The organism is Enterobacter sp. MGH 4 (assembly GCF_000534735.1).
GTDB lineage: Bacteria > Pseudomonadota > Gammaproteobacteria > Enterobacterales > Enterobacteriaceae > Enterobacter > Enterobacter intestinihominis.
The window spans coordinates 56775-114445 of record NZ_KI973289.1 but is presented as its reverse complement, the minus strand read 5'-3'; the positions used below and the strand labels follow the sequence as shown (position 1 = coordinate 114445).

Below are 57671 nucleotides of genomic sequence, written 5' to 3'. Positions count from 1 at the left end.
AGCCCGGTGGCGCTGCGCTTACCGGGCCTACGGGTGCCATATGTAGGCCGGGTAAGGCGCAGCCGCCACCCGGCATAACTACAGCTTAAGAATATCTTTCACAAACGGAATGGTCAGCTTGCGCTGGGCGGTGATGGAGGCGCGATCGAGCTGATCGAGCGTATCAAAGAGCGTGCGCATCTCCCGATCCAGACGCTTGAGCAGGAAGCGCCCTACGTCTTCCGGCAGTTCAAATCCGCGCAGTCTGGCGCGCAACTGAAGTGCCTGGAGTTTGTCTTCATCCGACAGCGGTTGCAGCTTGTAGATTTGCCCCCAGTCCAGACGAGACGCCAGATCCGGCAGCCCCAGATTGAGCTGACGCGGCGGACGATCACCGGTGATCAGCAGCCGGGTTTTGCCCGACTCCAGAATGCGGTTGTAGAGGTTAAAGATCGCCATTTCCCACGGCTCGTCTCCCGCCACGCATTCAATATTATCGATGCAGACCAGGGAGAGATGTTCCATGCCCTCCAGCACTTCAGGCACAAACCAGGTGCGTTTATCCAGCGGCACATAGCCTACCGCGTCACCGCGCGCCGAAAGTTCCGCACAGGCGGCATGCAGCAGGTGGCTGCGTCCCGCGCCTTCGCGTGACCAGATATAGATGTATCCGCTGTGTTCCTGGCGCAGCACGTTTTGCAGTGCAGCCAGTAAAGAGGGGTTATCACCCGGCCAGAAACTCGCGAAAGTTTCGTCGTCAGGGAGATAAAGTGGCAAAGAGAGCTGTGCCGGTCCGTTCAGAAATACCTCAACCAGAGATCTTACATAAAATCGGAATGGAGTTTAACACGGAACCAGCAAGGAGAGAACCGGGCGGATCGTCCGCCCGGTTAAAGGATCAATGTGGTGCTTTTTCGCTATCGTCAGCGTCCAGGATTTCTTCTTCCGGACGAATGACCGAGATCAGCTTGAAAATCAGGCTCAGGCCCACGCCGACGATGGTCGCCAGCGCCATCCCCTTCAGCTCTGCCGCGCCGATGTGCACCTTCGCGCCGCTCACGCCGATGATCAGGATAACGGAGGTCAGGATCAGGTTCTGCGCCTTGCTGTAATCCACTTTGGATTCAATCAGCACGCGAATACCGGACGCACCGATCACCCCGTAAAGCAGCAGGGAAACGCCGCCCATCACCGGAACCGGGATAATCTGGATCGCCGCCGCCAGTTTGCCGACGCAGGAGAGCAGAATAGCGATGATCGCCGCGCCGCCGATAACCCAGGTGCTGTAGACGCGGGTGATCGCCATTACGCCGATGTTCTCCCCGTAAGTCGTGTTTGGCGTGGAGCCGAAGAAACCGGAGATGATGGTGGAGAAACCGTTGGCAAACATGGAGCGATGCAGGCCCGGGTCGCGGATCAGGTCACGCTTCACGATGTTCGCCGTCACCACCAGGTGGCCAACGTGCTCAGCAATCACCACCAGTGCAGCAGGCAGAATGGTGAAGATAGCAAACCATTCGAAGCGTGGGGTGTAGAAGGTCGGCAGCGCGAACCAGTGTGCCTCGGCAATCGGTGTGGTATCCACAACGCCCATCACGAAGGAGAGCGCGTAACCCGCCAGCACGCCGATCAGGATCGGGATAATCGCCATAAAGCCGCGGAACAGGACGGAACCGAAAACCGTCACGCCCAGCGTCACCAGCGAAATAATAATGGTTTTAGAATCCGGTGACTGACCGTCCGCAGGCAGCAGCCCAGCCATGTTCGCCGCGACACCCGCCAGTTCCAGGCCGATGACGGCAACGATTGCCCCCATTGCCGCAGGCGGGAACATCACGTCCAGCCAGCCGGTACCCGCTTTCTTCACGATGAAGGAGACCAGGCAGAACAGCACGCCGCACATGATAAAGCCGCCCAGCGCGACCTCGTAACCCAGCGGCAGCAACAGCAGTACCGGGGAGATAAACGCGAAGCTCGACCCGAGATAGGCCGGGATTTTGCCTTTACAGATGAAGAGGTAAAGCAGCGTACCGATGCCGTTAAACAGCAGCACGGTAGCCGGGTTAATGTGAAACAGGATTGGCACCAGCACGGTTGCGCCAAACATGGCGAACAGGTGCTGCAAACTAAGCGGGATTGTCTGTAAAAGCGGCGGTCTTTCACTCACCCCGATAGCACGGCGCGTCATAGTGTTTTCCTCTGAGTGTCATTGTTGGTTTTTATTCAAAAAAAAGCCGACTATCAAAGTCGGCTTCTTTATCGTTATTCGATTATTTAGTCCCAAAAATCTTATCGCCGGCATCGCCGAGCCCCGGGATAATGTACCCGTGCTCGTTCAGTCCCTGGTCGACAGACGCGGTATAGAGTTCAACGTCCGGGTGCGCTTTTTCCAGCGCCGCGATACCTTCCGGCGCCGCGACCAGCACCAGCACTTTGATGCTGCTGCAGCCTGCTTGTTTCAGCAGGTCAATGGTGGCGATCATCGAACCACCGGTCGCCAGCATCGGGTCAACAACCAGCGCCATACGCTCATCAATGTTAGAGACCAGCTTCTGGAAGTATGGGACCGGCTCAAGCGTCTCTTCGTTACGGTAGATACCCACCACGCTGATACGCGCGCTTGGGACGTGCTCCAGCACGCCTTCCATCATACCCAGACCCGCACGCAGGATTGGCACCACGGTAATTTTTTTACCTTTGATCTGCTCAACCTGTACCGGGCCGTTCCAGCCTTCGATGGTCACTTTTTCCGTTTCCAGATCAGAGGTCGCTTCGTAGGTCAGCAGGCTACCCACTTCAGAAGCCAGTTCGCGAAAACGCTTCGTGCTGATGTCATGCTCACGCATCAGGCCCAACTTGTGTTTAACGAGTGGGTGTTTCACTTCCACAATCTTCATTCTCTTTCTCCTCTGAGGTGGCATCCGCAAAAAAATCGCGGGATTATACCGCTTTTTTCGGATTGCGCCATACCCATGTTGCTTGATGTACATCAATCAAAAACAAAAAAGCCGGAGGCTGGGCTCCGGTTTGGGTGCGGGGTCTTGCCCGGCGGCGCTGCGCTTACGCGGGCCTACGTGTAGTGTAGGTCGGGTAAGCGTTAGCGCCACCCGACAATTACAGGTTATCGCCGTTGCTCGCAATCACCTGCTTATACCAGTCGAACGATTTCTTCTTGCTGCGGTTCAGCGTGCCGTTACCTTCGTTATCTTTATCGACAAAGATAAAACCGTAGCGTTTCTTCATCTCGCCAGTGCCGGCAGAGACCAGGTCGATACAGCCCCACGGGGTATAGCCCATCAGATCTACGCCGTCTTCCACCACCGCTTTTTTCATCTCGCGGATGTGGGCGGAAAGGTAGTCGATGCGGTACTGGTCGTTCACCGTGCCGTCGCTCTCCTGCACGTCGATCGCGCCAAAGCCGTTTTCCACAATAAACAGCGGCAGCTGATAGTGATCCCAGAACCAGTTCAGAGAGTAGCGCAGCCCGACAGGATCGATCTGCCAGCCCCAGTCCGATTTCTGCACGTACGGGTTAGAAACCAGGCTCTTGCTCTCGTCGTAATCCAGCGTCGGATTATCCGCCGTCGCTTTGGTGGCGAACGACATGTAGTAGCTGAACCCGATGTAATCCACGCAGCCCTGCGTCAGCGCCACTTTATCTTCTTCGGTGATATCCAGCGCGAAGCCGCAACGTTCAAAGTAGTTGAGCAGATGCTGCGGATACTTGCCGCGCACGTGAACGTCGGTGAACCAGTAGCGGCGATGCATGGCGTTCATCGCCATCATCATGTCGTCCGGGGCACAGGTCAGCGGATAGATGGGGCACATGGCAATCATGCAGCCGATATGCAGTGACGGGTTGATCTCACGCCCCGCTTTCACCGCCAGGGCGCTGGCCACCAGCTCATAGTGCGCCGCCTGGAACATCACCGGCTCGCGATCTTCTCCCGGCGCATATTTCAGCCCGGAGTTGGTAAACGGCGCAAAGTCTTCATGAAAGTTGGCCTGGTTATTGATTTCGTTAAAGGTCATCCAGTACTTCACTTTATGCTGATAGCGCTCAAAAACGACCTTCGCGAAGCGGACAAAGAAGTCGATCAGCTTACGGTTACGCCAGCCGCCGTATTCCGTTACCAGGTGGAAAGGCATCTCGAAGTGGGAAAGCGTGATCACCGGCTCGATGCCGTGCTTCAGGCACTCGTCGAAAAGATCGTCATAGAATTTGAGTCCCGCTTCGTTCGGCTCCAGCTCGTCGCCTTTCGGGAAGATACGCGTCCAGGCAATGGAGGTGCGGAAGCATTTGAACCCCATCTCGGCAAAGAGTTTGATGTCTTCTTTATAGCGGTGGTAAAAGTCGATGGCTTCGTGGTTTGGGTAATTTTTCCCCTCCAGCACGCCGTTGGTGATTTCACGCGGTACCCCGTGGGCGCCTGCCGTCATGACATCGGCAACGCTCACGCCCTTGCCGCCCTCTTTCCAGCCGCCTTCAAGCTGGTGCGCCGCAACGGCCCCACCCCACAGAAAACCTGCTTTAAATCCTGACATTCGCTTTCCCTCATTCTGCGTTATTTTCTGCAAAAACAGTTACAGAAACCGGTTTCATTTTGATGATGTGCAAAGGGGATAGCCGTTGCAAGCAGATCGCCGAAACCGGTTTCATTTTCGTGAACGGAGTCAAGTTTGTTGCCCTGGACAGTCCGCACAGAAAAAAAGATCCTCGCGCCGAGAATAGGCTCGCAAACGTTTGCCTGGACTGTTAGAATTGCGCCGATTTTTCTTACTAGCTATGCAATCGCGTGGGGATTTAAGCCGTGACCAACAAAACTTCTCTCAGCTACAAAGATGCCGGTGTTGATATTGACGCAGGTAATGCGCTGGTTGACCGAATCAAAGGTGTGGTGAAAAAAACCCGCCGCCCGGAAGTGATGGGTGGCCTGGGTGGATTCGGCGCACTGTGCGCGCTGCCGCAAAAATATCGTGAACCTGTGCTGGTCTCGGGTACGGATGGTGTCGGTACAAAACTGCGTCTGGCGATGGATCTTAAGCGTCACGATACGATTGGTATTGATCTGGTGGCGATGTGCGTCAACGACCTGGTGGTACAGGGCGCTGAGCCGCTGTTCTTCCTGGATTACTACGCGACCGGCAAGCTGGATGTGGATACCGCAGCCAGCGTCATTAACGGTATCGCCGAAGGCTGTCTGCAATCCGGCTGTGCGCTGGTCGGCGGTGAAACCGCTGAAATGCCAGGCATGTATCACGGTGAAGATTATGACGTCGCAGGCTTCTGCGTCGGCGTGGTAGAAAAATCAGAAATTATCGACGGCAGCAAAGTGGCTGACGGCGATGTGCTGGTTGCGCTGGCCTCCAGCGGTCCGCACTCCAACGGCTACTCTCTGGTGCGTAAGATCCTCGAAGTGAGCGGTTGCGACCCGCTGACCACCGAGCTGGACGGCAAACCGCTGGCCGATCACCTGCTGGCCCCGACCCGTATCTACGTCAAAAACGTGCTGGAGCTGATTGAGAACGTTGACGTGCACGCCATCGCTCACCTTACCGGCGGCGGCTTCTGGGAAAACATTCCGCGCGTGCTGCCGGACAATACCCAGGCGGTGATCGACGCCTCCTCATGGCAGTGGCCGCCCGTCTTCAACTGGCTGCAATCCGCAGGCAACGTGAGCGAGCATGAAATGTACCGCACCTTTAACTGCGGCGTGGGCATGGTTATCGCCCTGCCCGCTAGCGAAGCGGATAAAGCGGTTAAGCTGCTAACAGAAAAAGGTGAAAACGCGTGGAAAATCGGTACGATTAAAGCTTCCGATTCCGAACAGCGTGTGGTCATTGAATGAAAAACATCGTGGTGCTCATTTCCGGCAACGGAAGCAATTTGCAGGCAATCATAGACGCCTGCAAACAGAAGAAAATCAATGGCACCATTCGGGCAGTATTCAGCAACAAGGCCGATGCGTTCGGCCTTGAGCGCGCGCGGGAAGCGAACATTCCTGCGCACGCGCTGGAAGCCAGCCAGTTCGCCGGGCGTGAAGCCTTTGACCGTGAGCTGGTGCAGGAGATTGACGCCTACGCGCCTGACGTGGTGGTGCTGGCGGGCTACATGCGTATCCTGAGCCCGGCCTTCGTCGCGCATTACAACGGACGTTTGCTGAATATTCACCCCTCTCTTCTGCCGAAATATCCTGGCCTGCATACCCATCGTCAGGTGCTGGAGAACGGCGATGAGGAGCATGGTACCTCCGTGCATTTCGTTACCGACGAGCTGGACGGCGGTCCGGTCATTTTGCAGGCAAAAGTACCGGTCTTTGACGGTGACAACGAAGACGACGTGACGGAACGTGTACAGGCTCAGGAACACGCCATTTATCCGCTGGTGGTAAGCTGGTTTGTTGACGGCCGTCTTGAGATGCGCGACGGTGCCGCCTGGCTGGACGGCGTGAAGTTGCCCCCGCAGGGTCATGCGGCTGAAGAGTAGTTTGTTCTGTCGGGTGGCGCTGCGCTTACCCGACCTACATATTGCATTACCCGATATCCCCTTCTCCAACCCCCTAAAATCCCCAACAAAAAAAATAACTGTCATACTTTTCTGGCACTGTTGGACATATCGTGGAAATGCTCGCCATAATAAGGACGAGACGGATTTACCACGTCCTGTGATTGAACTGGAGTGTGAGCTGTAATGGGTCAGGAAAAGTTATATATCGAGAAAGAGCTAAGCTGGTTAGCATTCAACGAACGTGTACTTCAGGAAGCGGCCGATAAAAGCAACCCGCTGATTGAGCGTATGCGTTTTTTAGGCATCTATTCCAACAATCTGGATGAGTTCTACAAGGTTCGCTTCGCCGAACTGAAACGCCGAATCATCATCAGCGAAGAACAGGGCTTAAACTCCCACTCGCGGCATCTGCTTGGAAAAATCCAGTCTCGCGTCATGAAAGCCGATCAGGAATTTGATGGCCTCTATAACGAGCTGCTGCTGGAAATGGCACGCAAACAAATCTTCCTGATCAACGAACGCCAGCTCTCCGCGAATCAGCAAAACTGGCTGCGCCACTATTTCAAACACTATCTGCGCCAGCATATCACCCCGATTCTGATCAACCGTGAAACCGATCTGGTGCAGTTCCTGAAAGATGATTACACCTATCTGGCGGTAGAAATCATTCGTGGTGAGACCATTAACTACGCGCTGCTGGAAATACCGTCTGATAAAGTCCCGCGCTTTGTAAATCTGCCGCCGGAAACCCCGCGCCGACGTAAGCCGATGATCCTGCTGGATAACATTCTGCGCTACTGTCTGGACGATATCTTCAAAGGTTTCTTCGATTACGACGCGCTCAACGCCTACTCGATGAAGATGACCCGTGATGCCGAGTACGATCTGGTGCATGAGATGGAGGCCAGCCTGATGGAGCTGATGTCTTCCAGCCTCAAGCAGCGCCTGACGGCAGAGCCGGTGCGTTTTGTCTATCAGCGCGATATGCCGGACGCGATGGTGGAGATGCTGCGCGATAAGCTGACCATCTCCCGCTACGACTCCATAATCCCCGGTGGGCGTTACCACAACTTTAAAGATTTCATTGGCTTCCCGAACGTCGGCAAAGCCAATCTGGTAAACAAACCGCTGCCGCGCCTGCGCCATATCTGGTTCGATAAATTCCGCAACGGGTTCGATGCCATCCGCGAGCGGGATGTGCTGCTCTACTATCCGTATCACACCTTTGAACACGTGCTGGAATTGCTGCGTCAGGCCTCGTTCGATCCGAACGTGCTGGCGATTAAGATCAACATTTATCGCGTGGCGAAAGATTCCCGCATCATCGATGCGATGATCCACGCGGCGCACAACGGCAAGAAAGTGACCGTGGTGGTTGAGCTCCAGGCTCGCTTCGACGAAGAGGCCAACATCCACTGGGCACGCCGACTGACGGAAGCGGGCGTGCACGTCATCTTCTCCGCGCCGGGGCTGAAAATTCACGCCAAGTTGTTCCTGATCTCCCGTAAAGAGGGCGACGACGTGGTGCGCTACGCCCATATCGGTACCGGGAACTTTAACGAGAAAACCGCGCGTATTTACACCGACTATTCGCTGCTGACTGCCGATGCCCGCATCACCAACGAAGTGCGTCGGGTGTTCAACTTCATTGAGAACCCGTACCGCCCGGTGAGCTTCGATTATCTGCTGGTGTCACCGCAGAACTCACGGCGCCTGCTGTACGATATGATCGACAAAGAGATTGCCAATGCGCAGAACGGGTTGTCGTCCGGCATCACGCTGAAGCTCAACAATCTGGTGGACAAAGGCCTGGTGGATCGCCTGTATGCGGCCTCCAGCTCCGGCGTTCCGGTAAATCTGCTCATTCGCGGCATGTGCTCGCTCATTCCGGAACTGGAAGGCATCAGCGACAACATCCGCGTGATCAGCATTGTGGATCGCTATCTTGAACACGATCGCGTCTATATTTTCGATAACGCCGGTGATAAGCGCGTATACCTCTCGTCCGCCGACTGGATGACGCGTAACATTGATTACCGTATTGAAGTGGCGGCACCGCTGCTGGATCCTCGCCTGAAGCAGCGTATCCTGGACATTATCGAGATCCTGTTCAGCGATACGGTGAAAGCACGTTATATCGACAAAGAACTCAGTAATCGCTATGTACCGCGCGGCAATCGCCGTAAAGTGCGGTCGCAGCTGGCGATTTACGATTACATCAAATCACTTGAGCAACCCGATTAACCTATGCCAATAAACGATAATACCCCACGCCCGCAGGAGTTCGCTGCGGTCGATCTTGGCTCAAACAGTTTCCATATGGTCATCGCCCGCGAGGTGGATGGCGCGATGCAGATCATCGGTCGTCTGAAGCAGCGCGTGCATCTGGCCGATGGGCTCGACGCGCGTAACATGCTGAGCGAAGAGGCAATGGAGCGCGGGCTTAACTGCCTGTCGCTGTTCGCAGAACGTCTGCAAGGCTTTTCGCCGTCCAGCGTCTGCATCGTCGGGACGCATACGCTACGCCAGGCGCTGAACGCGCCGGAATTTCTTAAGCGCGCGGAAAAGGTTATCCCCTACCCGATTGAGATCATCTCTGGTAACGAAGAAGCGCGCCTGATTTTTATGGGCGTGGAGCATACGCAGCCGGAAAAAGGCCGCAAGCTGGTGATTGATATCGGCGGAGGCTCAACCGAACTGGTGATTGGCGAAGATTTCGAGCCGCGTCTGGTTGAAAGCCGCCGTATGGGCTGCGTTAGCTTCGCGCAAATGTATTTTCCGGGCGGCGTCATCACCCGCGAAAACTTCCAGCGCGCGCGCATGGCCGCCGTGCAAAAACTGGAAAATCTGGCCTGGCAGTATCGTATTCAGGGCTGGAACGTGGCGCTGGGCGCATCGGGGTCGATTAAAGCGGCCCATGAAGTGCTGCTAGCGATGGGTGAAAAGGACGGGTTTATTACGCCTGAGCGCCTGGTGAAACTCACCGAAGAGGTGCTTAAGCACAAGAGCTTCGACGCCCTGAGTCTGCCGGGCTTGTCCGACGAGCGTAAAGCGGTGTTCGTACCGGGGCTGGCGATCCTCTGCGGCGTGTTTGACGCGCTGGCGATCAAAGAGCTGCGCCTCTCTGACGGCGCCCTGCGCGAAGGTGTGCTGTATGAGATGGAAGGCCGTTTCCGTCACCAGGATATTCGCAGCCGCACCGCGCAGAGCCTTGCCAACCAGTACAATATCGACCGCGAACAGGCGAAACGGGTGCTGGAAACCACGGTTCAGATGTACGAGCAGTGGGAGGAGCAGAATCCAAAGCTGGCGCATCCGCAGCTGGCCGCGCTGTTAAAATGGGCCGCGATGCTGCATGAGGTGGGGCTGAACATTAACCACAGCGGAATGCATCGTCATTCAGCCTATATTCTGCAAAATAGCGATCTGCCTGGCTTCAACCAGGAGCAGCAAACCATGATGGCGACGCTGGTGCGCTATCACCGCAAAGCCATCAAGCTCGACGATCTGCCGCGCTTTACGCTATTTAAGAAAAAGCAGTTCCTGCCACTCATTCAGCTTCTGCGCCTGGGCGTGCTGCTCAATAATCAGCGGCAGGCGACCACCACACCGCCTACACTGAAGCTTAAAACGGATGACTATCACTGGACGCTGAGCTTCCCGCACGACTGGTTTAGCCAGAACGCGCTGGTGCTGCTGGATCTGGAAAAAGAGCAGCAGTACTGGGAAGCGGTCACCGGCTGGCTGTTGAAGATTGAAGAAGAGAGTTCTGAGGCGGCAGCGTAACGGCTAAGGCGCTCTCCTGAGAAGGCTGTGTTTCGAGCAACGTATCAAGCTCAACTGGCAACCCAATCAAGTAGCCCTGCACATAATCGATACCTAGCGCGTGCACCGCGCTACGTATCTCTTCTGTTTCCACACATTCCGCCACCACCAGCATTTTCTTCATCCGGGCCAGATGGCAAATGGATGCCACGATCTGGTAATCCAGGCTGTTGCTGACAATATTGCGAATAAAGCCGCCGTCGATTTTGAGAATGTCGGCGTCCACGCTTTTTAACCGCGCATAGCTGGCGTAGCCGGTGCCAAAATCATCAATGGCGATCCGTATTCCCATTTTTTGCAATTGCCTGAGGGTGGATGCCGCCAGATCCGCATGACCAAAGGCGCTACTTTCGGTCACTTCAAAGATCAGCTGCCATGCTTCAACGGCATATCTGGCTAACAGGCGGCTCACTTCAAGCGGGAACTGCGCCCGGTAGACGGTTGAAGGTGCGAGGTTGATGGCAAAGCGCTGGCCCGGCAAACGCTGGCGGTGCTGTGCCAGGAAACTCAACGTACGCTCCAGTACCCATAAATCGACACGCGACGATAAACCAAACTCCTGTGCTATGGGCAGGAACTGCTCGGGAAAGATCAGCGCCCCGTTATCATCACGCATTCGCAGCAGCACTTCGTGGTAATGATCGCCGCGCAGGCCGCGAACAGGCTGAACTAACAGGCTAAAAGCATTCTGCTCCAGCGCTGTCTGCAAACGGCTCATCATCGCCACCTTATCTTTCAGGCTACGCTGCAAGTGAACAGCCCCGCGCTGCTGAAGATTTTCCGGGTGATTCGTTGAGAGGGAGAGGTCAGCCACGATGCCCAGTTCCCCCAGCACCAGATAGAGGTGATTGACGGGTGAGCGTACATAGCAGTAGCTCACGCCAACCTGAGGCTGCACCGGCATACCATCCCAGATAAAAACAAACTGCTTAATATGCTCGTCCAGCGTCTCAATGCGCTGTTGATGCGACTCCGCCTCCAGTCGCACCGCCATGTCATATCCGGTGAGGTGATAGACTTGCTCTTTTGGCTGAAGGGTGCCATTTATCCATTGCGCCAGCTGCTGCTTATACTGGATCCGTAGCAGTACGCCGTAATTACGCCCCAGCACTTCCAGCTCGGGCACGCGCAGTAAACAGAGCGCCGACCAGGGGTTACTGGCCAGCTCTCGCGACAGCGCCCGCAGGTTGGGCATATGCACCACCGGATCGAGAAAAGCCTGACTGCGGGAGCGAATATTGATGGTCCGCTGACGTGTCGCCAGCATCGACATATACGTCACAACGAAGGAAAAGACCAGATAGCTGGATGAGGTGATCGCCAGCTGAATGCCATAACCCTCCTGCACCGGAATGTAGTGATAAAAAAAGTGAATCGACACCAGCAGGACCGGCGTCCAGATGATTGACATTAGCTTGTAGCCAAAGCGCATCGCCCCCCAGAGCATCACGGGCATCAGCAGTGACAAAGTGTAGTTGGTGCTGAAAATGGAACTGTTTTCATTCATGGGCAGCAGCAGCATAGCCAGCAACCCACCCAGAGCTAAAAACCACACCACAAACTCAACGGCCGTCACCTTTTTGTCTATTTGCGTGCGGAGCTGGGACATCAGTCCCTTGATATAGCGCGGATGACGTATCAGGCGGATCAGCAGGTAGCTTAGCGGCACACCCGTCAGCCCGCTCACCAGCAGCCCCTGATAGTTAATAAGGGTCCGAATATTGAGGGGATTCAATCCTGCAAGGCTCTGGCGGCTCTCATAGACCCCGAGATAAACCGCAAACTGAAATAGCACCAGAAAAAGCGTTGCCGGGCAAAACACCTGCCAGAAGATACGTTGCCCCATCAGGCGTATGTCACCGTAAGCGGTCATATTGCGTCGGGGCGCAAACACGCGGTAACCGCCCCAGCTGAGCACCAGGGGAACGATAAAATGCAGAATGCCGGTCACGGTTTCAAACAGCCCAACGGACGGGTAATAACGTAAAAACAGCGACACCACCACTCCGGGAAGGGCTTCCAGGCCAAAGAACAACATCAGCGTCAGCAGAAAGGAGAGCGGGAGATAATAGAGCGCAACGATACCGTCGCCCAGCTGCGTTAAGGTATTAGCCACACTAAGCACCGGGAGTAACACGACGGGTAATATAAGAGGAAGTGCCCACCAGCGGTCTTTATTTTGCTTCAGGATGTGGTGAATATTCATAGATGCTCGTTTACAACCCTTGCGCTCCAGAGGGTAAATGAAGACAGGCATCCAACCTGACGTACACGATGCCCGGAAAATTCCTGGCAAGCACAGTGGAGGTGGGATTTTAAATATCAACGACGAGATGCCGTTGACCTAAATCAAATTAATTTATCTGAATAAACATTTCTTACGTTTTATTTGAATATTTTTCCTGTAATTATCAATGCGATAAATAAAAGCGTTGTTTTTAATAACATAAATTAATGTAAGCATTGACGGTATTTTACATTTCGCTGAATTGACCCCGACTTGCGGCTGTGCCTTAATAGCCGTATCGCCCAAAAGGGTATACTCAGGAAAAGAAAGTGAGTCAGGCTACGCGTATGCGAAAACGACATCGATTTAACACCCGGATGACCCGCATCATACTGCTCATCAGTTTCCTGTTTTTCTTTGGCCGCTTTGTTTATTCCTCCATTGGCGCCTGGTATCACCATCAGGACAAAATTCAGTCGCAGCAATCAGGTCTTGTAGTGGATTCGCCCGAGCGCTAAAGCGTGTTCGCTCCAGGCAGACAAACTGTATCGCACTGTATCCCGAGCGCTACGCTGACAAACCGGTACAAAACGCCCGCAAAAGCAAACATCCCCGATACATAAAAATGGTCTTCTGTGTCCCTCGCCATAATAAACTGATGAGGAGAGCCACAGATGATTCGTCGATATTTCCTGCTTCCTGTATTTGCGCTGACGTCCTTTGCTGGCGCACTGGCCGCACCGTTGGATGGCCTGAGCGCCGCTGATGTTAATGGCCCGGCCGCCCTAGCGCCGCAGGAAAAACCCCAGCCGCCAGCAAAACTGATCGTCGACCCACCGCTGGCGGGACCGCTGAGTAAAGGTGCGGTCTTTATTCAGTACCGCGTCGAAAACCTGCGCATTGAACCTGTATTTGGACCCGACGCGCTGAAAGTCACTCCGCGTATCGGCCATATTCACGTAGTGGTGGATGACGCGCCCTGGCACTGGGCTGATACCAGCGGCGAGCCGGTGATCCTGGTCGGGCTGCCCGCCGGGAAACACAAGGTAACCATCATCGTTGCCGACCCGACGCATAAGCCCATCGACCATAAAACCGTTGAATTCACCGTACCGCCCCACGCGGCGGTTCATCACTTTTAAGGAGCCTGTTATGAAAGCATTGTCTGTATTAACAGCGGCGCTGCTGGCGGTTTCCACCAGCGCGCTGGCAGAGACGAAAGCCAGCGTGGTGCTGGTGCACGGGGCGTTTGCCGACGGGAGCAGCTGGAATAAGGTGATCACCCGGCTGCAAAAACACCATACCGAGGTCACTGCGGTACAATTTCCGCTCACGTCTCTGAAAGATGATGTCGCCGCCACGCAGCGTGCTATTGCCCGGGCTCATGGGGATGTGGTGCTGGTCGGTCACTCCTGGGGCGGGACGGTAATCAGCGAGGCGGGAAACAATGCCCGCTGAAGTCACTGGTTTACGTTGCCGCTTTTGCGCCGGATTCCGGCCAGTCGACGGCAGAACTGGCAAATAGCTTCCCTGCTCCGCCAGGGAGCGCCAGCCTCGCTAAAACGGCAGAGGGGTATTTATATCTGCCGACAAAAGCGGTCAGCGAGAATTTTGCCCCTGACGTGAAGGACGTTGAGCGCAGCGTGATTGCCGCGACGCAGAGCCCCATTAAGGCCAATGCGTTTGGGGAGAAAGTCGCGCATGCCGCCTGGCATGACAAACCGAGCTGGTATGTGGTCAGCAAAAATGACCGGATGATCAATCCTGAGCTTGAGCGCGCAATGGCGAAGAAAATCAACGCCAACACCACGGAGGTTGCGGCAAGCCATGTATCGATGGTCAGCCAGCCGGACGTTGTTACCCGTACGATTGAACAGGCGTTATCGGGTCAACAGTGATAAAAAAAGCCCGCATGATGAACGGTCCGACTTCGGGCCACGCCATCCTACGGGCTTTATGTACTTCCGGCTCCTGTAACGGGGTTATGTGCGGTTTTGTCACAAACGCGCCTTCGCCCTCACTGAACCATCAGAAGCTATACGTCACCTTCAAACTTCCCACAGGAGACGTTTTTCGCTGAACAATGGGGCTATCGCCAGCCTCCCCCGTCAGCTGCGTAACGCCAGCTGCGGCAAGCAGGCTCCAGCGGGAGGTAAGCTTATGGGTCCAGTCCAGATTCAGCGAATACGCATATATTCCCGATCCGGCATCGTGTCGGGCAAAACCCGATGCGGCCGACTGGGCGGCATTCACCCCGTAGTAGGTTTGCACATACTTACTGGATCCCCAGCTACCGGTCAGCGCCAGCGTTAACGCATTTTTCGGAGATGTATAGAGCGGGCTGGCAATACCGAAATGCACAGCTTCACCATTGTCTCTCTCAGAAACCGGGACCTCTGCCTGCAACTGCACGGTCAGCCAGTCAGTCACCCTGTACCCCAGCCCTGGCACAACGATAGCTGAGCCTTTAATGTCACCCATTCCTCGCAGGTCGTCGCTGCCGGAGGCGATCGAATCGCTGCTTACGTCGCGATCCTTACGTCCTGCGCGATAGCTCAGCGCTGCGTTGTAGTCCAGCTTACCAAAGCTGTTGCCGTAGCCGAGCCCGCGGGTAGTGCTAATAAAGAACCCATTTGCCATCGCGTAATCAACCACCTGAGCCGCAGTAACGCGGCTCTTATCCGAACCGGAATAGCGTGGCGCAACATCCACGCCGCCCCCCAGGGTTAACACGTTGCCCTGGCGCTGCCCGGCCGCCAGCGCCGGGGTAGCCAGTAACGCCAGGACGGCCCCCGACAGGATGCTTTTCACGCTGCGACCGATGAGTGAACGGGGGAACCTGTGACGCAGTTTGCAGTTTCTCATTAAAGAAGCCCTTTTGGATTCAGATGGTTACGATTCAGGCGGTGTTAAACGCCAGCGCGCTCATTCTGAATACCCTCCCTAAGGTTCTTATGAGCCGAAAATGAAGAAACGCTGAAGCACGTGCTGGTTCTGTAAAGCTGAATGATTTCCTGATACCGTTTTTTTCTTAAGCTGTTCTTCATCCACTGCTGATACCGTTACCTTTGTGAAAATTCTACTAATTGAAGACGACCTGGATCTCGGCAACGGCGTACGTTTCGCCCTTGCAGATCAAGGATTTGATGTCATATGGGTACGCCGGAAAGAGGATGCGCTGCATCAGCTTGAGCTCTGCGTGCCGGAGCTTATCCTGCTCGACCTGGGGCTGCCCGATGGCGATGGCATGAGCCTGATGACGCGTCTGCGTCAGCAGCTCCGGGGGATCCCCGTCATTATCCTGACGGCGCGAGGCACGCTGCAGGACCGCCTGTGCGGGCTGGACGCGGGCGCGGACGACTATCTGGTCAAACCTTTTGTTCTCGCCGAGCTGCTGGCACGCGTGAGAGCCCTTGCGCGACGCAGTTACGGTTTTGAAAATGAGGCAATAGAAATTCGCGGTTTGTCGCTTCATATTCCGACGCGTCGCGTAATGGTGAGCGCACGCCACGTTGAGCTGACGGCAAGCGAATATGCGCTGCTTGAAACGTTAATGCTGCGCGCCGATCGCGTGCTTACGCGGCGGTATCTGGAAGAGAGGATATTCGGCACGAAAGAAAATCTCAGCAACGCGCTCGACGTGCATATGGGTAACCTGCGGCGAAAAATTGGCGATGGCTTTGTGCGAACGGTGCGGGGCGTAGGGTACGTCATTGATACCGTACCGGTTCAGAAGGCGGCAGGTTGATGCGTAATTTTTGGTACCGCCTCAGGCTCCCTACGCTGGTCAGGCGAATGCTGGTCGCCCAGATGCTGCTGCTTACGTTGCTCTGGTGTTTCTTTTTAACCTTCATTTTGCTGGAGGACCTGCGCAGCCCTCCAATACTCACGGGCAGTGAGACTTACGAAACCCTCTTTTCCCTGGTTGAGAGCATGGAGGATAGGCCGCAGGCGCGTAATGAGGTGCTGGCCGCGTTCAGCAAGGCGCTGCGGGAGGGGTATGGCGGCGGTGAAGATCCGGAACTCGCTATCAACCTGATCGTTCGCAAGCATAATGAGATTATTTTTTCTTCGCGTGGCGCGCCAACGGAGGTGAAAAATAGCCGCCTGGGGGAAATGCAGCGCGTCCGGACCGGAGACCACACCTGGACGAGCCGCACGCTCAAATCCGCGCGCTCCGACGTTGAAGTCACCCTTTTCACCCCGGCTGGCAGCTGGAATTTCTTTATCTACCTGAACTCGCGCGGCTATTACGTCATGCCGCTGCTGGTATGCATCCCTTTTCTTCTGTTTCCCGCGTGGCTGTCAATCCGCATCGCGATGCGCCCCTGGAACAGGGTAGTGAATGAAATTTCATTGCGCACGCCAGACGATCTCTCTCCCTTAAAAGCCGTTCCCAGGCACAGGGAGCTGCGCCAGACGGTGGACGCGATTAATGACTTTCTCGCCAGGGTGCGGGAAAGCGCCGAAAGGGAAAGGGTGTTTATTGCCGATGCCGCGCACGAGCTGCGTACGCCGCTGGCCGCGATGCGAATCAACGTCGAGGCGCTGCAGTCCTCGGTCATCAGCGAAAGCCAGCAGGAGCTGCTTGCAGGCATTGTTCGCAGCAATAGCCGTGCTGCTCGTCTCGTCAATCAGCTTCTGCTGATGAAGCACAGCGAAGCGCACATCGACACGGTAATGGAGCCTGTGCCGCTGACAACGCTTATTCAGGAGCGAATGGCCGCACTGGAGCCGCTGGCATCGGCACGCGGGATTGAGTTTGAATTCTTCGCCGACGATGAAATCCATGTCGCAGGCATTCGGGAACGTCTGGTGTCGCTGATCGACAATTTAATTGAGAATGCCGTGAAGTATAGCCCTGAGGGTGGACGCATTGAGGTACAACTGCAATCGCGTGATAAGTCCGCTCAGCTGCGCGTCTCAGACGCGGGCCCCGGTATCCCGGTTGAACTGCGGGAGCGCGTGTTCGACAGATTTTTCCGCGATCCTAATCAGACCCAAAGCGGGAGTGGACTGGGGCTTGCCATCGTCAAAGCCGTTACGCAGCAACACAACGGCAGGGTCAATCTGAGTACGTCAGCCGAAGGTGGTCTTATGGTGACCGTTGATTTCCCGAATCCGGCGTTCGCATGAACGTAAACCCGGCGCTACACGTCCTGACATGTGTCAGCGCAGCGTTACTTCACGTATGCCGCAGATTGCTTCAATAAAATTACCGTATTTGTTATATTGTTACTTACTGATTATTCACCTCTGCGGTGCCAAAAAGAACAAGATTCACCGCAACCCAGGACAGAAAAATGTTAGATTACCGCTTCCCGACAGCTTTGCAGATGGTTCTCAGCGTAGCGATGGCGGAGCAATCGGGTGAACGTTCGACGAGTGCAATCCTGGCTTACGGCCTGGAAGCGAATCCGAGCTTTATCCGCAAATTAATGGTTCCTCTCGCCCGGGACGGCATTATCGTCTCCACGCTTGGCCGCAACGGCTCTATTCACCTTGGCCGCCCGGCTGAAGAGATCACCCTGCGTGATATCTACCTTTCCGTCACTGAAGATAAAAAGCTGTGGGCGTCCCGTCCTGACGTCCCGGCCCGCTGTGTGGTCAGCGCCAACGCCTGCTGGTACTTCAAATCAATCGCTGATGAAGCGGAGCAGGCTTCGTTAGCGGTTTTAGCGCGCCATACCGTCGCCAGCGCGCTGGAAGAGGTGAAAAAAGCCGATACCAGCGGGTGCGATCCGGTGCCGGAACTCTGTACGCAGCATAAAAAAGCGCCTTAATCCTGACGGATTGCGAAAAAAAGCCGCCTTCACAATGAAGGCGGCTTTTTGTTATCTGCTACGTCCTACGCAGGCAACACCTCTCTTTCCGCTTTGCCGCGCGTCACGAACTTACGCAGCGTCACGTAAAAGACCGGCGTCAGGAACAGACCAAACAGCGTCACGCCCAGCATCCCGGAGAAGACGGTGATCCCGGTGACGCCGCGGACTTCTGCCCCTGCCCCGTGACCAAGGATCAGTGGAATGGTCCCGGCAATAAAGGCGATAGAGGTCATTACAATCGGGCGTAAACGCAGGCGGCACGCCTCCAGCGCAGCCTCCATGATGCCTTTGCCCTGAATTTCCAGCTCGCGGGCAAACTCCACGATAAGTATCGCGTTTTTACAGGCCAGCCCCATCAGCACGACCAGCCCCACCTGCACGAAGACGTTGTTATCGCCCCCGGTCAGCCAGACGCCGAACAGTGCGGAGAGCATCGTCATCGGAACGATAAGGATCACCGCCAGCGGCAGCGTCCAGCTTTCATACAGCGCCGCCAGCACCAGGAACGCCAGCAGCACCGCGACCGGGAAGACGATCAGCGCCGTATTGCCCTGGGTGGCCTGCTGGAAACTCAGGTCCGTCCATTCAATATTCATCCCGTTCGGCAGGATCTGCTTAGACATGGCGTCCAGCTGCGTCATCGCCTGCGCGGAAGAGAGCACGCGCGGGTCAGCATCACCAATAAGATCCGCCGCCGGGTAACCATTATAGCGGATCACCGGGTCCGGCCCGTAGGTGGTCGTGATTTTCACCATACTGCCAATCGGCACCATTTCGCCCTGGTCATTGCGTGTGCGTAAATTCGCGATATCTTCCACGCTGTCGCGGAACTGCCCGTCGGCCTGTGCCATTACGCGCCAGGTCCGTCCAAACTGGTTAAAGTCGTTTACATATGACGAGCCCAGATAGGTTTGCAGCGTGCCGAAAAGATCGGTAAGCGATACGCCCTGCGCTTTCGCTTTATCACGGTCAACCTGCACATCCAGCTGCGGAACGTTAGCCTGGTAGGTTGAGATGGGGAAATGCATACCCGGCGTCTGCATAATCGCCCCGGACATGGTGTTCACCGCGTTTTGCAGCGCGCCATAGCCCAGACCAGCACGGTCCTGAATGTACAGCGAATAACCCGACCCTTGACCCAGCCCTAAAATCGGCGGCGGCAGAATCGAGAAGCCAAAGCCCTGCTGGATTTGCGCGATTTTCGCATTGATCTCCGCGTTAATTTCCGCCGCAGTATGTTTACGCTGGTCGAACGGCTTCAGGCCAAAGAAGACCGTCCCGGTGTTCGGCGTATTGGTGAACTGGAGCGCGTTCAGGCCAGGAAACGCGACCGCATAATCCACGCCTTCGGTATTCATCCCGATTTCGCTCATTTTGCGGATCACCGCATCGGTGCGCGCCAGCGACGAGCCTTCCGGCATTTTCACGCCGCCGATCAGGTACAGCTTATCCTGCGTCGGAATAAACCCGCCGGGTACGACTTTAAACATCACACCCGCGGCACAAAGCAGCAGCAAATAAACCGCAAACACTGCACCGCGTCGGCCAAGCGTTTTCCCTACCAGTCCCTGATAGCCGGTCGAGCTGCGATGGAAAAAGCGGTTAAACGGACGGAAAATCCAGCCGAACAGACGATCGATAAGCCGGGTCGGGAAATCTTTCGGGGCACCATGCGGCTTCAACAGCAGCGCGGCCAGCGCCGGAGAAAGCGTCAGCGAGTTGATCGCGGAGATCACCGTGGAAATAGCTATCGTTACCGCAAACTGTTTGTAGAACTGGCCGGTCACGCCAGAGAGGAACGCCATCGGCACAAACACTGCGCACAGCACCAGCGCAATGGCGATAATCGGCCCGGACACTTCACGCATCGCCTGATGCGCCGCCGCAAGCGGGGCGAGCCCCTCTTCGATATTTCGCTCGACGTTCTCCACCACCACGATGGCATCATCCACCACGATACCGATGGCCAGCACCAGCCCGAACAGGCTCAGGGTATTCAGCGAGAAGCCCAGCAGGTAAAGAATGCTGAAGGTACCCACGACCGATACCGGCACCGCGATCAGCGGGATGATCGACGCGCGCCAGGTTTGCAGGAACAGGATCACCACCAGCACGACCAGCACCACCGCTTCCAGCAGCGTTTGTACAACCGCACGGATCGAGTCGCGCACAAATACCGTTGGGTCGTAAGGTGCCGCCCACTTCATATCGTCCGGGAAACGGGTGGACAGTTCGTCCATTTTGGCGCGCACCGCGTTAGACAGATCGATGGCGTTTGCCCCCGGCGACTGGAAGATACCAATCCCGACCGCGTCTTTATTGTTCAGCTGGGAGCGCAGCGCATAGCTGCCGGAACCCATCTCGATACGCGCCACGTCGCGCAGGCGGACGACCGTACCGTCCTGCGTTGTTTTCAGGACAATATTGCCAAACTCTTCTTCGGTATGCAGACGGCCCTGGGCGTTAATGGAGATCAGGAAATCGCTCTCTTTCGGCAGCGGCTCGGCGCCAAGCTGCCCGGCGGAGACCTGTACGTTTTGCTCCTGCATCGCCGTCACCACGTCCGAGGCCGTCAGTCCGCGCGCCGCCACCTTGTTTGGATCCAGCCAGACGCGCATCGCGTATTCACCCGAGCCGAAAATCTGGATCTGACCCACGCCGGGCAGACGCGCCAGCTCGTCCTTCACCTTCAGCGTGGCGTAGTTACGCATATACAGTGAATCGTACTTACCGCCAGGCGAAAAGAGATGCACCACCAGCGTCAGCGTTGGCGACTGTTTCTGAGTCGTAATGCCCAGACGCCGAACGTCTTCCGGCAGACGCGCCTCGGCCTGTGCGACGCGGTTTTGCACCTGTACCTGCGCCTGATCCGGGTCGGTACCCGGACGGAAGGTGACGGTAGTCACCAGCACGCCATCGGAGCCCGCGACGGATTTCATGTACATCATGTTTTCAACGCCGTTGATCGCCTCTTCCAGCGGCGTCGCCACGGTTTCGGCAATCACTTTCGGGTTGGCGCCCGGGTACTCGGCGCGCACCTGCACGCTTGGCGGCACGACATCAGGATATTCGCTCACCGGCAGCAGCGGGATGGCGATTAATCCTGTGATAAAAATCAGAATCGACAGTACGGCGGCAAAAATCGGCCTGTCGATGAAAAAACGGGAAAAGTCCATGGATTGGATTCTCAGGTAAGGGATCAGTTGAGGGCGGCGCTGGCGGTCATGGCAACGGTTTTCGCGTTAACCGGCATACCCGGCATAAACACTTTTTGTAAACCATCGACGATGACTTTATCCCCGGGATTCAGCCCCTGCTGTACGATACGTAAACCGTCGGCCAGACGCCCCGGCGTAATATCGCGGCGCTGCGCTTTCCCGTCTTTATCAACGACATAAACATACTTACGATCCTGATCGGTCAGCACCGCCTTATCGTCAACAAGCGTGGCTTTAAATTCCGCACTGCCCGGCAGGCGCACGCGTGCGAAGAGTCCCGGCGTGAACTGACGCTGTGAGTTATCCAGCAGCGCGCGCATGCGGATTGTACCGGTACTCGGCGTGAGCTGGTTATCCAGGAAATCCACTTTGCCCTGATGGGGATAGCCCTCCTCACCCGTCAGACCAATCTCCACCGGCAGCGCCGTGTGGTGACTGGACGCCCCCCGCCCGCTGCGGGCCAGGTTCTGATAGTGAAGATAGGTGGACTCGTCCACATCGAAGTAGACGTAAACCGTCTTCTGTGAGACCAGGGTGGTGAGCACGCTGGCGCTGTCACCCGCAGTCACCAGGTTACCGCTGGTGATCAGCGCCCGGCTGGCGCGACCGTCGATAGGCGCGGTCACTTTGGTGAAGTCGAGGTTGAGCTGCGCGGCATCAACCGCCGCCTGCGCCGCGCGAATATCGGCCTGTGCCTGGGTAGCAGCGGAACGGCGCTGCTCCCACTCTTCACGGGATACCACGTTGGTATTGACTAATTTATCGGTACGGTTAGCCTCGCTTCGCGCCAGGCAGGCCTGCGTTTTGGCTCTCGCCAGGTTCGCCTGCGCCTGTTCCAGCGCCGCGCGATAGGTTCGGTCATCAATCGTGAACAGCACCTCGCCCTTTTTCACCTCCTGACCGTCGGTGTAATTCACTTTATCAATGTAGCCGGAGACGCGTGGGCGCAGCTGAACGCTTTCCACCGCTTCAATACGACCGTTAAAGCTGTCCCACTGGCTAATGGATTTCACCACCACGTCAGCTGCGCTGACGACGGGCGCTTGCGGTGCAGCATTTTGCGCGACACTGTCATCGCACCCGACGAGAAGCGCGGAGAGTAAAACCACCCCCGTCGCGCTCAGATGAAAGTAACCCCAGGTTTTTTGCAGGCTCATTATTTTTATTCCGGTTATTGTAGCCGCCGGGCAAGACGCAGCGGGAGGCGCCGCGCCACTTCCTTTGTCCGGTCTGGCTTAAGGCCATTTGTGTCGTTCATCGCCACAAAACTGTAACAGTTGCGAATACACTATCGCGGCGATTGTAGGAAGGCGCTTAATTAAGTGCAAGAATAATTGTTGCACTTTATGTGCTATTTGCGGCGAAGGTAAATCACGGGTTATTAGAAGGGGTTTAAATGTAACAATAAAACTTGCAATTAATTTCAAAACGGGCCACCTTTAAGTGCAACAAACAAAGATGCTTTTAATGCGTGGCGTAGGGGGAAGCAAGATGAACACGGGTGCATTCAGTCACGATTTGCTCGATTGGATCGACAACAACCTTGATAGCCGTCTGGACATTGAAACCGTCTCCAGGCGAGCCGGCTATTCGAAATGGCATCTCCAGCGGATCTTCAAAGAACATACCGGCTCCCCTCTCGCCGAATATATTCGCGCGCAAAAGCTGCAAAAATCGGTTGAGCGCTTAGCCCAAAGCGATGAACCAATTCTGAACGTGGCGATCGCGCTGGGCTTTGACTCTCAGCAGTCCTTCAACCGCAGCTTTAAGCGTCAGTATGGTCAGGCGCCAGGGGCATGGCGACGCAGTATCGGCTGCCGTGGATCCCGGCAGATGAGCCAATAATTCACGTCCCGTTCGGATATCAGTTACAAAAGAAAAACCCTCTGTAAACAGAGGGTTTTATCAGTCTTACCTGCTTATAACTTCGCAGGAAAGGTTATGGGCTTACTCCCACTCGATCGTCGCCGGTGGCTTGCCGCTGATGTCATACACCACGCGGGAAATGCCGTTCACTTCGTTGATGATGCGGTTAGACACGCGGCCTAAGAAGTCATACGGCAGGTGCGCCCAGTGCGCGGTCATGAAGTCGATGGTTTCAACCGCACGCAGGGAGACAACCCAGTCGTACTTGCGGCCATCGCCCATCACGCCGACGGAGCGAACCGGCAGGAACACGGTGAACGCCTGGCTAACCTTGTTGTACAGGTCAGCCTTGTGCAGCTCTTCAATGAAGATCGCGTCCGCGCGACGCAGCAGGTCGCAGTACTCTTTCTTCACTTCGCCCAGCACGCGTACGCCGAGGCCCGGGCCCGGGAATGGGTGACGGTAGAGCATGTCGTACGGCAGACCCAGTTCCAGACCAATCTTGCGCACTTCGTCTTTGAACAGCTCGCGCAGCGGCTCAACCAGGCCCATCTTCATCTCTTTCGGCAGGCCGCCCACGTTGTGGTGAGATTTGATAACGTGCGCTTTACCGGTTGCGGAGGCCGCAGACTCGATCACGTCAGGGTAGATAGTGCCCTGCGCCAGCCATTTCACGTCTTCCAGCTTCAGCGCTTCTTCATCGAACACTTCCACGAATACGCGGCCGATGATTTTACGTTTCGCTTCCGGATCGTTCTCGCCTTTCAGCGCGTCCAGGAAGCGCTGTTCGCCTTCCACGTGAACGATGTTCAGACCGAAGTGGTCGCCGAACATGTCCATGACCTGCTGGGCTTCGTTCAGACGCAGCAGGCCGTTATCCACGAAGACGCAGGTCAGGTTTTTGCCGATGGCGCGGTGCAGCAGCATCGCGGTCACGGAGGAGTCCACGCCGCCGGAGAGGCCGAGGATCACTTTGTCATCACCAACCTGCTGGCGGATACGCTCCACGGCGTCGTCGATGATTTTTGCCGGGGTCCACAGGGCTTCACACTGGCAGATATCACGCACGAAGCGCTCCAGCATGCGCATACCCTGACGGGTGTGAGTCACTTCCGGGTGGAACTGCACGCCGTAGAAGCGTTTTTCTTCGTTCGCCATAATCGCGAACGGGCAGCTTTCGGTGCTGGCTACGGTCACGAAGTCCGACGGGATAGCGGTGACTTTGTCGCCGTGGCTCATCCACACGTCCAGCAGCGGTTTGCCGTCTGCGGTCAGGGAATCTTCGATACCGCGCACCAGCGCGCTGTCGGTGACGACTTCTACCTGCGCGTAGCCGAACTCACGCTCGTTAGAGCCTTCTACGTGGCCGCCCAGCTGCATCGCCATAGTCTGCATGCCGTAGCACACGCCAAACACCGGTACGCCCGCTTCGAATACGTACTGTGGCGCGCGCGGGCTGTTCTCTTCGGTGGTGCTCTCCGGGCCGCCGGACAGGATGATGCCGCTTGGATTGAACTCGCGAATCTGTGCTTCCGTGACATCCCACGCCCACAGCTCACAGTATACGCCCAGCTCACGCACGCGACGCGCCACCAGTTGAGTGTACTGAGAACCAAAATCGAGGATGAGGATGCGATGTTTATGAATGTTTTCCGTCATTGACGCTAATTCCGAGGCAAGTGAAACAGATTAAATAAATCGCCCGACACGAGGTCGGGCGAAGAAAATCATGATCCCAGACGGTAGTTCGGGGACTCTTTGGTGATCGTCACGTCGTGCACGTGGCTCTCCTGGATACCCGCACCGCTGATGCGTACGAATTCCGCTTTGGTACGCAGCAGGTCAATGGTACCACAGCCGGTCAGCCCCATACAGGAACGCAGGCCGCCCATCTGCTGGTGGATGATCTCTTTCAGACGGCCTTTATAGGCCACGCGGCCTTCGATGCCTTCCGGTACCAGTTTGTCAGCGGCGTTATCGGTCTGGAAGTAACGGTCGGAGGAACCTTTGGACATCGCGCCCAGGGAGCCCATACCGCGGTAGGATTTGTAAGAACGGCCCTGGTAGAGTTCGATTTCGCCCGGGGATTCTTCGGTACCGGCCAGCATGGAGCCCACCATCACGGCTGCGGCACCTGCGGCGATCGCTTTGGCGATGTCGCCAGAGAAGCGGATACCGCCGTCCGCGATAACCGGAATACCGGTGCCTTCCAGCGCTTCAACCGCGTCAGACACCGCGGTGATCTGCGGAACGCCCACGCCGGTGACAATACGGGTAGTACAGATAGAGCCTGGACCGATACCTACTTTCACCGCGCTGCAACCGGCTTCCGCCAGCGCGCGAGCACCTGCGCCCGTAGCCACGTTACCGCCGATGATCTGGAGATCCGGGTATTTAGCACGGGTTTCACGAATACGTTGCAGAACGCCTTCGGAGTGGCCATGTGAGGAGTCAATCAGCAGCACGTCAACGCCCGCGGCAACCAGCGCGTCAACGCGCTCTTCGTTACCTGCGCCCGCGCCAACCGCAGCGCCGACGCGCAGACGGCCATGCTCGTCTTTACAGGCGTTCGGTTTACGTTCTGCTTTCTGGAAATCTTTAACGGTGATCATACCACGCAGGTGGAAGTTCGCATCCACAACCAGCGCTTTCTCAACGCGTTTTTCGTGCATTTTCGCCAGCACCACGTCGCGGGTTTCGCCTTCGCGAACGGTCACCAGGCGCTCTTTTGGTGTCATATAGACGCTGACAGGCTGGTTCAGGTCAGTCACGAAACGCACATCACGACCGGTGATGATGCCCACCAGCTCGTTGTCTTCGGTCACAACCGGGTAACCTGCAAAGCCGTTACGCTCGGTTAGCGCTTTCACTTCGTGCAGGGTGGTGGTTGGCAGAACGGTCTGAGGATCGGACACGATACCGGATTCATGTTTCTTCACGCGGCGAACTTCTTCCGCCTGACGCTCGATAGACATGTTTTTGTGGATAAAGCCAATGCCGCCTTCCTGTGCCAAAGCGATAGCCAGACGCGCTTCAGTCACGGTGTCCATTGCTGCGGAGAGCATAGGAATGTTCAGACGAATGGTTTTCGTCAACTGCGTGCTGAGGTCGGCAGTATTCGGCAGAACGGTGGAATGAGCGGGAACGAGGAGGACGTCGTCAAACGTCAGTGCTTCTTTAGCGATACGTAGCATGGGCAATATCTCTGACCTGGGTGGTTAAATATTGCCGTGGCATTATACAGAGCGTAACCGATTGCATCTACACTTTTTTGAAAAAAATGCTTGCGATCGCCTCTCAGCAGGTTACTATCGACTGAATAACTTGCTGATTTAGAATTTGATCCCGCTCACATGTTATCCTCTCAATCCCCCTCAATTTATACTGTCAGCCGCCTTAATCAGACGGTGCGTTTGCTGCTTGAGCAGGAAATGGGACAGGTCTGGATCAGCGGTGAAATCTCTAACTTCACGCAGCCTGCTTCCGGTCACTGGTACTTTACGCTAAAAGACGACACCGCTCAGGTGCGCTGCGCGATGTTCCGCAACAGCAATCGTCGCGTGACGTTCCGCCCTCAGCATGGCCAGCAGGTTCTGGTTCGCGCCAACATTACCCTGTATGAGCCGCGCGGCGATTATCAGATTATCGTCGAGAGCATGCAGCCCGCCGGTGAAGGCTTGTTGCAGCAGAAGTACGAGCAGTTAAAAGCCATGCTTTCGGCTGAGGGATTGTTTGACCAGCAGTTTAAAAAGCCCCTGCCCTCACCTGCCCACTGTGTTGGAGTTATCACCTCGAAAACCGGCGCGGCGCTGCACGATATTTTGCACGTCCTGAAGCGCCGTGACCCTTCCCTGCCCGTCATTATCTACCCAACTGCCGTTCAGGGTGACGATGCGCCGGGGCAGATCGTGCGCGCGATTGAGCTGGCGAATGCGCGTCAGGAGTGCGATGTCCTGATCGTCGGGCGCGGCGGCGGCTCGCTGGAAGACCTGTGGAGCTTTAACGACGAGCGCGTGGCGCGGGCAATCTTTGCCAGCCTTATCCCTGTGGTGAGCGCCGTCGGCCATGAAACGGATGTGACGATAGCCGATTTTGTCGCGGATTTACGCGCGCCCACGCCGTCCGCGGCGGCAGAGGTGGTCAGCCGTAATCAGCAGGAGCTGCTGCGCCAGATCCAGAACGGGCAGCAGCGCCTGGAGATGGCGATGGACTACTTCCTCGCCAACCGTACCCGCCGCTTTACCCAGCTTCATCATCGTCTGCAACAGCAGCATCCGCAATTGCGTCTGGCGCGTCAGCAAACCGTACTGGAGCGTCTGCGTCAGCGGATGAACTTCACGCTGGATAACCAGCTTAAGAAAGCGATATCGCGCCAGCAGCGCACGACTCAGCGTCTGAACCAGCAGAATCCGCAGCCAAAGATTTATCGCGCACAAACGCGGATCCAGCAGCTTGAGTATCGCCTTGCGGAAAATATCCGCTCACGCCTGAGCGCCACCCGCGAGCGTTTTGGCAATGCGGTCACCCATCTGGAAGCCGTCAGCCCACTCTCCACGTTGGCCCGCGGCTATAGCGTGACCACCGCGACGGACGGCAAAGTGCTGAAGCAGACGAAGCAGGTTAAAGCAGGGGATGTGCTCACCACCCGGCTTTCTGACGGCTGGGTCGAGAGTGAAGTGAAAGAGATCAAACCGGTGAAAAAAACGCGTCAGCGTAAAAGCGGATAAATCTTCGCCGGTTACAAACTATACTGCTGCTATTGCCTTTTTTAATAAGGAGAGCAGCATGCCCCATCTACATAGCGTCATCCCTCCGTATATTCTTCGCCGTATTATCGAAAGCGGTTCTGAGCCGCAGCAGCGCTGCGCCCGTCAGACCTTAACCCACGTCCAGACGCTGATGGCCCATATGCCGGGCAAACCCGCCGCGCCGCATGTGAATAAAGCCGGTCAGCTTGAGCGTGACATCTACGATGCGAAACAGACCCAGGAGCTGCCGGGTACCCAGGTACGCTATGAAGGCCAGCCCTCCAACGGAGATGTGGCGGTGGATGAAGCGTACGATTATCTGGGTATTACCCATGATTTCTTCTGGAAGGAATATCAGCGCGATTCGCTCGATAACAAAGGGCTGATCCTCACCGGCACCGTGCACTATGGCCGTGAGTATCAAAACGCCTTCTGGAACGGCCAGCAGATGGTCTTTGGCGATGGCGACGGGGAAATCTTCAACCGCTTTACCATTGCCATCGACGTGGTAGCGCATGAGCTTAGCCACGGCGTGACGGAGACCGAAGCCGGACTCATCTACTTTGAACAATCGGGCGCGCTGAACGAGTCGTTATCCGACGTGTTCGGTTCGCTGGTGAAGCAATACCATCTTAAGCAAACCGCCGATCGGGCAGACTGGCTGATTGGTGAAGGGCTGCTGGCGGAGGGTATCAACGGGAAAGGGCTTCGCTCCATGTCTGAACCCGGCACGGCCTATAACGATCCGCTGCTCGGTAAAGATCCGCAGCCCGGGCATATGAAAGATTTCATCAAAACGCGCGAGGATAACGGCGGCGTACACCTTAACTCCGGTATCCCCAACCGCGCGTTTTACCTGGCCGCAACGGCGATCGGTGGCTACGCCTGGGAAAAAGCGGGTTATGCCTGGTACGACACGGTTTGCGATCGCAACCTGGCGCAGGATGCGGATTTTGATGCCTTTGCAAAACTGACGATAGCGCACGGCGAGAAACGCTCTGGTAGCGACGTTGGGGCGGCTATAAAACAAGCCTGGGAACAGGTAGGAGTGCTGTAAATGCAGGTTCCGGAACTGACGGATGACGCCGTGGTTGAGCTGGCCCGGGAAGGCGGTGTCGCTTTTATCCCTAAGCTGAGCGGCCAGCGCACCATTGCGCTCTCCTCGCTTAATGAGGCCCAGCGCCAGCGCCTGGTGAGCATTCTGGAGCAGGCTTTCCCGCGCGGCCAGCCGCCCGGGCAAGCCTCTTCCCCCGGCAGAGGTGACCAGCGCTATTTCCGCATCCAGATTATCTGGACCGGCCAAAATCAGGCGCACTACGCCGATATCATCGTGCTGGTACCCGAGCAGGAAGCACCCGAGTCGCTGGTGGAACTGTGGCAGAAAGGTGAAGGCTGCGTGTGCGATTAACCTTCAGCCCGAACAAACTCCACGCGTTTTTTAGAGATAAGACCGTGGCCGTTCTGGCAAAAGTAATCCACCGCACCGCAGGCCTTGAGTACCTGAAGCGGTTGATGGCAATCAGGGCAGCGCGCTTCGAGGGGAATATCGTTATTGCAGCTGTCGCAGTGCGCGATACCGTTTTGCGGCTCGAGCGCTGCGTGGCAATCCGGACAGGTTATCGACATGCTCTCTCCTGTTGAGGTGGGCCGGGGCTGGATAACTGCCCCGGCAGGCTGAATAGTATCAGGCTTCGGTAGCCGGTTTTGTCTGCACATTTTCCAGCATGCGACGCACCGGAACAATGAGGACGATCAGCACCGCAGCACAAATCAACAGCGCGATGGAGCAACGGGCAAAGAGGTCTGGCAGCATATCCAGCTGGTCGGCCTTCACGTGACCACCAATCAGGCCCGCAGCCAGGTTACCCAGCGCACTGGCGCAGAACCACAGGCCCATCATCTGACCGCGCATTCTTTCCGGCGCCAGCAGGGTCATGGTTGCCAGACCAATCGGACTCAGGCACAGTTCCCCGAGCGTCAGCATCAGGATACTGCCTACCAGCCAGAACGGAGAAACCCCTGCTCCACCGTTGCTCAGCACGTTCTGTGCCGCCAGCATCATCAGGCCGAAGCCCGCCGCCGCGCACAAAATACCGATCACGAACTTGGTGATACTGCTCGGGCGAATATTATTGCTCGCCAGCTTCGGCCATGCCCAGCTAAATACCGGTGCCAGCAGAATGATGAACAGGGCATTAATCGACTGGAACCACACCGCCGGGATCTCAAAATCACCGATCATGCGGTTAGTGTAGTCGTTGGCGAACAGGTTGAAAGAGGTTGGCTTCTGCTCGAACGCGGACCAGAAGAACGCGGCGGAGACCAGCAGAATAAAGCATACCAGCAGCCTTGCGCGCTCTTTGCGATTCAGCCCGGCGAAGATGAACAGGTAGATGAAGTAGAGCGCGACGGAGGCGGCAATCACATATACCAGCACGCTGGCCACCGCGACCGGATTAATCACAATCACGCCCTGGGCAATCAACGTGACGATGATTGCAACACCCACAGCCAGCGCCAGCAGCCAGGCACCCACGCCGTTACGTTTCACTACTGGACTGTTCCAGGTGGAGTCCAGACCGACTTCGCTGTCGTAGCGCTTCATGGCCGGAACGGCAAACACGCGGAAGATAATCAGGGCGACCAGCATCCCGATACCGCCGATACCAAAGCCCCAGTGCCAGCCGTGGGTTTTAATCAGCCAGCCGGAAATCAGAGGAGCAATGAACGAGCCCATGTTGATGCCCATATAGAACAGCGAGAAACCGCCGTCACGACGCGCATCGCCCTTTTTGTAGAGGGTACCGACCATGACCGAGATACAGGTCTTGAACAGGCCGGAGCCGAGCACGATGAACATCAGGCCGATGAAGAACAGGTTGTCGCCCATAATGGCCGACAGGGCAATCGACAGGTGCCCAAGCGCAATCAAAATCGAACCGTACCAGACGGCCCGCTGCTGGCCGAGCCAGTTATCCGCCAGCCAGCCGCCCGGCAGTGCGGCGAGGTACATGGTGCCCGCGAAGATGCCGACAATCGCCGAGGCGTTTTCACGCGCCAGGCCCATCCCCCCGTCGTACACGGTGGCGGCCATAAACAGGATCAATAGCGGGCGAATACCGTAAAACGAGAAACGCTCCCACATCTCGGTGAAGAACAGCGAACCGAGCGGATAAGGATGGCCGAAGAAGGTTCGGCTCTCTTTTTGATTAACAGAGGATTGCATAATTCTCCCGAAAAGGTATGTGTCGTGCTTGTAAACACCAGCATGTACGCCGAACGGTTACGTATCCGATCGATTTTTTACATGCGGCGAAATGTTGGTTAACCATTTGATAACCAGGCGCTAGTTTTGTCTAGTACCGAACCCTGGACTTTAAGATGAAAATTCGACGATTGTCTACTTTCTTAGATATAAACATGGTTAAAAGCGAATAGTGATTGACATCACACAGGGAAGGCAGACCTTTTGAATGAGCGAAAAAAACCCGCGACAGGCGCGGGTTTTAGTGAGTTCGGTAAGAATTATTTGCTTTTCTTAATGTGCTTAATCAAACGCTTACGCTTACGCATCTGGTTCGGCGTCAGGGTATTACGTTTATTCGCAAACGGGTTTTCCCCTTCCTTGAACTGAATACGGATAGGCGTACCCATCACGTCCAGCGACTTACGGAAGTAGTTCATCAGGTAGCGTTTGTAGGAGTCCGGCAGGTCTTTCACCTGGTTACCGTGGATCACCACGATAGGCGGGTTATACCCCCCGGCGTGGGCATATTTCAGCTTCACGCGACGGCCACGCACCAGCGGCGGCTGGTGATCTTCTGCTGCCATGTTCATGATACGGGTCAGCATCGCTGTGCTCTGGCGGCGGGTAGAGCTGTCATAGGCTTCACGAACGGATTCGAACAGGTTGCCTACGCCGCTGCCGTGCAGGGCAGAGATGAAGTGAACGCGGGCAAAGTCGATAAAGCCCAGACGGAAGTCCAGCGTCTCTTTCACCTGTTCGCGTACTTCATTGCTCAGACCATCCCACTTGTTGACGACGATAACCAGTGAGCGCCCACTATTAAGGATAAAGCCGAGCAGAGAGAGATCCTGATCGGAGATACCTTCACGTGCGTCAATAACCAGCAGCACCACGTTGGCGTCTTCAATCGCCTGAAGGGTTTTGATCACCGAGAATTTTTCCACTACATCGGTGATTTTCCCGCGCTTACGCACCCCTGCAGTGTCGATAAGTACGTACTCACGTTCATCGCGCTGCATTGGAATGTAAATGCTGTCACGCGTTGTGCCTGGCATGTCGTAAACCACCACGCGCTCTTCGCCCAGAATACGGTTAGTAAGCGTAGACTTACCTACGTTTGGGCGACCAACGATAGCCAGCTTAATCGGCAGATCCTGCGGGTTGAAGTCATCTTCCGGCTCTTCCTCGCCTTCCTCTCCGGCTTCAAACTGTGCCCAGTATTCGGCGTCTTCGTCCACCTCTTCCGGCGGGTTTACTTCATCAACCCACGGCAGCAGAACGGTTTCCAGCAGGCTGGTGACGCCACGGCCATGCGAGGCCGCGATAGGATAAATATCACCCAGACCTAAAGACCAGAAATCCGCAACGGCCTGATCGGCATCAATGCCGTCAGTTTTGTTCGCCACCAGGAAGGTTGGCTTTTCGCGTGAACGCAGATGTTTAGCGATAGCGGAGTCCGCGGGCATCAGGCCAGCGCGCGCATCCACCATAAACAGAACCACATCCGCTTCTTCGATAGCCAGCAGAGATTGCTCTGCCATGCGGGTTTCTACGCCGTCTTCCGTACCGTCAATACCCCCGGTATCGATACAGATGAACTCGCGTCCTTCCACCTCTGCACGACCGTACTTACGGTCACGCGTCAGCCCCGGGAAATCCGCAACCAGCGCATCACGGGTGCGTGTTAAACGGTTAAAAAGAGTGGATTTTCCAACGTTAGGGCGCCCGACAAGCGCGACCACAGGTACCATGTTTGAAGCCTCATAAAATTCAAAATAACGTCGCTTTCGCAGCGTTTTTAAAAATGTCAAAACGGCTCCTGAGTGAACAGGAGCCGTTTAGTATACTACAACCGCCGTGTAATTAACGCGTGATCGCGTACAGCGTGCCGTCTTTTGCCTGAATCAGCAGTTTACCGTCAGCCACAACCGGGTCGGTCAGGAAGCCTGAGCCGTCCACTTTCTGCTGCGCCACGAAGCGGCCATTCTCTGGATCGATCCAGTGCATATAGCCTTCACTGTCGCCCACCACCAGGCTGCCGTTATACAGTGCCGGTGCGGTCAGCAGACGGTGCAGCAGATCGCTCTGCGTCCACAGCGTCACGCCACCTTCGGTGCTCAGCGCCAGCAGACGGTCGTTCTGATCCACCATATAAATACGGTTGCCGTCGACAATGAAATCGTTCACGGAACCCAGCTCACGTTTCCACATGATCTGGCCGCTACGCAGGTCCAGCGCCGTCAGGTTGCCGTTATACGCCAGCGCGTAAACCACACCGTCAACGATGACCGGCGTGGTGTCCACATCACTCAGACGGTCGATTTCAGTTGAACCGGTCGCCTGGGAAATACGCTGCTGCCAGATCATCTGGCCCTGCTGCATCAGTACTGCGCTGACACGACCGTTGTCACCACCCACAATGGCGGCGCCAAATGCAGTCGCCGGAGCAGATTCACCACGCAGAGACAGCGCTGGCATATCCAGGTTAACCGTCCATTTTACCAGACCATCGGCTTCGTTCAGCGCCTGCAACTGGCCGTTGCTGGTATGGATCAACACCAGGCCGTCGCTGACAACCGGACGTGACAAGGATTCACCGGCAACGCTGGTCTGCCATGCAACCGAACCGTCGCTGGCATTCAGCGCGTAAACCTGCGCTTTTTCGCTGCCCACATACACGTGACCGCCGGCAACGGTCAGGCCGCCAGAAAGCAGCGCAGGTTTACGGGAGAACCAGCCGTCTTTTTCCGCCAGGTTAATGGACCACACTTCTTTTCCGTCATCAGCGTTCAGCGCTTTAACGGTGCCTTTGCGATCGGCCGCATAGACCACGCCGTCAGCAAATGCCGGGTGCAGGTTGGAATAAAAATCGCCAATACCATCACCCACGGAGGTGTCCCAGGCGGTGGACGGAGTGAACTGGTTTTCAACCGTCGGTAGCGGGGACATTTTGACAACGTCTTCTTCGCCACTGAACAGTGAACAACCACTCAATAACGTAACAGAAAGCAGTCCTGGCAGAAGTAATTTACGCAATTGCATTGGGTCCCTCTCAGACGGACAAATTATTTATTTTCATCTGCATCATTTCGCTCAGCGCAGGTGAAGCTTTACTATCCACGCCAGCTTGCCACGCTTTACGCGCGCCCGCTTTATCACCCTTACTCAGCAGTGCTTCACCGCGAAGTTCGGCGACAATAGCGGCAAAGCCATCACCTTTGATGGTATCAAGCGTTTTCAGCGCGTCGTCGGCTTTTTTCTGCTGAACCTGAATACGTGCCAGGCGCAGATTGATCACCGCTTTCAGATTTTCGTCACTGGCAGCAGCAAGCCCCTGAGACAGTTGCGCAGCGGCTTTGTCCAGTTCGTTTTTATCAACATACTGCTGAGCCACTTCCAGCGCAGCCAGCGCACCGTAGGTGTTTTTGTTGTCAGCGGCAAATTTCTCCGCAGCCGTCAGCGTTTGCGGCTGATCGGCACGGATTGCGCTAACGGTGTTTTCGTAGTTCAGGGATGAACCGCGAGCAGAGTCAGCCTGATGATTGTTCCAGTAACGCCAGCCAACCAGCGCACCAACACCTAAAATAACCCCTACAACCAGTGCCTTGCCGTTTTCAGCAAAGAAGCGTTTAACCGCATCAACCTGGTCGTGTTCGTTCTCGTACATTTCCACGCAGTCCTTCTCCTTAGCCCAATAGAGTGCGCAAGTGCGCCGCAACGCCATCCTGCGTTACCGTAGTTTGCTCACCAGAGCGCAGGTCTTTAACCACCACTTCGCCGTTGGCCACTTCGGACTCACCCAGCACCAGTGCAATACTTGCGCCCCACTTATCGGCACGAGCAAACTGTTTTTTAAAGTTGCCGCCGCCGTGGTTGGTCATCAGCTTTACGTCCGGCAGCGCATCGCGCACGCGTTCGGCAAGCTGCATCGCCGCAGACTGCGTATCCGCACCTGAGGCCACCAGGTATATATCGACAACAGGATCGGCTTTAAATTCCGGATTAACTGCCTGAACCAGCAAAACAAGTCGCTCAAGGCCCATCGCGAAGCCTACAGCCGGTGCTGCGCGACCACCCAGTTGCTCGACCAGTCCGTCATAACGACCGCCAGCACAGACGGTGCCCTGCGAACCGAGGCTGGTGGTGACCCACTCAAATACGGTGCGGTTGTAGTAGTCCAGACCGCGCACCAGACGCTGGTTAACGGTATAAGCAATGCCCGCCGCTTCAAGCAGCTTGCACAGGCCAGCAAAGTGTTCGCGGGAATCCTCATCCAGGTAGTCACCCAGCGCTGGCGCATCGTTCAGCAGCGCCTGTACGTCAGGATTTTTGGAATCGAGTACGCGCAGCGGGTTGCTGTACATACGACGTTTACAGTCTTCGTCGAGCTTCTCTTTGTGTTGTTCCAGGAACGCCACCAGCGCATCGCGATAGTTCGCACGCGCTTCCAGAGAACCGATAGAGTTCAGCTCCAGGGAAACGTGCTCAGAAATACCGAGCGCACGCCACCAGCGGGCAGTCAGCATAATCAGTTCGGCATCGATATCTGGTCCTTGCAGACCAAACACTTCCACGCCAAGCTGGTTGAACTGACGGTAGCGGCCTTTTTGCGGACGTTCGTGGCGGAACATCGGGCCGATATACCACAGGCGCTGCTCCTGATTGTACAGGAGACCATGTTCGATGCCGGCGCGTACGCAACCCGCCGTCCCCTCAGGACGCAGGGTCAGGCTGTCGCCGTTGCGGTCCTCAAAGGTATACATCTCTTTTTCAACCACGTCGGTTACTTCGCCGATCGCGCGTTTGAATAACGGGGTCTGCTCTACAATCGGCAAACGAATTTCGCTGTAACCGTAGCTGCCGAGCACCTGCTTCAGTGTGCCTTCAATGCGCTGCCAGATGGCGGTTTCGCCAGGCAGATAATCGTTCATGCCGCGGATGGCTTGAATGTTTTTTGCCACGTTTATTCTCTTTCTATATACAAAAAAGAACCCAAAGAATGGGTTCAATCATACATGGGAAGCAGCCTGCTTCCCATCACGTTATTTTTCAACCTGCTGAACGCTGATACGCTGCGCTTCGTCCATCATCGTCGCTTTTGCGCGAATGCGGGCTTCGAGCTGGTCGATCATATCACTATTATCCAGACGATCTTTACGAACGCCATCTTCATAGAGACCACTTTTCTTGTTACCGCCGGTAACGCCCAGCGTGGACACCAGCGCTTCACCCGGACCGTTCACCACGCAGCCGATGATGGAAACGTCCATCGGGGTGATGATGTCTTCCAGACGCTGCTCCAGGGCATTCACGGTGCCGATCACGTCAAACTCCTGACGTGAACAGGTTGGGCAGGCGATGAAGTTGATCCCACGCGCGCGGATACGCAGTGATTTCAGGATGTCGAAACCGACTTTGATCTCTTCCACCGGATCGGCGGCCAGGGAGACGCGTAACGTGTCACCGATGCCTTCAGAGAGCAGCAGGCCGAGACCAATTGCCGATTTTACCGAACCGCTGCGCAGACCGCCCGCCTCGGTGATGCCAAGGTGCAGCGGCTGATCGATCTGTTTTGCCAGCAGACGATACGATTCAACGGCCAGGAAGACGTCAGACGCTTTCACGCTCACTTTGAACTGATCGAAGTTAAGGCGATCCAGATGATCGACGTGACGCATGGCGGATTCGAGCAGCGCCTGCGGCGTCGGCTCACCGTACTTTTCCTGGAGATCTTTTTCCAGAGAGCCAGCGTTTACGCCGATACGGATTGGAATGTTTTTGTCGCGGGCGCAGTCAACCACCATGCGAATGCGCTCTTCGTTGCCGATGTTGCCTGGGTTAATACGCAGACAATCGACACCGTATTCAGCGACTTTCAGCGCGATACGGTAATCGAAGTGAATATCGGCAACCAGCGGAACGCTCACCTGCTGCTTGATCAGTTTGAACGCCTCAGCGGCGTCCATGGTCGGCACTGAGACGCGAACAATGTCCGCGCCGACGCGTTCTAATGCTTTGATTTGATTAACCGTCGCTTCTACATCCGTAGTACGCGTATTGGTCATCGACTGGACGGCGATAGGCGCCCCATCGCCGATTGGCACGTTCCCAACGTAAATCCGTTTCGATTTTCTACGTTGAATAGGAGCCTGGTTATGCATGTAAAATCTCCCGCATTGCCCGTCTGTTACTGTGCTGCTGATTGTTCGGCATTAACGGTAAGACGCGCAACCTGGTTAGTTCTGATAAAGCGGCTCAGATCGACAGGTTTTCCTTGATACTGGATCTGTACCGCTGCCGGTGCGCCGATTTTAAGCTTGTATGGTGCCTGGCCCGTTAGATTTAACGTGCCATCTTTACGTTGCAGGCCGCTGAACAGCTTTTTACCTGTCGCGTCAGTCACTTCCAGCCAGCAATCAGCCGTGAAATTCATCACCAGCGCATTCGGGTCAACGGCAGGTGCCGCCGTACCCGCCGGGTCAGTTGGCAGTGACGCCGCGGTGTTATCTGCCGGTGCCGTTGCCGCAGGGGCGGTATCAACATTGGCCTGAGAAGGTGATACGACCGCGTTCTGATCCTGGGCCTGGGTGGCCGGTGCGGTATTCGCCGTCGCTTCTGGCGTCGCCGCTGGCTCGGTTGCAGGCGTGCTGGTTGCTGCCGACTGAGGTTCGCTGGAGGTCGCAGCCCCTTCGGTGCTCAGCGGCACGCTTTGCGCGCCGTTAGTACCAGACTGATTAAGCTCAGCGGAGGACTGATCGGCCATGGTGGTGATCTCTTCCTGTTGCGCTTTGTGGTTTTGCCACCACCATGCGCCCGTCAGGCCGACAACCACGAACAGGACCAGCCAGGTAAAGCTCATCAGCCAGCCATCGCGTTTTTTACGACGTTTGCCCAGAGAGAAGCTCTGCATCGGCGCAACTTTTGCCGCACGCACAGGCGCCTGCTTCTCCATCATCGGCAGTAATTCGTCTTCAGGAATATGAACCAGTTTGGCGTAAGAACGGATATAACCGCGCAGAAACGTTGAAGCCAGATCGGCGGGTGCCTTATCTTCTTCAATGTCGCGAACGGTGGAAACCTTCAGGCACAGGCGTTCTGCAACGGCTTGCTGGCTGAGTCCGAGTTGTTCACGGGCGTTGCGAAGACGAACGCCAGTGGAGAGTGCTGCATTTTGATCGTGAGTGGCTTCAGTATTCATTCGCTACAACTACTGGTACGTGAAAATAAGGGTTCAGGTGCCGGTGAGTCACAATGCCACCCGCACCGCGAAACTTTAGGTCAGTTAACCTGGAACAAACAGTATAAGACTGTCGGGCCGCAGATGACAGCGCTGGCAGGCCTTCACGCTAAACTGTTGTTACGTCGTTACATACTGCCCGAAAGTCGTATGAAACGCACCGTAATTATTAATCAGTCGTGATGATTGTGGCTGGTTATTCAGTAAATTAATGCTTCACGGCGCAAAAAATGCGCCGTGTCTGCATAATAATCAAACGGTTTTAACCGCGATTGACTCACCCTGCATACGCTTACGCAGCGTACGTTTGGTACGGTCAATAACGTCACCCGCCAGCTGACCACAGGCTGCGTCGATATCGTCGCCACGCGTTTTACGTACGATGGTGGTGAAACCATACTCCATCAGCACTTTTGAGAAGCGATCGATACGGCTGTTCGAGCTACGGCCATACGGCGCGCCCGGGAACGGGTTCCATGGGATCAGGTTGATCTTACATGGCGTATCTTTCAGCAGTTCAGCCAGCTCATGTGCATGCTCGGTACCGTCGTTAACATGATCCAGCATCACGTATTCAATGGTCACGCGGCCCTGGTTAGCGTTGGATTTCTCCAGGTAACGCCGCACGCCAGCCAGGAAAGTTTCGATATTGTACTTTTTGTTGATCGGCACAATTTCGTCACGGATGGCGTCGTTTGGCGCGTGAAGAGAGATGGCCAGCGCAACGTCAATCATATCGCCCAGTTTGTCCAGCGCAGGCACCACGCCGGAAGTAGAGAGCGTAACGCGGCGCTTGGACAGACCAAAACCGAAATCGTCGAGCATAATTTCCATCGCCGGAACGACGTTGGTCAGGTTGAGCAGCGGTTCACCCATCCCCATCATCACCACGTTGGTGATTGGACGTGTACCGGTGACTTTCGCCGCGCCCACGATTTTCGCGGCACGCCAGACCTGGCCGATGATTTCCGACACGCGCAGGTTACGGTTAAAGCCCTGCTGCGCCGTAGAGCAGAATTTGCACTCCAGCGCACAGCCCACCTGAGAAGAGACGCACAGCGTGGCGCGATCGTCTTCCGGGATATACACGGTTTCAACACGCTGATCGCCAACGGCAATGGCCCACTTGATAGTGCCATCTGAAGAGCGCTGCTCTTCCACCACTTCCGGTGCGCGGATTTCCGCCACTTCTTTAAGCTTATTGCGCAGCACTTTGTTGATGTCCGTCATGTCATCAAAGTTGTCGCTGCAATAGTGGTACATCCATTTCATGACCTGATCGGCACGAAACGGCTTCTCGCCCATCTCTTTAAAGAACTCGCGCATCTGCTGACGGTTCAGGTCCAGCAGGTTAATTTTTCCATTTTTATTGGGAACCGCAGGAATGGCGACTTCGGAGGTATTCACTAATTCAGACATAATTTTTTCCGGCCTCGTTGTTACACGTTGTGGCCCTTGGTGGGTTGAAAAGAAACGCCCCGGTAAGCAGTCTGCTCGTCCGGGGCGTTGCATTGTACAAAGTCTGGCGCAGGGATGCCACGTTTGCACGCGGCATTTACGAAATTATTAGCGAGTGCGCGGGCACACTTCGCCTTCTGCAAAGAAGAACGCGATTTCGCGCGCAGCAGATTCAACAGAGTCGGAACCGTGGGTGCCGTTCTCGGTGAAGCTGTCTGCGTAGTCAGCGCGCAGAGTACCTGCCAGCGCGTTGTCCGGGTTGGTTGCACCCAGCAGATCGCGGTGACGCTGTACCGCGTTTTCGCCTTCCAGTACGGATACCACGATTGGGCCAGAAGTCATGAACTCGACCAGACCGTCAAAGAATGGGCGACCTTCGTGCTCAGCGTAGAAACCGCGAGCCTGTTCAACGGTCAGGTGCAGCATTTTGGTGCCAACGATCTTAAACCCTGCTGATTCAAAGCGAGCGAAGATGCTGCCAATAACGTTTTTTGCCACCGCGTTTGGTTTGATGATGGAAAAAGTACGTTCAATAGCCATTGATAACCTCTGTAAAATGTTCTGTTGTTTTTGCATACCTGAGTATGGTGTGGCGCGGATTATAAAGAGCAATAGCGCCATTGCCTATGGTTATGCATAACATTTTTTTAAAATGAGACGAAGATTAGCAACAGCTCGTATTTCGCATGCCGTACTGATGGTGAAAACAGAGCGGACACTGCTTTTCATCAGAACTAAATGACCAGAAATGACGGTGGCACGTCAAACAAACGGCTTCATATGCCGGTATGGTCACGCTTTTCGCTGTCCCGTCTGTTTGCGTCACGTTTATCGCCGCATGCTGGCATACCGCTTCGCAGCCGCCACACCCCGTACAGCGTCCGGTTTCCACGACCAGTTCAGCGTTCTCAAACCGAATCGCGTTTTCCGTACAACTCCGCCAGCACGCGCCGCAGAGTACGCAGGATTCGGTATCGAGAGTTATCTCTGCCTCGCTAAACGCAGAAAACGCCCTGCGCAGCTCACGCTGACCGGGCACGACGCAACAGACCCGGACATCCTCACGGGGAACGTGCATCAGCGCACGCCGGGCGGTATTTACCTCGTTGACGGGTATATGTTTAAACGCCCACGCTGCTTCACCACGTCGACGAAGCGCCAGATTCAGCCGGGCAATCGCCAGCAACCAGTCAGGATTCTGCTCCGCGTCGATACTGATAAAACGAACGTGGTGCTGCGCGTGCCACAGCAGAAGCTCATTCACCCCTGGCGCACGGTCAGTAAAAGGCCCAACAAGCGTATCGCCACACAGAAAACGTTTTCGCGGCGTGATGCCGGTGATGGCTTCAGCGGGGCAGACAAACAGGCAGTCACTGCATTCAATACAGCGGCTGTCATCAACCGAGACGCCGGTGTCGGTAAAAGAAAAAGCCTGTACGGGACAGACGTCCGCGCAGGCGCAGCAGGAAGAGTGGCGAAAACGGCGACGGACGCACGCATGCGTCACGTCCATCGCCGGGGCAAAGGTTAATCTGCCCATCAGCCAATACTGAAGAAAACAAAGCGCAGCATCAGCTCACCCACAATCAGCAAGGCGCTGCCCAACAGCATTGTGCCTCGCGCCGCTTTTAAGCCGCCCGCAGCAAAGCACAGCATACCCGCAACGGAAACGCACCAGCTCAGCAGATGCACGGTTCGCAGTTGCTCCAGCATTTGTAACGGTGCGTGTGGGAACGTCACAACGGTGTTGTCCATAGCCGTAATATCTGCCAGCCAGACGGGCTGCATCACCAGACGTGCAATCACCAGCAGCGTGATAATGACAATCGCCGTTCGCACGCGAGTCTGGGAACGTGCCCCAACGGCCATGCAGGCTGAACCGATAATTCCCACCGAACCGATAAACAGCACCAGGGTATTAATGTGATGCCACGTCACCACGGACGCATGCATGTAGATCTGCGCCATGCAGAACACATCCACCAGCCCGACAAGACCTGCCACAACCAACAGCGGCTTCCAGCCTGGTTTTTTGACAAACATCAGCAGCGTTGCGAGGCCAAGTGCCGCAAGATAAAGACTGGCAAAGATAATCTCACGGCTCAGCCAGGAGCTGGATACGTGACGCAGCGCGTTGAACGCATTAAGTGGATAGCCCATGTGCAACGCGGAGGCGAGCAGACCGAGGCTGGCCAACACAAACGCTCCGGCAGCCGGCAGCAGCACGCTGCGTTGCGTGCTTCCGAAGGCCAGCCACAGCGTAACGCCAACCGATCCTTGCAGGAACAGCGTAAAAATCAGCAGCGGTAACTCATGCATGACGTTTCCCCTCTTTCTCTGCGCCCTGATGCGCTTTGATCACCAGGTTCGGTTTGGTGATGGAGGACTCAGGCAAGCCTTTCACATCACAGACCGCACCATACTTCGCCCGCAGTTCATCAATCGGCCCGAATTTAATCGCTTCGAGAGGACAGGTTGCCACACAGACAGGCTGTTCCCCCTTCGCCTGTAGATCCACGCAGAAATCACATTTGGACATCTGCCCGGTCTGCTCGTTGAGCTGTGGCGCGCCGTAAGGGCATGACCACGCGCAGTAGCCGCAGCCGACGCACTTATCAGTATCTACGCGCACAATACCGTCCCCCGGACGCTTATGCATCGCGGTGGTCGGACAGTTTTTGGTGCAGATTGGGTCGGCACAGTGGTTACAGGAGATAGAGAGCGTGTAGGCAAAAACGTTATTGCTGACGCCGCCCTGCCCGGTCGGTATAAAGCTCCCGCCATTAACTTCGTACACGCGACGGAAACGACGTCCGACCTCAAGGTTGTTTTTATCTTTGCACGCTACCTGACATGCTTTGCAGCCCGAGCAGCGAGAAGAGTCGATATAAAAACCCAGCTGTTTGTCGCTTACCGGTGCGTAATGTTTAAACTGACTCATGCTTTAGCTACCTCCACCAGCATGGTTTGATGGGAATTCCCTTTCGCAAGCGCGGTAATACGTGCGGAACTGAGCACGTTCGCGCAGCCGCCCTTATCAATACCCTGCTCGTCCGGCTGCCACCAGGCACCCGCCTGCATGGCCACAACGCCTGGAATGATGCGCGGCGTGACCTCCGCCGGGATCTCGCAAATGCCGCGCGCGTTATGAATACGCACGGTATCTCCCTGCGCAATGCCGCGTTTTTGCGCATCCTGCGGGTTGATCCACAGCTTTTGCTGCTGCGCCTCAATTAACCACGGGTTGGCGTACTGGGTGGAGTTAGCGCGGTTTTTTCCTTTCCAGGTAATCAGCTGGAGCGGGAAGCGTTTCGCCAGCGCGTCTTCCGGCCCTTCATGGGCAGGCACGTAGTGCGACAGCGCCGGAATTTCCGGGTGATGCATGTCGTACAGACGCTTCGAGAAGATCTCAATTTTTCCGGACGGAGTCGGGAACGGATGATTCTGCGGATCGCGAATATTGTCTTCAAAGGCGACGAACGGCGCGCTTTTGAAAAGGTGCTGACGCGTCTTCTGTAGCGTCGCGAAGTCCGGCAGGTTTTCGTCAGGCATGGAAATACGCGTCTGCTCCCAGATGTGCTCAATCCACGCTTTTTCGTCACGCCCTTCACTGAACGCGGGTTCGACGCCAAGCTTAGCGGCGACCTCCCGCAGCCAGTCGTAGTCTGAACGGCGTTCAAATTCAGGTTCAATGAGCTTTTCTGACAGGATCAGATAGCTTGCCGTGCCCCAGGTTTCGCCGATATTCCAGCGTTCCATAAAGCTGGTTTCCGGCAAAAGAAGGTCGGCGTATCGGGCGCTCGGCGTCATAAACAGATCGCTTGCGACGATAAACTCAATTTTCGACTCGTCTTCCAGGACACGGGTTGCCTGATGAAGATCCGGGTTCTGGTTAGCCAGATAATTTCCCGCCAGCGAGAACAGGATGCGGATATTGCTGTCCAGCTTTTCGGCATCCTTCAGGCCGACGTCCGCGGTGACCTGAGAGGCATCGTCGGCGGCCTGCACCCAGTTCATCACCGATATTTTGGCTTTGACCGGGTTGTCCGGCATTTCTGGTCCGGCGGCAAATTTCCGGTTTGCGCAGCCGCCATAGCCCGCTGCCCAACCGCCTTTCACCCCGACGTTACCCGTGAGCGTAGCCAGCAACGTCGAGCCGCGCGCGGTGCGCTCGCCGCAGTTATGACGCTGCGGTCCCCAGCCCTGGATCAGCGCAGCGGGTTTGGTGGTTGCGTAGTCGCGCGCCAGTTGCCGAATTGTTTGTGCAGGCACGTGGGTGATTTTCTCTGCCCACTCGGGCGTTTTCGCCACGCCATCTTTTGCGCCGCTAAGGTAAGCCATCAGGGATTCATTGGCCGGAACGCCTTCTGGCATAGTGTCTTCGTCAAAGCCCAGGGTGTAGCGCTGAATAAAGTCGCGATCGTGCAGGTTCTCCGTGACGATCACATACATCATCGCGTCCATCAGGGCGTTGTCCGTGGTGGGAAGCAGCGGGATCCACTGATCGGCCAGGGAGGAAACCGTATCGGAATAGCGAGGGTCGACAACAATAAAGCGAGTGCCGTTTTGCTTCATCTTCTGGTAGAAGTGGTTGCTGTGACCAAAGATCGTTTCCGTCGGGTTATGTCCCCAGAGGATGACCAGTTTGGTGTCCAGCAGCGTGTCCAGAGAACTGCCGCTGGCAGCGGTGCCATAGGTATACGGCGTTGCTGCCGCCGTGTTACCCATACTGACAGAGTGATAGCTTTCGAGATAGCCGCCGGTTAAGTTGAGCAGACGACGAACCATTTTATCGCCGGAAAAAGTCCCGCCGGACACAGCGGTGCCCACATGAACATAGCGTGAAGCCGCACCGTATTTTTGCGTAATAGTTTTTAATTGATTCGCAATAAGGGTGGTGGCTTCATCCCAGGTAATACGCTCGAATTTTCCTTCGCCACGTTTCCCTACACGTTTCATTGGGTATTTCAGTCGATCGGGATGGTAAACAAATTTCCGATAAGCCCGGCCACGCACGCAGGCGCGCATTACGGGCATTTGCGGATCCAACGCGTTATCCGGACGCGTAGAAATTCGGGTCACAACGCCCTCACTGACGTGAGCACGAATATCACACTTGCCGCCGCAGTCAAACGTACTACAGGTTTGCACCACTTTTTCTTCAGGCGTAGTGTCTGAAACCGCCGCGCCCTGTGCCTGTACTTTGCCGGTTTTGACGACAAAAGGCAGAGCGGCGAGCGCCGATCCTGCCTGAATAAACTGACGCCGGGATATGGCGGGAATAGTCCCCTCTCCCTGATGTTTATTTTTTTCCATTGCTCGTTCCTTAAAATAAAAACGCATTCTCGTTTTTTTTCAGGAACGGATATTGATAATTATCAAGCTAACTCTTGAGGAGTAACACTTAGCGATCTAACTCAAAATTGACCGTCGCCGTTTGTCCTGTTTCATCTAATACAACTAACTGATATTTACCCGGCAAATATAATTGCAGTGAATAATTCTTCTGATGTCCGTCCAGCGGTTCGCCATTCAAAAACCACCATCGTTGCCCCTCCCCGCCGCTGGTTGAAACGAACAGGGTCATGTTTTTCTCACCCGGAAGACGTTTAATTACCGCCCCTTCTCTGACGCCTGACAACATCAGCGGCGCCGCATTATGGTTATCCAGCGGAGGGCAAATCGCTGAACGGGCGGGGAGACGAGCAGCCCGTTTTTCGGCAGCAGGCAGCCAGGGCTCCAGCGGCAGCGGCCAGACATCCAGCACTTTTTCTGTCGCATCAGGACAATCCGCTGCGACGCGTTTGCCTTCTTTATCCAGCCAGACCGGGAAACGGATCCCGCGAATACCCTCTTGTTCCGGCAGCAGCAGCGTAGGCGGTTCACTGCCTTCCAGCAGCCAGGTTGACAGCCGACGCCGACAGTTTTCGTTCCCTTCAGGCAGGGACTGGCCCCCCGGCCAGCAAATCACGCCCCGTCCTACGCTTGCAGGACGCGGATCGCGCGGCAGACGGGCTTCATCCACCATCGAGCGGGACTGAAGCATGTTATTGACCTGATTCAGGAGCGGAACTGCGCTGGCGAAACCAAACTGCCCGGCAACGGGCGTGCCGTCCGGACGTCCGGTCCAGATTCCAATGACATACCGGGCGTTCAGCCCGATGGCCCAGGCATCCCGGTAGCCGTAACTGGTGCCCGTTTTCCACGCCAGCGGCGCAACCTGGGGCAGCGCACTGTCCGGCAGGGGCTGTGCTTCACTGGCGAGAATGCGACGAATGATCCACGCCGCCCCCTGCGACAGCAGCGGACGTTCGATCAGCGGATCGCCCGGCTGTAAACGCAACCGGCCCGCCTGACCCTGCCGCGCAAAGGCACTGTAGGCGGCAGCGATATCAGCCAGGCGTGCGCCTGCGCCCCCCAGGATCAGGGAGAGGTTGGGCTGCGCACCCGCGGGGAGTATGAGCGGTAATCCCGCGTTGCTCAGCATGCCTGCAAAACGTTTTGGGCCGTACGCTTCCAGTACCTGCACCGCAGGCAGGTTGAGGGAACGCACCAGGGCTTCGCTCATGCTGACCGGCCCATGGAAACCGCTGTCAAAGTTGCCGGGGCGATAATCCCCCGTTTTTCTTGGAACATCCTGTAATAACGAAGCGGGATGGATCAGGCCATCGTCCAGCGCCATGCCATAGATGAATGGCTTGAGGACCGATCCCGGCGATCGGATCGCATTGACCATATCCACGTGACTAAAGCGACTGTCATCATTGATATCTACCGAGCCTACCCAGCCACGCACTTTCATGGATGTATGATCCACGACGATCATCGCCAGTGAACTGCGGGCAGGCAGGCGCGATTTCCAGTTCATTGCCAGCTCTTCAAGCTGTCGTTGCAAAGCTGCATCCAGCGTGGTGACTATTTTTGTGTCGCGGCTTTTACTCAACATCATGCGGGAAAAGAGCGGCGCCAGCTGCGGCATCTGCCGGGGGGCCAGCCAGACCGCCTCTTCACGGGACTCTTTCACCTGCTTCTCAGACCAGACGCCCTGAGTCAGCATGCGGTCGAGCACTTTGTTCCGCGCCGCTTCGGCACGTTCCGGCCAGCGGTCGGGGCGCAGACGGCTGGGTGCCTGTGGCAGTACAGCCAGCAGCGCCGCGTCGGAATAGCTCAGCTGAGACGGCGGTTTGCCAAGATAAGTCCAGCTTGCCGCGCCCACGCCCTGCAACGTGCCGCCAAACGGGGCACGGTTGAGATACAGCGTCAGGATTTCACGCTTGGAGAGATGCCACTCCAGCTGCATCGCCCGCCACAGCTGACGAATTTTACCGCCAAAGGTACGCGGATGCGGATCCAGCAGGCGTGCCACCTGCATGGTAAGCGTGCTCCCGCCAGAAACCACTCTCCCGGCGGTGAGATCCTGCCAGGCGGCACGCAGTACAGAAAGCGGATTGACGCCAGGGTGATCCCAGAACCAGCGATCTTCATACTGGATCAGCGCCTCAAGATAGCGTGGGGAAACCTCTTCAATGGTAACCGGATAGCGCCAGATGCCTTCGCTGTCGGCAAAACGCCACAACGGAACACCCTGCTCATCCACCACCACTCGCGCAGGGTTGACCTCTTTCAGGGGCAACGGCCACACGCGGTCAGCGGCGACAATCAGCCCCCCTAAAAAGAGAAGCGCTCCCGCAAGCCACAGCCAGCGGGAGCGAATCAGGCGTGCTATCTGCATCTTACGGAACAACGATCAGCGGGCCACTGGCCGACCCCGTTGCCCGCCACTGCGGAACATACATGGACTCGACCATCGGAACAGGCACCTGATAGGTTCCCGGCGTAACGGCACGGGCCAGGTAAACCAGCGTGACCGGCTGACCTTCATTGACCGGCACGGCGGCCACAAAGCGATCGTCGCGGAATTCCATGTGCTGAATATCAGACTGTTGCATCTGATTCAGCAGGTTTTGCACTTCACTGCCGCTGTCCTGCAAGCTGGCGCTGCTGCTCGCCAGATTCTGGTTTTCCAGCTCCAGACCTGCCGGGAGCAGATCCACCACCAGCGCATCCGGTACGTTCTGGCTTGCCTTCACTTCCAGCCACACCAGAACCAGCTCACCGCTCTTAAGTGAAGAGAGCGACTTGCTGCTGCCGTCTGTCGCCAGGATATGACGTTCAATCTGCAAAACGTGAGAAGATGGCTGGGGCGCATACTCCGGATAGCCAGTAGTGTCCAGTCGTACCCACAGCGGCGTCGTGCCGGTATTCGTCACCTGCAAGGCACCAGGCTGGTCGCCGTTCAGGTTTTCTACCTGCGCTTTATCACTGCTCTGGGTCTGTTCAGAGAGGGTGGTCGTTGCCTGCCACGCGCCTGACAAGGTTTGCAGTGAACGTCCAGCCAGGAACAGCGCATTGCTCTCCTGGGTTGACAGCCAGCGCTGGCTGAACGCGTCTTCAGATAACGCGTTCAACAGCCTGTTTTGCGCATCCGGCAGCAGCTTGTACTCTTCCAGCAGGGAGAGCATCAGGGCATTATCACGCAGCTGGCTGCCGTAATCCGCCATCCAGTTTCGGCTGTCGTTACGGGGTGTTTTGAGAGCCAGATCCAGCGCCTGCTGGCTGCGCGGTGTATCCCCCATCAGTTTGAGTGCCATGCCCAGCTGCATCAACGGAAGCCCGGAAGCGGCCTGAGCGTGACGCTCCCAGATTTCACGCAGTGCACCGAGCGGCGCTTTTTGCTGACGAGCCAGCACCAGCGAAGCATACGCCTGGACAGCAAATTTGCTGGCCTGGGTGTCGTCGCTGTAGCGGATGGACATCATCCCCGGATCCTGTAAATAGCGCAGCAGTCGGCTGTTGGCGTTATTCACCGCCTCGGCAGGCACGCTGTAACCCTGCTCCCCTGCCCGCACCAGGAAATCCGTAACATAGGCGGTCAGCCAGTATTCTTCCGGGCCGTTTTTATCCCACAAGGCAAAACCGCCATCGTCACGCTGCATTTGCAGCAGACGGGAGATGCCGATATCAATGGCCGCACGGCGTTTATCGTCGGTGTCGCCTTTAATGCCCAACGCCGTAAGCTGTGCCGCGTTGGTGTAGAGGGACGGGAACAGGCCGCTGGTGGTCTGCTCAAGACATCCGTATGGATAGGCCTGAAGTTCACGAATGTAGCGCGCCAGGTTCAAAGGTGGTTTACCGCTGAGCAACAGCTGTCCCTGTAGCGTGGCAGGCGAGAAACCGTCGATATGCTGTGCTGGCGCGCTCCAGGATTCGCCAGGGTTCAGCATCGTGCCCGTATTCACCGTTTGCGCCGGGAATGCGGGGCGTACACCAATTTTCCAGCTCTTCTGCTGCGGCGCAAACGTCTCACCAGGGAGCTGAAGCCCCGTCACCTGAGCAGTTACTTCACCATCGCCATAGCCTTCCAGCGCGCGCACCGGAATAAACAGAGTGCTACGAGCGCCAGGCGGCAGCTTAACCGGCTCTGGCTGAGCACCTTCGAGCGACACCTTACCGGTTGCGGTTAACGCAATGTTCAGCGTTTGCGGCTGGTCAGTAAGGTTGGTCAGGTCCAGCGTCAGGCGAGAGGTATCGCCACTTGCGAGGAATCGCGGCGTGTTAAGCTCGGTGATAATCGGAGCCGCCACAATGATTTTGCTTTCGCTGCTGCCGAAATCGTCTTCCGTCCAGGCCTGCGCCATCAGACGCAGTTCGCCGTTGAAATCACCGATCGGCAGCGTGATGGTGCCTTCACCGTTGGCATCAAGCGTAACCGGCTGCGCCTGCTGAGCAATAATGGTGACATGGTTCACCGGTGGCTTACCGCCGCGTTTCAGTTCATCGCCGTCTCCGCCAAAGCGCAGTGCGGCCAAACGTCCCTGACCTTCAATCACCTGGCCGTAAACATCATAGATGTCCGCGCCATAGCGCTTCTGACCGAAGAAAGCTTCCCACGGATCCGGCGTGACGTAGTCGGTAATGTTCAGCACGCCGCTATCAACAGCCGAGACCAGCACGTTCACCTTCTGTGGCACAGCCCCCTCTTTTACGCTGGCTTTCACTTTCACAGAAAGCGTCTGGTTCGGACGCATTTTTTGTGGGTTATCAAGTGCGATGCTCAGGCGACGATTTTCGTCCCCCATTGGCAGATGCAGCAGACCAACCGCGCGTTTTGGCGTGGCGGATTTAGATTTATCGCCAGGACGAACCACCAGCGCGCTGAGGTAGAGATCGTGACGTTTCCAGGCCTTATCCACCGGAATGGCGAGATCCAGACCGTTAACCGGTACGTCGATCTCTTTCCACCACAGTGGCCCTTCGCTGGATTCGATCATTGCATAGCCCTTGCCTGCGGCCGGCGCTGCAATATGCAGGTTGATGGTATCGCCTGGCTGATAGGATGGCTTGTCCAGTTTCAGCGTCACACGATCCGGGCGTGCAGCACCCGTGCCATCGCTGTTATCCTGCCAGCTGTACCCCGCCCAGAAGCGCACGCTGCTGACCATGCCATCAGGGGCTTTCACTTCCAGACGGTATGAGCCCCACTCCACCGGGAAGGTGACTTTACCGGTTTCATCGGCCTTGAGGTTAAGTTCCTGCTCGCCCTCAACCAGATCTTTTTGATCAAACTGAGACTGCCAGCCCTCGCTCTCGGACCAGTTCCAGAAGTAGTCGCGACGCTCACGGACCAGACGCACCTGCAGACCAGATACCGCTTTTTTCGCCCCGCTGGCATCGGCATAGACGATGTCAAAGCTGGCGTTGCCGTTCTCGTCGACAATCGGCTGGTTGACGGTGGTATCGGTGCGGTAGTCGTACACGGCCTTGCTGGCGAACTGTGGGCGGATCCCCGGAAGTTCAGCCGCAGGCCAGATAGCCTGCTCGGCGCGTCGCGTTACCGGACGCCCGCCTGATTCCAGCAGGCTGGCCTGCAAAATCAGTTGCAGCGGCGAGTGCACCTCTTTCCACTGGCTTTCGGTGGTAACCTGTCCGCGCCCCTGTTCGTCCAGCGTAAGCTGCACTTCATCCAGGCTGCGGCTCAGGTTCTCCTCGGCAATATCACCGAACTGGAAGCCAGGCAGTGCAGGCACCGCGTCACGTAGCGGACGCAGGAAAAGCTGGCCTTGCAGAGAATTACCGTTAGCCGGCGCGCCATACAGGTAATAGCCCACAACGTTAAAGTCCACATCCTCCTGCGGGGTAACCGGCGTTTTTTGCCCGGTCAGATTCAGCGCCATACGCTCAGGCATAAAATCTTCGACGTGGAAATCCCACATAAGCTGCTGGTTATCCCCCGTATTCGCGCGAATATGCCACATGCCGGTCTGGGCGCCGCTATCAAGCGAATAGTTGAAGCGATAGAGACCGTTCTCAGGTTGCACAACGACCGTACGCGCTACCTGGCCGTCCGGACGCAGCACGTCAAGTTTTACCGGCTGCTCGGGAAGCGGTTTGCCATCGCTGTCGCGAAGCAGGCCGTTAAGGATCACCGTTTCACCCGGACGATAGAGATCGCGCGGGCCAAACATAAAGAACTGTTTGCTGTAACCCGGGTTACCGGCGATATCAAACTCCGCCAGATCCAGCGCCGGAAGTTTGAGGTCAAGAAGCGTGGTCTGGCCATCTTTACTGGCCAGGATCAGCGCGGCTTCTTTATCGGTTTCCAGTTTCGCATGACCATCGGCGTCGCTGTTCGCCTCGGCCAGGGTCTGTCCTTTATCGTTCAGAAGGGTAATGGTCACGCCTGACTGCGCCGCACCGTTTTCAAGACTCTGGGTGAAGATGTCCAGGCGGTTATGATAACGGTGAGCGGACAGCCCAATATCACTTAAGGTAAAGAGCGTCGCGGCGTTACTGTAGTTATAGTGACCAGCCTGATTCATCACGGCGATATAGACGCCAGACTGCTGGAGCGGCTTAATATCTTTGAGCGGCAGGAGCAGTTTTTCACGCGTGTTGCGCGCCGGGTTGAGGTCGAAACGGCCGGTGTAGACCAGTTCCGCCATCTTCAGCAGGTTGTCAGATTCCCAGTTGGTCAGCGAGTTACGGTACTCCCACTGGCTGACAAACGAGGCCAGCGACTCCGGCTTAACGCGGTAGAAGTTCACGTCCACATTGTTGACGTTGAGCGCCATCACCGGCAACCCTTCCACCACTTTACCCGGCAGCAGCGATCCGCGGCTGGCGAATCCGACCGTCGGTTCAACATCCCGGGTGGTGATCGCTTTTTCATAGTCAATGCCGAATGTCGCTTTGTTCAGCGCTAGCAAATTACGCTCGACGGTGACGACCAGATTACGATTCGGCTCCAGATGGCGCAGGCGCAGCTCTTTCAGATTGGGGGCCAGTTCCCAGGCGCCGTCCACTTTGCCACTTTTTTTATCCACCACATGCACCGTTTTCGCAAAATCCTGGCTGGGATCCAGCGGTACAGAGAAGGTCAGAACCAGTGTCGCAGCACCGTCGAGTTGCACTTCAGAGGCATCCAGCAGCGTCAACGCCTTACCCTGACTCTGCGCGGCCAGCTTAGCCAGCTTTTCAGGATCCGGTTTTGCCGGGGTTTTCTGTGCTGATGTAGTAGACGCTGCGGGGGCAGCGGCCTGAGGTTTGTCATCGCTGTTATCACAGCCGGCAAGCGTAAAGGTGGTGAGCAGCGCGAGAGAGATCGCAGCTAAGCGAAACGGTTTCATCCTATGTCCCTGGCCTGAGGGGCCTGTTGGTCGTCGTCCGGATAAGTATTATCCGCAAGTTTCGTTAATACAAAAAGTCCAATTTTATAATCTGGAAAGCGCCTCGCAGAATGGCATCGCGCTCGCATGCGAGGGTGGAACCGCGATCACACAGCGTAACGTAACATGTTACCTTTCGCGTCATTTGTTTTTAAAACAAGAAGATAGCTGGATAAGCTCGCATCATGCCTGCTAGTTTTATGACCATGACGCACCCCGAGTGCGCGGTTCAATAAGAGAGAAAGCCATGCAACGAGCCGTGAACGCCCTACAAAATTTCGGAAAATCACTTTACGGACCTGTACTTATCTTACCTATCGTCGGTCTGTTTATCGCCTTTGGGAATGTGCTGGGTAACGGCAATCTGGCCGAGTACCTGCCGTTTCTCGGCCATCCGCTGATCCAGAGTGTCGGCCAGCTGATCGCCAAATCTGCCGTGTCGGTGCTGGTCAACCTGGCGCTGGTGTTTGCCGTCGGGATCCCCATTGGCCTGGCAACCCGAGACAAAGGCTACGCGGCGCTGATTGGGCTGGTGACCTTTATCGTATTCATTAACGCGATGAACGTGACGTTACAGCTTCAGGGAGAACTGGCCGCTGCGGAGCAGATGAAAGCCGCCGGACAAAGCATGGTTCTGGGCGTCCAGGTGCTGGAGATGGGCGTTTTCGCCGGGATCCTGACCGGGGCGCTCTCCGGTTATCTGTACAACAAATATTCCGGTGTCCAGTTTAACGGCGCGATGGCGATATACTCGGGCCACTGCTTTGTCGCGATTGTGATGTTGCCAGTCTCTATGCTGCTCGGCGTGGTCATGAGCGAACTCTGGCCGTACGCACAGCATGGAATAAGCGCCCTGGCGCTGGCGATCAAAGGGTCCGGTCCGTTTGGGGTGGCGATCTACGGTTTCCTTGAACGCATTCTGGTGCCGACGGGCCTGCATCATCTGGTCTATACGCCGTTCCTGTATACCGAACTGGGCGGTACGCAGGAGGTGTGCGGTACGGCTTACCAGGGCGCGCGCAATATCTACTTCGCCGAGATGGCCTGCCCGGACGTGAAGCAGCTCAGCAGCACCGTGGTGTGGGATGCTCGCGGCATCAGCAAGATGTTCGGCCTTCCCGCCGCCGCGCTGGCGATGTACATGACCGCGAAGCCAGAGCGTAAAGCGATTGCGAAAGCCATTCTGATCCCGGCGGCGCTGACCTCGCTGCTGGTCGGCGTAACCGAGCCGATCGAGTTCTCTTTCCTGTTTGTCGCCCCGCTGTTGTTCGTGGTGCATGCGGTGCTGACCGGCATTGGCATGATGCTGTTCACCCTGTTTGGCGTTCACGCCATCGGCGCCAACGGAATTATCGATTTTATTCTCTACAACCTGCCGCTCGGCACGGAAAAGTCCAACTGGCCCATGTACATCGTGGTCGGGCTGATCATGTTCGCCCTTTATTTCGTGGTGTTCCGCTTCCTGATCCTGCGTTTCAACATGAAAACGCCCGGTCGTGAAGATGACGATCGGGAGACGCGCCTCTACAGCAAACAGGAATACCAGGCGAAGGGAAATAACGACGGGCTGGGCGAATCGATCGTCGTCGGTCTGGGCGGTCGGGAAAACATTCAGGTGGTTGATAACTGCTACACCCGCTTACGCGTCACGGTGAAGGACGTCGCCATCATCGACGAACCGCGCCTGAAAGCGACCGGCGCGAAAGGGATTATCAAACAAGGTAACAACGTTCAGGTGGTCTACGGGCTGCATGTCAAAAAAATGCGAGAAGCCGTTGAGACGTTTCTCTGAAAGGAGCTAAAGATGTTAACACCCCCATTCATTCTGTCGATTGCCGGCGGCGGCAGCACCTACACGCCAGGTATAGTAAAAAGCCTGATGGTACGCCTGCACGATTTCCCCCTGGCAGAGATTCGCCTGTATGACATCGACGAGGCGCGCCAGAACACCATTGCGCCCGTGGTGGAAAAGGTCATTCGCGACCACAGCCAGAGCATCAAATTCACGGTCACCAGCGATCCGGAGGTGGCCTTCAGCGGCGCGCATTTTGTTTTTGCTCAGATGCGCGTCGGACAGTACAAAATGCGCGAGCAGGATGAAAAAATTCCGCTGCGCCACGGAGTGGTCGGCCAGGAAACCTGCGGACCCGGCGGGCTGGCATATGGCCTGCGTACGATCCTGCCGATGGTAGAGCTGATCGATAGGGTGGAACGCTACGCGCACGAGAAAGCGTGGATCGTGAACTACTCCAACCCGGCGGCGATCGTCGCTGAGGGCGTGCGTCGCCTGCGCCCCAACGCACGCGTGCTGAACATCTGCGATATGCCTGTCGCCGCGATGCGCAATATGGGCGCCATTCTGGGCGTGGACCGTCATAAACTGGAGGTGGACTATTTTGGCCTCAACCACTTCGGCTGGTTTACCCGCGTGCTGGTGGACGGCGAGGACAAGCTGCCGGAGCTGCGTAAACATATCGCGAAGTTTGGCCTGCTGACGGAAGACGCGGCCAAAACCGACCCGCAGCACTCGGATCCGTCGTGGGTGAAAACCTGGCGCAACATCAAGCCGATTATGGATAACTTCCCGGAGTACCTGCCGAACCCGTATCTACAGTACTACCTGATGCCAAACCAGATTGTGGAGCATCAGAACCCTGACTATACCCGCGCCAACGAAGTGATGAACGGGCGTGAGAAAAAGCTGTTTGCCGCCGCCGAAGAGTACCAGCGCACCGGAATTTTACCGGACGCCTTCCACGTAGGTGTTCACGGCGAATTTATCGTCGATGTCGCCTGCTCGCTGGCGTTCAACCTGCGCCAACGTCATCTGGTGATGGTGGAAAACCGCGGGGCGATTACCAACCTGCCGTACGATGCGGTGGTGGAGGTGCCTGCCTATATCACTTCCGAAGGGCCGGAGCCTGTCCGCGTGGGTCAGGTGCCGTTGTTCCACCAGACGCTCCTGCAACAGCAGCTCGCTTCTGAACAGCTGCTGGTGGAGGCAACCATCGAAGGCAGCTACGAGAAAGCGTTGCAGGCGTTTACTCTGAACCGCACCGTGCCGACCATGGAGCACGCGAAAGCGATTCTGGATGAGATGATCGAAGCCAACCGCGACTACTGGCCAGCGCTGCAAAAGGCATGGCAGGACGGTGAAGCGGTGAAAAAATAGGGGCTTGCTCGCGAGTTGAACGTGGTTAACTTGTCGGTGTCAGAAAAAACACCGACAATCCTTTTTTACGGAAAAGAATGGAGGCAACCATGTCCACCTCATATTTTGTCGCCGCCGACTGGCTGATTGAGCACGGCGACGACCCGGAAGTTCAGATTATCGACGCGCGCATGGCCCCTCCGGGCCAGGAGCATCGTGACGTTCCCGCTGAATATCGCGCAGGGCACCTGCCTGGCGCGGTTTTTTTCGATATCGAAGCCCTCTCCGATCACACTTCTCCCCTGCCGCACATGCTGCCTCGTCCGGAAGCGTTTTCCGTGGCGATGCGCGAGCTCGGCATCAGCAAAGACAAACACCTCGTTGTTTACGATGAGGGTAACCTCTTCTCCGCCCCGCGGGCGTGGTGGATGCTGAGAAACTTCGGCGTGGAAAAAGTGTCGATTCTGGCGGGCGGGCTTGCGGGCTGGAAGCGCGACGAGCTGCCGCTTCAGCAGGGCGACGTGACGCTGCCGGAAGGCGAATTCGATGCCACGTTCGACGCACACGTGGTCAAGCGCCTGACTGACGTTCTGGTCGTGAGCCACGAAAACACGGCGCAAATCGTCGATGCCCGTCCCGCTCCACGCTTCAACGCTGAAGCGGATGAGCCGCGTCCGGGACTGAAACGAGGACATATCCCGGGGGCGCTGAACGTGCCGTGGGGCGATCTGGTGTTTGAAGGCGAGCTGAAAACCACCGATGAATTGCGTGCCATTTTTGAACGTCAGGGCGTGGATTTGCATCGTCCGGTTATTGCCAGCTGCGGCTCCGGCGTGACGGCCTGCGTGGTGATCCTGTCGCTGGCAACCCTTGGCGCGAATGACGTGACGCTGTATGACGGCGCCTGGAGTGAATGGGGTGCACGGGACGATCTGCCGGTAGAACCGGCGAAATAATGGATAACCGCCTGGCAACGCTGTTAACACGCGGGTCGTCACTGACCCGCGCGGAGTATCGCGTCCTCGCCCACCTCACTGAGCATCCGCTGCTGGTGGGCAATATCACGGTGCGCGAGCTGGCGCTGGCGACATTTGTCTCCACCGCGACGATTATGCGGCTGTGCCAGAAGCTGGGCTTCAGCGGCTTTAGCGAGTTTATCTGGCACTGCAAGCAGCTGCTTTCTGACACGCCGCATATCACCGTACAGTCTGCGCAACATGCAGAAATGCCCGCGCTTTTTGCCCGGTTCATTGCCAACTATCAGCAGACCTTCCAGTGGGTTACCCAGGACAAACGCCAGCAGTTTGCCAGCCTGCTGCGCCAGAAAGAGAGCTTCTTTCTCTACGGCGCCGGGTTTTCATATCTTTTTGCCGAGTACCTGACCAAGAAGTTGCAGGTGCTGGGAAAAACCGCGTTCATCTCCGGACCGGGGGACAGCCGGAATATTTTTCTCAGCAACGCCGCACGCTATCAGGTATTTATTGCCGTTTCGCGCAGCGGCGAAACGGAGCAGGTGCTGGATAAAGCGCGGATCGCCAAAAACGTCGGCATGACGATCGTCGCGTTTACCCGCGCGTCGGCCAATACGCTGGCAGGTATGGCCGACGTGCATTTTGCCCTCTATGACGAAGCGGTACATTTCGCCGCCGAAGCCGCA

The 57671-nt window shown here is 56.3% G+C and carries 44 protein-coding genes and 1 pseudogene (2 of these 45 cut by a window edge); 19 read left to right on the top strand and 26 right to left on the bottom strand.

What is annotated here, in order from left to right; translation table 11 throughout:
- A protein-coding gene (locus L350_RS21550) for a leucyl aminopeptidase family protein (protein WP_032623801.1) crosses the window boundary here: on the top strand, positions 1 to 2 show a 2-nt sliver of it. Its footprint begins 1417 nt before the window's first position; just 2 of its 1419 coding nucleotides fall inside the window; its start codon lies beyond the left edge, outside the window; only part of the stop codon is in view: it crosses the left edge, with 2 bases visible at positions 1 to 2.
- A 76-nt stretch (positions 3 to 78) separates the two neighbouring features.
- On the opposite strand, the gene L350_RS21555 is transcribed toward L350_RS21550, so the two are convergent.
- The 4 genes from L350_RS21555 to L350_RS21570 all read right to left on the bottom strand — a co-directional run bounded on the left by L350_RS21555 (position 79) and on the right by L350_RS21570 (position 4524).
- Entirely contained in the window at positions 79 to 780 is a 702-nt protein-coding gene (locus L350_RS21555) for a DnaA inactivator Hda (protein ID WP_211482948.1), read from the bottom strand.
- Between the two features lie 97 nt (positions 781 to 877).
- Complete coding sequence (gene uraA, locus L350_RS21560) at positions 878 to 2167, bottom strand: uracil permease (protein ID WP_022648978.1); 1290 nt, start codon at positions 2165 to 2167, stop codon at positions 878 to 880.
- An 82-nt stretch (positions 2168 to 2249) separates the two neighbouring features.
- Positions 2250 to 2876 (bottom strand): uracil phosphoribosyltransferase, encoded by a 627-nt coding sequence (upp, locus tag L350_RS21565; RefSeq protein ID WP_022648979.1) that lies wholly within the window; start codon positions 2874 to 2876, stop codon positions 2250 to 2252.
- A gap of 217 nt (positions 2877 to 3093) precedes the next feature.
- On the bottom strand, positions 3094 to 4524 hold the full coding sequence (locus tag L350_RS21570) for a 6-phospho-beta-glucosidase (protein WP_032623799.1): 1431 nt from the start codon (positions 4522 to 4524) through the stop codon (positions 3094 to 3096).
- Between the two features lie 266 nt (positions 4525 to 4790).
- Here L350_RS21570 and purM point away from each other — a divergent pair, with 266 nt between their 5' ends.
- The 4 genes from purM to ppx all read left to right on the top strand — a co-directional run bounded on the left by purM (position 4791) and on the right by ppx (position 10273).
- Positions 4791 to 5828, top strand: coding sequence for a phosphoribosylformylglycinamidine cyclo-ligase (purM, locus tag L350_RS21575; RefSeq protein ID WP_032623797.1), 1038 nt, complete (start codon positions 4791 to 4793; stop codon positions 5826 to 5828).
- Positions 5825 to 6466 (top strand): phosphoribosylglycinamide formyltransferase, encoded by a 642-nt coding sequence (gene purN / locus L350_RS21580; RefSeq protein WP_023300681.1) that lies wholly within the window; start codon positions 5825 to 5827, stop codon positions 6464 to 6466. The genes purM and purN overlap by 4 nt, the downstream gene beginning before the upstream one ends.
- Before the next feature lie 204 nt (positions 6467 to 6670).
- Positions 6671 to 8731, top strand: a complete 2061-nt coding sequence (ppk1, locus tag L350_RS21585) for a polyphosphate kinase 1 (RefSeq protein ID WP_032623795.1) — start codon at positions 6671 to 6673, stop codon at positions 8729 to 8731.
- A gap of 3 nt (positions 8732 to 8734) precedes the next feature.
- Positions 8735 to 10273 (top strand): exopolyphosphatase, encoded by a 1539-nt coding sequence (ppx, locus tag L350_RS21590; protein WP_003860570.1) that lies wholly within the window; start codon positions 8735 to 8737, stop codon positions 10271 to 10273.
- Here the strand turns inward: ppx and L350_RS21595 are convergent.
- Positions 10221 to 12518, bottom strand: a complete 2298-nt coding sequence (locus L350_RS21595) for an EAL domain-containing protein (protein ID WP_050595053.1) — start codon at positions 12516 to 12518, stop codon at positions 10221 to 10223. The two genes, ppx and L350_RS21595, sit on opposite strands and share 53 nt — an antisense overlap.
- A 368-nt stretch (positions 12519 to 12886) precedes the next feature.
- Between L350_RS21595 and L350_RS21600 the strand changes: the two genes are divergently transcribed.
- From L350_RS21600 to L350_RS0122060, 3 genes and pseudogenes are all read left to right on the top strand, one after another.
- Positions 12887 to 13057 carry a YfgG family protein gene (locus L350_RS21600; RefSeq protein ID WP_017383512.1) on the top strand — a complete coding sequence of 57 codons (171 nt, stop codon included), beginning with the start codon at positions 12887 to 12889 and terminating at the stop codon, positions 13055 to 13057.
- Positions 13058 to 13213: 156 nt separating this feature from the next.
- On the top strand, positions 13214 to 13681 hold the full coding sequence (locus L350_RS21605; RefSeq protein ID WP_032623794.1) for a DUF6130 family protein: 468 nt from the start codon (positions 13214 to 13216) through the stop codon (positions 13679 to 13681).
- 10 nt (positions 13682 to 13691) lie between these two features.
- Positions 13692 to 14437, top strand: a pseudogene (locus L350_RS0122060) (alpha/beta fold hydrolase).
- A gap of 130 nt (positions 14438 to 14567) precedes the next feature.
- On the opposite strand, the gene L350_RS21610 reads toward L350_RS0122060, so the two are convergent.
- Positions 14568 to 15404, bottom strand: coding sequence for a MipA/OmpV family protein (locus tag L350_RS21610; protein ID WP_032623791.1), 837 nt, complete (start codon positions 15402 to 15404; stop codon positions 14568 to 14570).
- A 205-nt stretch (positions 15405 to 15609) separates the two neighbouring features.
- Here L350_RS21610 and L350_RS21615 point away from each other — a divergent pair, with 205 nt between their 5' ends.
- From L350_RS21615 to L350_RS21625, 3 genes are all read left to right on the top strand, one after another.
- Positions 15610 to 16287 carry a response regulator gene (locus tag L350_RS21615; RefSeq protein WP_032623790.1) on the top strand — a complete coding sequence of 226 codons (678 nt, stop codon included), beginning with the start codon at positions 15610 to 15612 and terminating at the stop codon, positions 16285 to 16287.
- Positions 16287 to 17675, top strand: coding sequence for a sensor histidine kinase (locus L350_RS21620; protein WP_032623789.1), 1389 nt, complete (start codon positions 16287 to 16289; stop codon positions 17673 to 17675). The genes L350_RS21615 and L350_RS21620 overlap by 1 nt, the downstream gene beginning before the upstream one ends.
- 167 nt (positions 17676 to 17842) lie before the next feature.
- Positions 17843 to 18322, top strand: coding sequence for an efflux pump transcriptional repressor OqxR (locus tag L350_RS21625; RefSeq protein WP_003860591.1), 480 nt, complete (start codon positions 17843 to 17845; stop codon positions 18320 to 18322).
- A 65-nt stretch (positions 18323 to 18387) separates the two neighbouring features.
- Here L350_RS21625 and oqxB read toward each other — a convergent pair whose 3' ends face one another.
- Both oqxB and L350_RS21635 read right to left on the bottom strand, forming a co-directional pair.
- Positions 18388 to 21540 (bottom strand): multidrug efflux RND transporter permease subunit OqxB, encoded by a 3153-nt coding sequence (gene oqxB / locus L350_RS21630; RefSeq protein ID WP_023300700.1) that lies wholly within the window; start codon positions 21538 to 21540, stop codon positions 18388 to 18390.
- Between the two features lie 23 nt (positions 21541 to 21563).
- On the bottom strand, positions 21564 to 22739 hold the full coding sequence (locus L350_RS21635; RefSeq protein WP_032623787.1) for a multidrug efflux RND transporter periplasmic adaptor subunit OqxA: 1176 nt from the start codon (positions 22737 to 22739) through the stop codon (positions 21564 to 21566).
- A gap of 334 nt (positions 22740 to 23073) precedes the next feature.
- Between L350_RS21635 and L350_RS21640 the strand changes: the two genes are divergently transcribed.
- A complete protein-coding gene (locus tag L350_RS21640) occupies positions 23074 to 23427 on the top strand; it encodes a helix-turn-helix domain-containing protein (protein WP_032623785.1) in 354 nt (117 codons plus the stop codon).
- Between the two features lie 102 nt (positions 23428 to 23529).
- Here the strand turns inward: L350_RS21640 and guaA are convergent, their stop codons facing one another.
- Entirely contained in the window at positions 23530 to 25107 is a 1578-nt protein-coding gene (gene guaA / locus L350_RS21645; protein WP_006811514.1) for a glutamine-hydrolyzing GMP synthase, read from the bottom strand.
- Positions 25108 to 25175: 68 nt separating this feature from the next.
- On the bottom strand, positions 25176 to 26642 hold the full coding sequence (gene guaB, locus L350_RS21650) for an IMP dehydrogenase (protein WP_003860601.1): 1467 nt from the start codon (positions 26640 to 26642) through the stop codon (positions 25176 to 25178).
- Positions 26643 to 26801: 159 nt separating this feature from the next.
- Here guaB and xseA point away from each other — a divergent pair, with 159 nt between their 5' ends.
- Genes xseA through L350_RS21665 form a run of 3 tightly spaced genes read left to right on the top strand, consistent with a single transcriptional unit; the run spans position 26802 to position 29604 of the window.
- Entirely contained in the window at positions 26802 to 28175 is a 1374-nt protein-coding gene (gene xseA / locus L350_RS21655) for an exodeoxyribonuclease VII large subunit (RefSeq protein WP_032623784.1), read from the top strand.
- Between the two features lie 58 nt (positions 28176 to 28233).
- Positions 28234 to 29253, top strand: a complete 1020-nt coding sequence (locus L350_RS21660) for a M4 family metallopeptidase (protein ID WP_032623783.1) — start codon at positions 28234 to 28236, stop codon at positions 29251 to 29253.
- Complete coding sequence (locus L350_RS21665; protein WP_023300706.1) at positions 29254 to 29604, top strand: protealysin inhibitor emfourin; 351 nt, start codon at positions 29254 to 29256, stop codon at positions 29602 to 29604.
- Here L350_RS21665 and L350_RS21670 read toward each other — a convergent pair.
- The 16 genes from L350_RS21670 to L350_RS21745 all read right to left on the bottom strand — a co-directional run bounded on the left by L350_RS21670 (position 29601) and on the right by L350_RS21745 (position 52824).
- A complete protein-coding gene (locus tag L350_RS21670; RefSeq protein ID WP_023300707.1) occupies positions 29601 to 29822 on the bottom strand; it encodes a zinc ribbon domain-containing protein in 222 nt (73 codons plus the stop codon). The two genes, L350_RS21665 and L350_RS21670, sit on opposite strands and share 4 nt — an antisense overlap.
- 58 nt (positions 29823 to 29880) lie before the next feature.
- Complete coding sequence (locus L350_RS21675; RefSeq protein ID WP_023306697.1) at positions 29881 to 31422, bottom strand: peptide MFS transporter; 1542 nt, start codon at positions 31420 to 31422, stop codon at positions 29881 to 29883.
- 299 nt (positions 31423 to 31721) lie between these two features.
- A complete protein-coding gene (der, locus tag L350_RS21680) occupies positions 31722 to 33194 on the bottom strand; it encodes a ribosome biogenesis GTPase Der (protein ID WP_022648998.1) in 1473 nt (490 codons plus the stop codon).
- A 112-nt stretch (positions 33195 to 33306) separates the two neighbouring features.
- Positions 33307 to 34485 (bottom strand): outer membrane protein assembly factor BamB, encoded by a 1179-nt coding sequence (gene bamB / locus L350_RS21685; RefSeq protein ID WP_022648999.1) that lies wholly within the window; start codon positions 34483 to 34485, stop codon positions 33307 to 33309.
- Between the two features lie 10 nt (positions 34486 to 34495).
- Complete coding sequence (locus L350_RS21690) at positions 34496 to 35116, bottom strand: YfgM family protein (RefSeq protein WP_032623781.1); 621 nt, start codon at positions 35114 to 35116, stop codon at positions 34496 to 34498.
- Positions 35117 to 35129: 13 nt separating this feature from the next.
- Positions 35130 to 36404: a histidine--tRNA ligase gene (gene hisS / locus L350_RS21695; protein WP_022649001.1), complete on the bottom strand. Its 1275-nt coding sequence runs from the start codon at positions 36402 to 36404 to the stop codon at positions 35130 to 35132.
- 81 nt (positions 36405 to 36485) lie between these two features.
- On the bottom strand, positions 36486 to 37604 hold the full coding sequence (ispG, locus tag L350_RS21700; RefSeq protein WP_003860619.1) for a flavodoxin-dependent (E)-4-hydroxy-3-methylbut-2-enyl-diphosphate synthase: 1119 nt from the start codon (positions 37602 to 37604) through the stop codon (positions 36486 to 36488).
- Positions 37605 to 37630: 26 nt separating this feature from the next.
- Entirely contained in the window at positions 37631 to 38641 is a 1011-nt protein-coding gene (gene rodZ, locus L350_RS21705; protein WP_032623780.1) for a cytoskeleton protein RodZ, read from the bottom strand.
- Between the two features lie 291 nt (positions 38642 to 38932).
- Positions 38933 to 40099 (bottom strand): dual-specificity RNA methyltransferase RlmN, encoded by a 1167-nt coding sequence (locus L350_RS21710; RefSeq protein ID WP_003860623.1) that lies wholly within the window; start codon positions 40097 to 40099, stop codon positions 38933 to 38935.
- Positions 40100 to 40246: 147 nt separating this feature from the next.
- Entirely contained in the window at positions 40247 to 40678 is a 432-nt protein-coding gene (gene ndk, locus L350_RS21715; RefSeq protein ID WP_003860625.1) for a nucleoside-diphosphate kinase, read from the bottom strand.
- Positions 40679 to 40802: 124 nt separating this feature from the next.
- Positions 40803 to 41678: a 4Fe-4S binding protein gene (locus L350_RS21720; RefSeq protein ID WP_032623779.1), complete on the bottom strand. Its 876-nt coding sequence runs from the start codon at positions 41676 to 41678 to the stop codon at positions 40803 to 40805.
- Complete coding sequence (locus L350_RS21725; protein ID WP_032623777.1) at positions 41678 to 42457, bottom strand: dimethyl sulfoxide reductase anchor subunit family protein; 780 nt, start codon at positions 42455 to 42457, stop codon at positions 41678 to 41680. Before L350_RS21725 ends, L350_RS21720 begins: the two co-directional genes overlap by 1 nt.
- Entirely contained in the window at positions 42450 to 43079 is a 630-nt protein-coding gene (locus tag L350_RS21730; RefSeq protein WP_032623776.1) for a DMSO/selenate family reductase complex B subunit, read from the bottom strand. The genes L350_RS21725 and L350_RS21730 overlap by 8 nt, the downstream gene beginning before the upstream one ends.
- Positions 43076 to 45454 (bottom strand): DMSO/selenate family reductase complex A subunit, encoded by a 2379-nt coding sequence (locus tag L350_RS21735; RefSeq protein WP_032623774.1) that lies wholly within the window; start codon positions 45452 to 45454, stop codon positions 43076 to 43078. Before L350_RS21735 ends, L350_RS21730 begins: the two co-directional genes overlap by 4 nt.
- A gap of 88 nt (positions 45455 to 45542) precedes the next feature.
- Complete coding sequence (gene pbpC / locus L350_RS21740) at positions 45543 to 47870, bottom strand: peptidoglycan glycosyltransferase PbpC (protein WP_032623773.1); 2328 nt, start codon at positions 47868 to 47870, stop codon at positions 45543 to 45545.
- A gap of 1 nt (position 47871) precedes the next feature.
- The gene (locus tag L350_RS21745; RefSeq protein ID WP_032623771.1) at positions 47872 to 52824 is read right to left on the bottom strand and encodes an alpha-2-macroglobulin family protein; all 4953 of its coding nucleotides are present in this window, start codon (positions 52822 to 52824) and stop codon (positions 47872 to 47874) included.
- Between the two features lie 286 nt (positions 52825 to 53110).
- Between L350_RS21745 and L350_RS21750 the strand changes: the two genes are divergently transcribed.
- The 4 genes from L350_RS21750 to L350_RS21765 all read left to right on the top strand — a co-directional run.
- Entirely contained in the window at positions 53111 to 54655 is a 1545-nt protein-coding gene (locus L350_RS21750) for a PTS transporter subunit EIIC (RefSeq protein ID WP_032623770.1), read from the top strand.
- Positions 54656 to 54667: 12 nt separating this feature from the next.
- Positions 54668 to 56035, top strand: a complete 1368-nt coding sequence (locus L350_RS21755; RefSeq protein WP_032623768.1) for a 6-phospho-alpha-glucosidase — start codon at positions 54668 to 54670, stop codon at positions 56033 to 56035.
- An 89-nt stretch (positions 56036 to 56124) separates the two neighbouring features.
- On the top strand, positions 56125 to 56970 hold the full coding sequence (gene sseA / locus L350_RS21760) for a 3-mercaptopyruvate sulfurtransferase (protein WP_032623767.1): 846 nt from the start codon (positions 56125 to 56127) through the stop codon (positions 56968 to 56970).
- On the top strand, positions 56970 to 57671 hold the 5' portion of the coding sequence (locus L350_RS21765; protein ID WP_023306706.1) for a MurR/RpiR family transcriptional regulator. Its footprint extends 69 nt past the window's final position; 702 of the gene's 771 nt are visible here — the first part of the coding sequence; its start codon is at positions 56970 to 56972; the stop codon falls past the right edge of the window. Before sseA ends, L350_RS21765 begins: the two co-directional genes overlap by 1 nt.

Excerpts from the sequence above, each read along its gene's own strand:
- der (WP_022648998.1), bottom strand. The coding sequence starts at position 33,194 with ATGGTACCTGTGGTCGCGCTTGTCGGGCGCCCTAACGTTGGAAAATCC.
- L350_RS21660 (WP_032623783.1), top strand. The coding sequence starts at position 28,234 with ATGCCCCATCTACATAGCGTCATCCCTCCGTATATTCTTCGCCGTATT.
- L350_RS21605 (WP_032623794.1), top strand. The coding sequence starts at position 13,214 with ATGATTCGTCGATATTTCCTGCTTCCTGTATTTGCGCTGACGTCCTTT.
- ppx (WP_003860570.1), top strand. The coding sequence starts at position 8,735 with ATGCCAATAAACGATAATACCCCACGCCCGCAGGAGTTCGCTGCGGTC.
- guaB (WP_003860601.1), bottom strand. The coding sequence starts at position 26,642 with ATGCTACGTATCGCTAAAGAAGCACTGACGTTTGACGACGTCCTCCTC.
- rodZ (WP_032623780.1), bottom strand. The coding sequence starts at position 38,641 with ATGAATACTGAAGCCACTCACGATCAAAATGCAGCACTCTCCACTGGC.
- L350_RS21570 (WP_032623799.1), bottom strand. The coding sequence starts at position 4,524 with ATGTCAGGATTTAAAGCAGGTTTTCTGTGGGGTGGGGCCGTTGCGGCG.
- ppk1 (WP_032623795.1), top strand. The coding sequence starts at position 6,671 with ATGGGTCAGGAAAAGTTATATATCGAGAAAGAGCTAAGCTGGTTAGCA.
- ndk (WP_003860625.1), bottom strand. The coding sequence starts at position 40,678 with ATGGCTATTGAACGTACTTTTTCCATCATCAAACCAAACGCGGTGGCA.
- L350_RS21750 (WP_032623770.1), top strand. The coding sequence starts at position 53,111 with ATGCAACGAGCCGTGAACGCCCTACAAAATTTCGGAAAATCACTTTAC.
- oqxB (WP_023300700.1), bottom strand. The coding sequence starts at position 21,540 with ATGGACTTTTCCCGTTTTTTCATCGACAGGCCGATTTTTGCCGCCGTA.
- L350_RS21755 (WP_032623768.1), top strand. The coding sequence starts at position 54,668 with ATGTTAACACCCCCATTCATTCTGTCGATTGCCGGCGGCGGCAGCACC.
- L350_RS21710 (WP_003860623.1), bottom strand. The coding sequence starts at position 40,099 with ATGTCTGAATTAGTGAATACCTCCGAAGTCGCCATTCCTGCGGTTCCC.
- L350_RS21595 (WP_050595053.1), bottom strand. The coding sequence starts at position 12,518 with ATGAATATTCACCACATCCTGAAGCAAAATAAAGACCGCTGGTGGGCA.
- L350_RS21720 (WP_032623779.1), bottom strand. The coding sequence starts at position 41,678 with ATGGGCAGATTAACCTTTGCCCCGGCGATGGACGTGACGCATGCGTGC.
- L350_RS21625 (WP_003860591.1), top strand. The coding sequence starts at position 17,843 with ATGTTAGATTACCGCTTCCCGACAGCTTTGCAGATGGTTCTCAGCGTA.
- pbpC (WP_032623773.1), bottom strand. The coding sequence starts at position 47,870 with ATGCAGATAGCACGCCTGATTCGCTCCCGCTGGCTGTGGCTTGCGGGA.
- L350_RS21745 (WP_032623771.1), bottom strand. The coding sequence starts at position 52,824 with ATGAAACCGTTTCGCTTAGCTGCGATCTCTCTCGCGCTGCTCACCACC.
- bamB (WP_022648999.1), bottom strand. The coding sequence starts at position 34,485 with ATGCAATTGCGTAAATTACTTCTGCCAGGACTGCTTTCTGTTACGTTA.
- purN (WP_023300681.1), top strand. The coding sequence starts at position 5,825 with ATGAAAAACATCGTGGTGCTCATTTCCGGCAACGGAAGCAATTTGCAG.
- sseA (WP_032623767.1), top strand. The coding sequence starts at position 56,125 with ATGTCCACCTCATATTTTGTCGCCGCCGACTGGCTGATTGAGCACGGC.
- uraA (WP_022648978.1), bottom strand. The coding sequence starts at position 2,167 with ATGACGCGCCGTGCTATCGGGGTGAGTGAAAGACCGCCGCTTTTACAG.
- L350_RS21600 (WP_017383512.1), top strand. The coding sequence starts at position 12,887 with ATGCGAAAACGACATCGATTTAACACCCGGATGACCCGCATCATACTG.
- L350_RS21730 (WP_032623776.1), bottom strand. The coding sequence starts at position 43,079 with ATGAGTCAGTTTAAACATTACGCACCGGTAAGCGACAAACAGCTGGGT.
- xseA (WP_032623784.1), top strand. The coding sequence starts at position 26,802 with ATGTTATCCTCTCAATCCCCCTCAATTTATACTGTCAGCCGCCTTAAT.
- L350_RS21610 (WP_032623791.1), bottom strand. The coding sequence starts at position 15,404 with ATGAGAAACTGCAAACTGCGTCACAGGTTCCCCCGTTCACTCATCGGT.
- guaA (WP_006811514.1), bottom strand. The coding sequence starts at position 25,107 with ATGACGGAAAACATTCATAAACATCGCATCCTCATCCTCGATTTTGGT.
- L350_RS21670 (WP_023300707.1), bottom strand. The coding sequence starts at position 29,822 with ATGTCGATAACCTGTCCGGATTGCCACGCAGCGCTCGAGCCGCAAAAC.
- L350_RS21635 (WP_032623787.1), bottom strand. The coding sequence starts at position 22,739 with ATGAGCCTGCAAAAAACCTGGGGTTACTTTCATCTGAGCGCGACGGGG.
- L350_RS21675 (WP_023306697.1), bottom strand. The coding sequence starts at position 31,422 with ATGCAATCCTCTGTTAATCAAAAAGAGAGCCGAACCTTCTTCGGCCAT.
- upp (WP_022648979.1), bottom strand. The coding sequence starts at position 2,876 with ATGAAGATTGTGGAAGTGAAACACCCACTCGTTAAACACAAGTTGGGC.
- ispG (WP_003860619.1), bottom strand. The coding sequence starts at position 37,604 with ATGCATAACCAGGCTCCTATTCAACGTAGAAAATCGAAACGGATTTAC.
- L350_RS21620 (WP_032623789.1), top strand. The coding sequence starts at position 16,287 with ATGCGTAATTTTTGGTACCGCCTCAGGCTCCCTACGCTGGTCAGGCGA.
- L350_RS21735 (WP_032623774.1), bottom strand. The coding sequence starts at position 45,454 with ATGGAAAAAAATAAACATCAGGGAGAGGGGACTATTCCCGCCATATCC.
- L350_RS21725 (WP_032623777.1), bottom strand. The coding sequence starts at position 42,457 with ATGCATGAGTTACCGCTGCTGATTTTTACGCTGTTCCTGCAAGGATCG.
- L350_RS21640 (WP_032623785.1), top strand. The coding sequence starts at position 23,074 with ATGAACACGGGTGCATTCAGTCACGATTTGCTCGATTGGATCGACAAC.
- L350_RS21665 (WP_023300706.1), top strand. The coding sequence starts at position 29,254 with ATGCAGGTTCCGGAACTGACGGATGACGCCGTGGTTGAGCTGGCCCGG.